Raw genomic sequence first — 53,351 nt, forward strand, 5'->3', positions numbered from 1 at the left:
GGCCCGCCGCCGCCGGCGGGCGCCCGGTCTTCGCGCCCTCTTTTGCCCCCGATTCGCCCTCCGATGAAATCCTTTCTCCGCCAGCAACTCGACCGCTACGCGCAACGCCTCGAAGAGCTTGACTTCCTGCTCTCGCGCGAAGACATCATGGCCGACATGACGCAGTACCGGCTGCTGTCCAAGGAGCACGCCCAGGTCACGCAGATCGCCGGGCGCTATCTGCGCTTCAGGCAGCGCGAGGCCGACCTGGCCAGTGCACGCGAGATGCTGGACGACCCCGACATGGCCGAGATGGCGCAGGAAGAAATCGCTTCCGCCGAAGCCGAACTGCAAAAGCTCGAGGATGAGCTGCAACGCCTGCTGCTGCCCAAAGACCCGGATGACGCGCGCAATGCCTTTGTGGAAATCCGCGCCGGCACCGGCGGCGACGAATCGGCGCTGTTTGCCGGCGATCTGCTGCGCATGTACACGCGCCACTGCGAGCGCGCGGGCTGGCGCTGCGAGATCGTGAGCGAATCGGAGAGCGAGCTCGGCGGCTACAAGGAAGTGGTGATCCGCATCGTCGGCGCCGACGTGTTCGGCCGGCTGCGCTTCGAGTCCGGCGGCCACCGCGTGCAGCGCGTGCCGGCGACCGAAACACAGGGCCGCATCCACACCAGCGCCTGCACGGTTGCCGTGCTGGCCGAGCCTGACGAGACGGTGGCAGTGCAGATCAACCCCGCCGACCTGCGCATCGACACCTACCGGGCATCGGGCGCCGGCGGCCAGCACATCAACAAGACCGATTCGGCCGTGCGCATCACGCACATCCCGACCGGCATCGTGGCCGAATGCCAGGACGATCGCAGCCAGCACCGCAACAAGGCCAAGGCGCTGCAGGTGCTGTCGGCGCGCATTCAGGAAAAGGATCGCAGCGAACGCGCGGCGAAGGACGCGGCCGAGCGCAAGGGGCTGATTGGCACCGGCGACCGTTCGGATCGCATCCGCACCTACAACTTCCCGCAGGGCCGGCTCACCGACCACCGCATCAACCTCACGCTCTACAAGCTGCTGACCATCATGGAGGGCGACCTCGGCGAAGTGCTCGACGCGCTGCAGGCGGCGCGCGAGGCGGAGCAGTTGGCGGAGCTGGAGTCGTCGGCCTTGCCCGCGTGATGCCCACGACGCTGATGCAGGCACTGCGGGCCGCCACGGCGCTGGGCGTGGATCGGCTCGACGCACAGCTGCTCTTGCTGCGCGCACTGGGCCAATCGATCCACGACCGCGCCTGGCTGCTGGCCCACGACACCGACGCATTGCCCGACGGCGCCTGGCAGGCTTTTCAGGCCCTGTGCGGGCGCCGCGCCGCGGGCGAGCCGACCGCCTACCTGCTCGGCGAGAAAGAGTTCCATGGCCTGACGCTGCAGGTCGACCCGCGCGTGCTGGTGCCGCGGCCGGACACCGAAACGCTGGTCGACTGGGCCCTGGCGCTCGCGGCCGGCATCCAGGCCCCGCGCCTGCTCGACCTCGGCACCGGCAGCGGCGCCATTGCGCTGGCGCTGCAACAGGCGCGACCGGACGCAACGGTCGATGCGGTCGACGCCAGCGCCGACGCGCTCGCGGTCGCCCGTGCCAATGCGCAACGGCTGGCGCTGCCCGTTCGCTTTGCCCAGGCCGACTGGCTTGCCAGCGCCGCCGTCGGCTACGACCTGATCGTCTCGAACCCGCCCTACATCGCCGCGGGCGACGCGCACCTTGCCGCGTTGCGCCACGAACCGCTGGGCGCGCTGGCGTCGGGGCCGGACGGCCTGGCCGACCTGCGCCGCATCGCGCAGGACGCGCCCGCACATCTGGTCGAGGGCGGCTGGCTGCTGTTGGAGCACGGTTTCGACCAGGCGGCCGCGGTGCGCGCACTGCTGACTGCCCGCGGGTTCACGCAAGTTCAAAGCCGCGACGATCTCGCCGGCATCGCGCGCTGCTCCGGCGGGATCTGGCGCACGGTGAAATAATCCGCCCCAACCCACCCTTATTCAGGAGCCAGCCATGAGCGACGCCCAGCAACGCATCGACGACCTCGTCAAATCCAACGACATCCTGCTCTTCATGAAGGGCAACGCCAGCTTTCCGATGTGCGGCTTCTCCGGCCGCGCGATCCAGATCCTCAAGGCCGTGGGCGTCGACACCCGGACGCTCAAGACGGTGAACGTGCTGGAAGACGACGGCATCCGCCAGGGCATCAAGGAATACAGCCAGTGGCCGACCATTCCGCAGCTCTACGTCAACGGCGAGTTCATTGGCGGCTCGGACATCATGATGGAGATGTACGAGTCGGGCGAACTGCAACAGGTCGTCAACAGCAAAGCCGCCTGATGCCGGCCTGGCAGCACGACGGCGTGCGCGTGATTCCCGGCAACCAGCTCGACGGCAACACGGCGCAGACGCCGGGCATGGATCGCAAGGCGGCGATCAACTTCGCCCGCGTCGGCGCGCAGAAGCTCTGGGCCGGCACCGTCACCATCCATGCCAACGCCAAGACGGGCGCCCACCACCACGGCCACCTCGAGTCGGTCATCTACGTGGTGAGCGGCCGCGCCCGCATGCGCTGGGGCGAGCAGCTCGAGTTCACAGCCGAGGCTGGCCCGGGCGACTTCATATACGTGCCGCCGTACGTACCGCACCAGGAAATCAACGCAAGCACCACCGAAGCGCTGCAATGCGTGCTGTGTCGCAGCGATGGCGAAGCCGTGGCGGTGAACCTCGACATCGAGCCGGTGGAAAAACCGGACACTGTACTTTGGGTGGACCCCACACACCCTCACGGCGGTGTGTGAAAAGCCCGCTTTCCTGTCTCAAAAAACCAAAACCGTAAAGACCTGGACATCCACCGGCTCCGGGCACGGCTTATGCTGTGTCCAAGTGTTCGAAACCGGAGGTGTCCATGGATTCCCGCAGTCTCGTCCCCGCTACCCCGCCTTTTCAACTGCCGCTGGCCAACCTGCGCAGCGTGTTCCAGACGCACGACGTCGAGCGCAAGCTCGCCAAGCTGCCCGATCGGGATCACGAACACCTCCGCACCACCTACGAACGCATGCTCGAACGCGGGCCCGACCGCTTCCAGGTCAAGCCGAGCGGCGTGCCCGAGATGGCCGCCCTCTATGCGCAGCTGCCCAACTTCACCGAGGTGCTCGACGACGTGCGCCGGCACGTCGCGCTGGCGCAGGACAGTCGCGACGGCCTGGAGGTGACGCCGATGCTGCTGCTCGGGCCGCCCGGCATCGGCAAGACCCACTTCGCGAAGAAGCTGGCCGAACTGTTGGGCACCGGCATGTCGCTGGTGCCGATGAACTCGATGACGGCCGGCTGGCTGCTGTCGGGTTCCTCCTCGCAATGGAAAGGTTCCAAGCCTGGCAAGGTGTTCGAAACGCTGGTCGACGGCCAATACGCGAATCCGGTAATGGTGGTGGACGAAATCGACAAGGCCGGCAGCGACAGCCAGTACGACCCGCTCGGCGCGCTCTACAACCTGTTGGAGCACGACACGGCACATGCTTTCATCGACGAGTTCGCCGAGGTGCCGATCGACGCGAGCCAGGTGATCTGGATCACCACCGCCAACGACGAACGCAGCATTCCCGAGCCGATCCTGAACCGCATGAACGTGTTCGAGATCGAGGCGCCCTCGCCCGAAGCGGCGCGCCAGATCGCGCGCCAGCTCTACACGTCGATCCGTGCCGAGCACGACTGGGGCCGGCTGCTGAACCCCGAGCCTGCCGACGACGTGCTCGACCACCTGTCCACCCTCGCGCCCCGCGAAATGAGGCGCGCCCTGATGACCGGGTTCGGCAATGCCCGCCTGGCCCAGCGCGACGAGGTTCGCGTCGACGATCTGCCCCGGGCGACGGGCGCCAGGAGCCGGATCGGATTCATGCAGTAAGTAGCAGGCAGCCGTCCATGGCACCATCAAGGTCTGTGAAGACCGTGCCATGAACCTGACCCAAAGCCTGCTCGTCATCGCCTTGCTGATTGCAGCGAGCGCCTTTTTTTCCCTCGCCGAGATTTCGCTGGCCGCCTCGCGCCGCCTGCGCCTGCGCCAGATGGCCGACGAGGGCGACCAGCGCGCCGAGCGCGTGCTGCGCATCCAGGAACAGCCGGGCCACTACTTCACCGTGGTCCAGATAGGGCTCAATGCCGTCGCGATCCTTGGCGGCGTGGTCGGCGAAGGCGCTTTTTCGCCATGGTTCCTGCGCCTTTTCGATCTCTGGCTCAATCCCGACGCTGCGAAGGCCTGGGCCTTCACAGGCTCATTCGTCCTGGTGATTTCGCTGTTCCTGGTGTTCGCCGACCTGTTTCCCAAACGGCTCGGAATGAGCGACCCCGAGCGCCTCGCGGTGCGCATGGTCGGGCCGATGAACGTGCTGATCACCACCTTCAAGCCGCTGGTCTGGTTCTTCACGCGCAGCACCGACGCATTGTTCAAGCTGCTGGGCATCCCGCTGCAGCGGGTCGACAAGATCACCTCGGCCGACATTCTTGCGATGACCGAGGCTGGTGCGCGCGCCGGCGTGCTCGCGGTGCGCGAGCAGCAGGTGATCGCCAACGTGTTCGAGCTCGACACGCGGCTGGTGAGCAGCGTGATGACCTCGCGCGACCGCATCGCCTGGTTCCAGAAGGACGACCCCGAGTCCGAGCTGCGCGCACGCATCGTGGCCGAACCGTTTTCGGCCTACCCGGTGTGCGACGGCGACATCGACCATGTGCTCGGTTACGTCGATGCCAAGGACATGTTCCAGCGCGTGCTGAGCGGCCAGCCGCTCGCGCTCGACCAGGGCGTGCCGCTGCACAAGGCGCTGGTGATTCCGGATCGGCTGTCGCTCACCGAGGTGCTCGAGCAGTTCCAGCAGGCGCACGAAGACTTCGCGATCATCGTCAACGAATACAGCCTGGTGGTGGGGGTGATCACGCTCAACGACGTGATGAGTACCGTGATGGGCGATCTGGTGAGCGGGCTCGACGAGGAGCCGCAGATCGTTCAGCGCGACGAGAACTCCTGGCTGATCGACGGCGTGACGCCGATCCAGGACGTGCAGCGCGCGCTCGACATCGAGCGGTTGCCACACGCCGAAGAGTACGAAACGCTGGCCGGCTTCCTGATGGTGATGTTGCGCCGCGTGCCGCGCCGCACGGATCGCGTGAGTTGCTGCGGCTACACCTTCGAGGTGATGGACGTCGACAGCCACCGCATCGACCAGGTGATGGTCACCCGCGGCGGCGCCTCGGTCTAAGCCTGGGGCGGCCGCTCGGTGAAGACCCAGAGACGCTGGTTGGCGAACACGGCATTGGGGTACGGCGCCTTGCCGCGGCTGCCGTTGTAGCGCCCGAGCGTGAGGAACAGGTCGCCGTTTTCCCGGTTGAGGTAGTGCCGAAGAATCTGGCAACCGAAGCGCAGGTTGGTCTGCATGTGGAACAGCTTGGCCGAGTCGCCGTCGCCGATCACGCGCGTCCAGAAGGGCATGACCTGCATGAGGCCGCGCGCGCCAGCGCTCGAAACCGCGTACTTGCGGAAGTTGCTTTCAACCTGGATCAGCCCCAGCACCAGGCTGACGTCCAGGCCGGAACGCTTGCTCTCGTACCAGACGGTCTGGAGGAAATCGATGCGCGGTTGCGGATCGACGATCTTCTTTTTCAGGCGCTCGCTCATTTCGCCGAGCCACCGCAGGTAGGCCAGCCGCGACGCAGTGTCCGGGAACTCGGGCCGCGGGGGCGCTGCACTGCGGATGGCAGAGCTCAGCGCGTTGCGCACCGAGTCGATCAGCGGCTCTTCGATCTGTGCACCCGCAAGTGCCACGCGCGGCAACGCGAGCGCCAGTGCGCCTGCTGCGGCGCCACTCAGACACGAACGTCGCGACAGACTCATGCGGCGAGCTTGGAGCGGATGAAGACGCCGGCGTCGGCCGACGGAACCTTGGTCGCAGCGGTGTCGCGCCGGTGCTGGTATTCGAACTGGCCTTCCTTCAGGCCGCGATCCGAGATCACGAGGCGGTGCGGCACCCCGATCAGCTCCCAGTCGGCGAACATCGCGCCGGGACGCTCACCGCGGTCGTCGAGCAGCACGTCGACACCTGCACCACGCAGTTCTTCATAGAGCGCCTCGGCCGCGGCCTTCACGTCGGCGTTGCGATCCATGCCGATGGGGCACAGCACCACCGTGAACGGCGCGATCGCATCGGGCCAGATGATGCCGCGCTCATCGTGGTTCTGCTCGATCGCGGCGGCCGGCAGCCGCGTGATGCCGATGCCGTAGCAGCCCATCTCGAGGTACTGCGGCTTGCCTCCTTCGTCGAGGAAGGTGGCGTTCATGTCCTTGCTGTACTTGGTTCCGAGCACGAACACATGGCCGACCTCGATGCCGCGCTCGATCGCGAGCAGGCCACGGCCATCGGGCGATGGATCGCCCGCGACCACGTTGCGGATGTCGGCCACGAGGTCGGGCTCGGGCAGATCGCGGCGCCAGTTGACGCCGGTCATGTGGAAGTCGACCTCGTTGGCGCCCGTGATCCAGTCGGCCAGCACCGCGACCTCGCGGTCGGCGACCAGCTTGACCGGCTTCTTGAGGTTGAGCGGCCCGAGGTAGCCGGGCTTGCAGCCGAAGTGATCCTCGATCTCGCCGACGGTGGCGAAACGGAAGCCCTCGCGCAGGCCCGGCAGTTTGCCGACCTTGATTTCGTTCATGTCATGGTCGCCGCGCAGCAGCAGCAACCAGACCTGCACGCCCGCGATATTGCCGGCCGCATCGAGCTTGTCGGTGGCCAGCACCAGCGACTTGACGGTGGTGGCCAACGGCACGCCGAGCAGTTGGGCCACGTCGGCGCAGGTGCTCTTGCCTGGTGTCGGGGTCTTGGCGAGTGCATTGGCGCCGGCCGGTCGCGGGCCGGCCGGCGCCAGCGCCTCGGCCTTTTCCAGGTTGGCGGCGTAGTCGCTCTCGGGGCAATACACGATCGCGTCTTCGCCGGTGGCGGCAATCACCTGAAACTCCTCGCTCAGGTCGCCGCCGATCGCGCCGCTGTCGGCCGCCACGGCGCGGTAGGTCAGCCCGAAGCGGTCGAAGATGCGACGGTAGGCCGCGGCCATGTTCTGGTAGCTCGCCTTCGCGGCCGTGAGGTCGCGGTCGAAGCTGTAGGCGTCCTTCATCGTGAACTCGCGTCCGCGCATCAGGCCGAAACGCGGCCGCCGCTCGTCGCGAAACTTGGTCTGGATCTGGTAGAAATTCTTCGGCAGCTGTTTATAGCTGCGGATTTCCTGGCGCGCGATGTCGGTCACGACCTCTTCGCTGGTCGGCTGCACCACGTAGTCGCGCTCATGCCGATCCTTGATGCGCAGCAGCTCGGGGCCCATCTTCTCGAAGCGGCCGCTCTCCTGCCAGAGTTCTGCCGGCTGCACCACCGGCATGGTGAGTTCGACCGCGCCGGCGCGGTTCATCTCCTCGCGCACGATCGCCTCGACCTTGCGGATCACACGCAAGCCCATCGGCATGTAGCTGTAGATGCCGGCGCCCAGCTTCTTGATCATGCCGGCGCGCATCATGAGGCGATGGCTCGCCACTTCGGCGTCAGCCGGCGCTTCCTTCAGGGTGGAGACAAAAAAACCGGATGCTTTCATCTTGCGCGCGCCAGAAACAGTGAGGGATTGACGAGGGCCGTGCTGGCCGTCGAACCGGTCGCTTGCCGTGCGTAACACGGCGTGCATAATCGACTCAGTTCATTGAAATTTGGGGTTTGATTATGCTCGACCGGGACGGCTTCAGGCCCAACGTCGGCATCATCCTGCTCAACCAGAGAAACCAGGTTTTTTGGGGCAAGCGCATCCGCACCCACTCCTGGCAGTTTCCGCAGGGCGGCATCGATCGCGGCGAAAGTCCCGAGCAGGCCATGTTCCGCGAACTGCACGAGGAAGTGGGCCTTCATCCGGAGCATGTGCGCATCGTGGCCCGTACCCGCGACTGGTTGCGCTACGAGGTGCCGGATCGGTTCATCCGCCGTGACGCACGCGGTCACTACAAAGGCCAGAAACAGATCTGGTATCTGCTGCAACTTACCGGCCACGACTGGGATCTGAATCTCCGGGCCACCGACCATCCCGAGTTCGACGCATGGCGCTGGCACGACTACTGGGTGCCGCTCGACGTGGTGGTCGAGTTCAAGCGCGGCGTCTACGAAATGGCGCTGACCGAGCTGGCGCGCTACCTGCCGCGCCAGGATTTCCGCAACCGTTTTCTGCGCAGCAATGTGCGTGGCCGCGAATTCGATCGCCATCCCTCCGATGGGCACGAACCGCCGCCGTTCGAACTTCCGCCGGGTGCATCCTTCGACCCGGATCCCAATGTCAAGCTTGCCAACGATGCCGTTCCAACGCCAGATTCCTTTCCTGCACCACGCTAGCCGCGCCGTCTGCTTCGCGGCCGGCTGCACCCTTGCCATGATCGCCGCAGCGCAGGCCAGCAACCCGGACTGGGCCCAGGCTGGATCGCCCCCGCCGCCGACCGTCACTGAGCAGGACCGCGAGTGGAAGGAAACCGAGGTTCCGCCGCCGCCCACCTTCGCAGAAAGCCGGGTGGTTTCCATCCAGATGCCCCCTTACATGACGCTCAAGTTCGGCGTCGATCCCGGCACGATCGCGATCACGGGCGACGGCATCGTGCGCTATGTAGTCGTCGCCAGCCGGCCCGGCGGCGCGACCAACGCTTTCTATGAGGGCGTGCGCTGCTCCACCGACGAGGTCAAGACGTACGCCCGCTACAACAGCGGCGCTTGGCAGCCGGTGAGCGATCCGCAGTGGAAGCGGTTCAGGGATCTGAACTCCAGCTATGTGCAGCAGCTGGCGGGCCAGGGACTCTGCCGCGGCCACGCCCCCCGCGAGACGGTGGGCGAAATCGTGAAGAACATCCGCGAGCCGGTGCGCGAAGTTCAGTAGGCTTCAGGCCGCGGGCATCAGCACCATGTTGTCCCGGTGCACCATCTCCGGCTCGGCCGTGTAACCCAACAGCCGCTCGAACTCGGATGAAGGCTTGCGACACAGCAGCCGCGCTTCACCGCTCGAATAGTTGGCCAGGCCGCGGGCCAGTTCAACACCGGCGGTGTCGCGCACCGCGATCACGTCGCCGCGCGAGAAATCACCTTCCACGGCGGTCATCCCGATCGGCAGCAGGCTCTTGCCCTCGGCCCTCACCTTGGCCGCCGCGCCCTCGTCGACGGTGACCGCGCCGCGCATTTGCAGATGGTCGGCCATCCAGCGCTTGCGCGCCTGGTGCTTGGCGGTCTGCGCAACCAGCAGGGTGCCGATGGCTTCGCCGCGCGACAAACGCAGCAGGGCGTCGGGCTCGCGACCCCACGCGATCACGGTCGACGCACCGGAACCCGCAGCACGCTTAGCCGCGAGGATCTTGGTGATCATGCCGCCACGGCCGAGGCTCGAGCCGGCACCGCCGGCCATCGCTTCGAGCGCCGGATCGCCGGCAAACGCCTCGTGCACGAAGGTTGCGGCGGGATCCTTGCGCGGGTCGGCGCTGTAGAGACCTTTCTGGTCGGTCAGGATGACCAGCGCATCGGCTTCGACCAGGTTGGCGACCAGCGCGCCGAGCGTGTCGTTGTCGCCGAACTTGATCTCGTCGTTGACCACCGTATCGTTCTCGTTGATCACGGGCACCACACCGAGCGCCAGCAAGGTGACCAGCGTGGAGCGCGCATTGAGGTAGCGCTCCCGATCGGCCAGGTCGGCGTGCGTCAGCAGCACCTGCGCACTGCCCAGGTTGTTTTCGCGCAGCTTGGTCTCGTACATCTGCGCAAGGCCCATCTGACCGACGGCGGCCGCGGCCTGCAGCTCGTGTAGTTCGTGCGGGCGGGTGCGCCAGCCGAGGCGTTTCATGCCTTCGGCGATGGCGCCGCTCGACACCATTACGACTTCGCGACCGTCGTGCACCAGTGCCGCGAGTTGGCGGCACCATTCGCCGATCGCCCCCTCATCCAAGCCACGGCCCTCGTTGGTGACCAGGCTGGAGCCGACCTTGACGACGATGCGGCGCGCGTCACGCAGCGCGGTGGAACGGGGACTCGAACTCATTCTGCCGACGGTTCGACAAAGCGCGGATCAATGTCCACCGGGGCCTGCTCGGCCACCTGCTGTGCCTTGACGTGCTGGTAGATCGCCTGCACCAGCGGCTCGCAGCCTTCACGTGTGAGCGCCGAGATCTCGAACACCGGCCCCTTGAAACGCAGCCGTTTCACGAAGTCCTTGACGCGCGCAGCGCGCTCGTCGGACGGCACCATGTCGAGCTTGTTGAGCACCAGCCAGCGCGGCTTCTGATAGAGCGCCGCGTCGTACTTCTTTAGTTCGCCGACGATCGCCTTGGCCTGCGCGACCGGATCGACACTGTCATCGAAGGGCGCAAGATCGATGACGTGCAGCAGCAGGCGCGTACGCTGCAGATGACGCAGGAACAGGTGGCCCAGGCCGGCGCCTTCGGAGGCGCCTTCGATCAACCCGGGCAGATCGGCGACCACGAAACTCTGCTCGGGACCGACGCGCACCACGCCGAGGTTCGGGTGCAGCGTAGTGAACGGGTAGTCGGCAATGCGCGGACGGGCATTGGAGATTGCGCTGATCAGCGTGGACTTGCCGGCGTTCGGCATGCCCAGCAGGCCCACATCGGCCAGCACCTTGAGCTCCAGCTTAAGACTCTTCTTTTCGCCGGGCCAGCCGGGAGTCTTCTGCCGCGGCGCACGATTGATCGCGCTCTTGAAGCGCATGTTGCCGAAGCCCCCGTCGCCGCCTTTGGCAATGGTGATCACCTCGCCCGGCACCAGCAACTCGTACAGCACCTCGCCGGTTTCGGCGTCGGTGACGATCGTGCCCACCGGCATCTTGAGCGTGACGTCGTCGCCGGCGGCACCGAACATGTCGGAGCCCATGCCGTGCTGGCCGCGCTTGGCATCGTGCCGGCGCGAGAAGCGGAAGTCGACCAGCGTGTTGAGATTGGGATCGGCCACTGCGAATACGTGACCACCACGGCCGCCGTCGCCGCCGTTGGGGCCACCGAATTCCTTGTACTTCTCATGGCGGAACGACACGCAGCCGTTGCCGCCATCGCCGGCGGCGATGTCGATGAAGGCTTCGTCAACGAACTTCATGGGATGTCCAGTTTACAAATGAAAAAGCCCCGACGAGCGGGGCTTCGAGCAGATCGAAGTGACTGATCAGGCTTGGGTGGCAGCCGGAGTCACGTTGACCGTGTGCTTGCTGAGCGCGCCCTTGATGGCAAACGACACGTGGCCGTCGACCAAGGCAAACAGCGTGTGATCCTTGCCCACGCCGACGTTCACGCCGGGGTGGAACTGGGTGCCGCGCTGGCGCACGATGATCGAGCCTGCGCTGATCAGTTCGCCGCCGAATGCTTTCACGCCGAGCATCTTGGGCTTGGAATCGCGCCCGTTTCGCGTTGAGCCGCCGCCTTTTTTCTGTGCCATGGTGTCCGCTCCTTAAGCAGCGATCGCGCCGATTTGCAGTTCGGTGAACTGCTGGCGATGGCCTTGACGTTTCTGATAGTGCTTGCGACGGCGCATCTTGAAGATGTGCACTTTGTCGTGCAGGCCGTGTGACAGGACTGTCACCGTGACGGATGCGCCGGACACCAGGGGCGTGCCAACCTTGATCTCGGAGCCGTTGCCGACTGCAAGAACCTGATCGAACACGATTTCCTGGCCTACGTCCGCAGCAATCTGTTCTACTTTAATTTTTTCGCCGGAAGCAACGCGATACTGCTTGCCGCCGGTTTTTATGACCGCGTACATGTTGACCTCTTGAATAAGATGGCTCTACGGACGGATTTCCGCAGAGCCCAAGATTATAGCCCGCTTTGCGCCGCCCCAGGCACCGGCCAGCCTGCCAAGCCGAAAGCGCATGGGCTGCTCCCTATAATCGCGGCGTCCCGGCCGCTCTGGCCGGCCCTCTTTTCTGTCGCGGCATCCGACGCTTCCGCTTTGTCAGCTCCCCCCTCACAATCCCCCACCGCCACCGCGCTCGGCCTGGTCGCTGCCGACATGGAGCAGGTCGACCGCGTGATTGCGACGCGTCTCGACACCGGCGTTCCGCTCGTGAGCGAAGTGTCCCGCTACATCATTTCGGCCGGCGGCAAGCGTCTGCGCCCAGCCCTCCTGCTCTTGATGAGCGGCGCACTCGGCTGCACGGACGCGCAACGCTTCAATCTGGCCGCGGTGGTCGAATTCATCCATACCGCCACCCTGCTGCACGACGATGTGGTCGACGAATCGACCCTGCGCCGTGGCCGCGCGACGGCCAACGAGTCCTTCGGCAACCCCGCGAGCGTGCTGGTCGGAGACTTTCTGTACTCGCGTGCGTTCCAGATGATGCTGGACGCCGACAACATGCGCGTGATGCAGATCCTGGCCGAAGCCACCAACGTCATCGCCGAAGGTGAAGTCCTGCAGTTGATGAACATGCACGATGCCACGCTCGACGAAGCTGCCTATCTGCGCGTGATCCGCTCCAAGACGGCCAAGCTGTTCGAAGCCAGCACGCGCCTGGCCGCCGTCCTGGCGGGCAGCCCGCCGACCGTCGAGGAGGCATGCGCCACTTATGGCCAGGCGCTCGGAACGGCATTCCAGGTGATCGACGACGTTCTCGACTATGCCGGCGACGCCAATGAAACCGGCAAGAATCTCGGCGACGACCTGCGCGAAGGCAAAACGACGCTTCCGCTCATACTTGCGATGCAACGGGCCGAGCCGGCAGACAGTGCCCTGATCCGCAGCGCCATCGAGGCTGGCGACACATCACAGCTCGCGGCCATCGTTGCGATTGTGCAGCGCACTGGTGCGCTCGACGCCACGCGCGCAGCCGCAGCAGCGGAAGCACAACGCGCAATCGATGCTTTGCACGGTCTGCCCGCCAATTCGTACTCACAAGGTTTGCTACAATTAGCGGCTCAGTTGCTTGAGCGCCGCACCTAAGTTCTTCGAAGGTCGTTTCTCTTTTACTGCAACCATCGGGGTGTAGCTTAGCCTGGTAGAGCGCTACGTTCGGGACGTAGAGGCCGGAGGTTCGAATCCTCTCACCCCGACCAGCCTTTCATAGTTGTAATGCCAAATGCTACGCGGACTGTTGCATGGCCGCGATTTACAGCATGAGGTCGATCAGCGATGATCGTGAATCACTTTTTCACGTCTTTTACATTCTTTGAATGGCCGCTGCCGAACCTCTTCTCAAAGAAAATTCGCCGATCGCGCTTCCGGGACTCGCGCGTGCGCTGATCTCGGCCGGCAAGCTGGCGTCGAAAACAGCTGAAGAGATCTACCAGAAGTCGCAATCGAGCCGTTCGAGCTTCATTGCGGAACTGACCGGCACCGGCGCCGTGTCGGCCGCCGATCTGGCCCACACCCTTTCAAGCGCTTTCGGGGCGCCGCTGCTCGACCTCGATGCGATCGACCAGCAGCGCCTGCCCAAAGACCTGCTCGATGCAAAGCTGTGTCAGGCCTATCGAATCGTCGTCCTCAGCAAGCGCAGCAACCGCTTGATCGTTGCCACGGCGGATCCATCGGATCAGCAGGCGGCAGAAAAGATCAAGTTCGCATCGCAGATGGGCGTCGACTGGGTCATTGCCGAGTACGACAAGCTCTCGCGCATGGTCGAAGCGGCCGCGGTCAGCGCGGCCGAGACCATTGACAACATCGTCGGTGCCGAGTTCGAGTTCGATGATGCCATCGACAGTTCGAGCGATGCGAACGAGCAGGCGGTGGCCGAGGTCGAAGATGCGCCGGTCGTTCGCTTCCTGCACAAGATGCTGCTCGATGCCTTCAGCATGCGCGCATCCGACATTCACTTCGAGCCCTACGAGCACCAGTACCGGGTTCGCTTTCGGGTGGACGGCGAACTGCGCGAGATCGCCAGTCCGCCGGTGGTGATCAAGGACAAGCTGGCGTCGCGCATCAAGGTGATTTCGCGTCTCGACATCTCCGAGAAGCGCATTCCGCAAGACGGTCGCATGAAGCTCAAGATCGGGGCGGATCGCGTGATCGATTTTCGGGTCAGCACCCTGCCGACGTTGTTCGGCGAAAAGATCGTGATCCGGATTCTGGATCCGAGCAGCGCCCGTCTCGGCATCGACGCGCTCGGCTACGACGCGGACGAAAAGGAACGGCTGCTCAATGCGATCGGCCGCCCCTACGGCATGGTGCTGGTCACGGGCCCGACCGGTTCGGGCAAGACAGTTTCCCTCTACACCTGCCTGAACCTGCTGAACAAGCCCGGCGTGAACATCGCCACGGCCGAAGACCCGTCGGAAATCAACTTGCCCGGCGTCAACCAGGTCAACGTCAACGAAAAGGCCGGCCTCACCTTCGCCACCGCCTTGCGTGCGTTCCTGCGGCAGGATCCTGACATCATCATGGTCGGTGAAATCCGCGACCTCGAGACTGCGGACATTTCGATCAAGGCCGCGCAAACGGGTCACCTTGTGCTGTCGACACTGCACACCAACGACGCGCCGACCACGCTGACGCGGATGCGCAACATGGGCATCGCGCCGTTCAACATCGCGTCCAGCGTGATCCTGATCACCGCCCAGCGCCTCGCACGCCGCCTGTGCACGGTATGCCGCGAGCCGCACGAGGTGCCGCGCGAAGCGTTGCTCGATGCCGGGTTCCGCGAAAATCAGCTCGACGGCTCGTGGAAGCCCTACCGTGCGGTCGGCTGCTCGGCCTGCAATGGCGGCTACAAAGGACGCGTCGGCATCTACCAGGTGATGCCGATCACGGAAGAGATCCAGCAAATCATCCTGCGTGACGGCAGCGCGCTCGACATTGCGCGCCAGTCCGAAGCCGAGGGCGTGCGCTCGCTGCGCCAATCGGGTCTCAAAAAGGTCATGCAGGGGCTGACATCACTTGAAGAAGTGGTGGCGTGCACCAACGAGTAACACACGGCGCACAAGGATCGTATGGCAACCGCAACATCCACTCGGAACATCAAGGAAACCGTCTTCGAATGGGAAGGCAGGGATCGCAACGGCAAGCAGGTACGCGGCGAGATGCGCGCGGTCGGCGAAAACCAGGTGCAAGCGTCCCTTCGGCGTCAGGGCGTGCTTCCGACCAAGATCAAGAAACGGAAGATGCGCGCCGGCAAGTCGATCAAGCCGAAGGACATCGCCATCTTCACGCGCCAGCTCGCCACCATGATGAAAGCCGGTGTGCCGCTGCTGCAGGCTTTCGACATCGTCGGCCGCGGCAATGCCAATCCGAGCGTCGCCAAGCTGTTGAACGACATCCGGGGCGACGTCGAAACCGGTACATCGCTGTCTGCGGCGTTCCGCAAGTTTCCCAAGTACTTCGACAACCTGTACTGCAACCTGGTCGAGGCGGGCGAAGCGGCCGGTATCCTGGAAGAACTGCTGGATCGGCTGGCCACTTACATGGAGAAGACCGAGGCGATCAAGTCCAAGATCAAGTCGGCCTTGATGTACCCGGCCTCGGTGGTGGTGGTCGCCTTCGTGGTGGTCGCGATCATCATGATCTTCGTGATTCCGGCGTTCAAGTCGGTGTTCAGCTCGTTCGGTGCCGACCTGCCGGCACCCACCCTCATCGTGATGGCCATCAGCGAGTTCTTCGTCTCGTACTGGTGGCTGATCTTCGGGGTGATCGGTGGCGGGATCTATTTCTTCCTGCAAGCATGGAAGCGCAACGAAAAGGTTCAGCGGGTGATGGATCGGCTGCTGCTCAAGCTGCCGATCTTCGGCACGCTGATCGACAAATCCTGCATCGCGCGCTGGACGCGCACGCTGGCCACCATGTTTGCGGCCGGCGTGCCGCTGGTCGAAGCGCTCGATTCGGTGGGTGGCGCGTCGGGCAATTCGGTCTATGCCGATGCCACGACCAAGATCCAGCAGGAAGTCTCGACCGGCACCAGCCTGACGTCCGCCATGACCAACGCCAATCTGTTTCCGTCGATGGTGTTGCAGATGACGGCGATCGGTGAAGAGTCCGGCTCGATCGACCACATGCTCGGCAAGGCGGCGGACTTCTACGAGTCCGAAGTGGACGACATGGTGGCGGGTCTGTCGAGCCTCATGGAGCCCATCATCATCGTGTTCCTCGGCGTCATCATCGGCGGCATCGTGGTGTCGATGTACCTGCCCATCTTCAAGCTCGGCCAGGTCGTCTGATGTGGGTGTCGGCGGAAATCGCCGCCGCACTGGCCGGCGTGCTGGGGCTATTGATCGGCAGCTTTCTCAATGTGGTGATCTACCGGACGCCGGCCATGATCTACCGCGACTGGCTCACTGATTCGGTTTCCAGTTTGACGCCGTCGACCGAAGGCCCGAGCCTGTGGACGATGGTGTTCGGCAACAAGTCTGCCGCGCCACCCGCCTTGGAGGCGGCCGCCGCCGCCGCGGCCGCGCAGCTTGAAAGCCTGCCGCCCCTGAGTCTTTCCAAGCCCCGTTCGCGCTGCGGCGCATGCGGGGTTCCGATCGCCTGGTACCGGAATATCCCGGTACTCAGCTACGTCTTCCTGCGTGGCAAGTGTTCGGCCTGCAAGGCGCCCATCAGCATCCGCTACCCGCTGGTCGAACTCACCGTCGCGGCGCTGTTCGCGCTGGCCGGCCACCGCTTCGGCATCAGCCCGGTGGGCGCCCTCTGGGCCGCATTCGTGGCCTTGCTGGTGTGCCAGTTCCTGATCGATCTGGACACCCAATTGCTGCCCGATCCGCTCAACTACGCCTTGCTGTGGCTCGGGCTGATCGGCGCCGCGCTGGGGTGGACGGGCGTGCCGTTGAGTTCGGCCGTCTGGGGTGCGGTCGGCGGCTATCTGAGCCTCTGGGGGGTGTACCACGCCTACCGCCTTGCCACCGGCAAGGAAGGTATGGGGTACGGCGATTTCAAGCTGCTGGCAGCGCTTGGTGCGTGGCTCGGCGCCGACTACCTGCTGGCCATCGTGCTCGTGTCGTCACTGGTCGGCGCGGTGCTCGGGCTGACGCTGCTCTACATCGGCAAACTGGCGCACAAGGACATCCCGTTCTCCTTCGGCCCTTGCCTCGCGGGCACCGGTATCGTCTGTTTCGTGATCGGGCCGGAGACGGTTCGGCAACTTGTGCCGTTTGCGTTTCCGTTCGGCATGCATTGAGTTGCCCGCGGCATGCAGCGCATCGGCCTGACAGGCGGCATCGGCAGCGGCAAGAGCACGGTGGCGGCGCTGCTGGTCGAACAGGGCGCGGCGCTGGTCGATACCGACGCCATCGCCCGGTCGCTGACCCTGCCAAAGGGCGAGGCGATGGCACCGATTGAGGCGCTGTTCGGCCTCGGGGTCGTCGGCGCGGATGGCGGCCTGGATCGCCCGCGCATGCGCGACATCGTGTTCAGCAACCCGACGGCCAAACGACAGCTCGAGGCCATCCTGCATCCGTTGATCGGCGCTGCCTGCGAGCGCGAGGCCAAGGCGGCGCAGGGTCGTGTCGTGGTGTTCGATGTTCCGTTGCTGGTCGAATCGGGCCGGTGGCGCGCCCGGGTCGACCGCGTGCTGGTGGTGGACGCCTGCGAAGCCACCCAGCTGCAGCGTGTCATGGCGCGTTCCGGCTGGTCGGCCGAAGCGGTGCACGCGGTGATCGCACAGCAGGCCTCGCGCACGGCACGCCGAGCTGCCGCGGATGCGGTCATTTTCAATGACGGTCTGACGCTGGCGGAACTCGCTGCCGAGGTCAAGACTCTGTGGTTGGAGTGGGCTGCCGCGGGCACGCGATAATCGACAGTTGCCCGGCGCAGCGTCTGCCACCAAAAGCACAGTCAAAGAGACGCGCCCACGGGCCCACCGGCAACGCCCCCGATTCGATGCTTTTCAATTCCTACGCGTTCATCTTCGCCTACTTCCCGATCGTGCTGATCGGGTTCTTCCTGATCGGGAAGCGCAACGCTCGCGCTGCGGCCGGATTTCTGGCGCTGGCTTCGTTGTTCTTCTACGGCTGGTGGAGCGTCGAGGCGATGCCGCTGCTGCTCGCGTCGATCTGCTTCAACTACTGGGCTGGCCTGCGGCTCACGCCTGCGCCGGGGCGCACCGACCAGCAGCGCAAACGCATGCTGGTGTTCGCGCTCACGGTCGACCTGGTGATCCTGGGCGTCTTCAAGTACGCCAACTTCTTCATCGCCAACGTCAACGACGGCCTGACGGCGGCGGGAGCCACGCCGCTGTCGATGCTGCACATCGCGCTGCCGATCGGCATCTCGTTCTACACCTTTACCCAGATCGCATTTCTGGTCGACTGCTGGCAAGGCAAGGTGCATGAGCGCAGCTTCGTGCACTACGCGCTGTTCGTCACCTACTTCCCGCACCTGATCGCCGGGCCGGTGCTGCATCACGCGCAGATGATGCCGCAGTTCGCCAATCCATCGACTTACCGCGTCGACGCCAACAAGGTGGCGCTGGGCCTTGCCATCTTCACCTTCGGCCTCGCCAAGAAACTCCTCATCGCCGACAAGATGGGGCAGTACGCCGACCTGATGTTCACCGGGGTGCACAACGGCACCCTGCCCTCGCTCTACACGGCATGGTTCGGCGTGCTGGCCTATACGCTGCAGATCTACTTCGACTTCTCGGGTTACTCCGACATGGCGGTGGGCCTGTCGCTGTGCCTGGGCGTGCGGCTGCCGCTCAACTTCAACTCGCCCTACAAGTCGACCAACATCATCGAGTTCTGGCGTCGCTGGCACATCTCGCTGTCCACCTTCCTGCGCGACTACCTCTACGTGCCGCTGGGTGGCAATCGCAAGGGCGAGGCGCGGCGCTACATCAACCTGTTCCTGACGATGCTGCTGGGCGGCCTGTGGCACGGCGCGGCATGGACCTTCGTGATCTGGGGCGCGCTGCACGGCACCTTCCTCATGATCAACCACCTCTGGACCGCAAAGGTGCGCCGCAACGCCACACCAGGCCGGCTCGCGCGGGTGGCTGGCTGGGCGCTGACCTTCCTGTGCGTGATGATCGCCTGGGTCGTTTTTCGGGCCGAGAGCGTCAGCGCGGCCCTCGAAATCTACAAGGGCATGCTGGGTTTTCACGGCGCGCCGACTTCGGCCTTCGGCGAGTTTGCCGTGCCCTATCGCAAGCCCGAGTTCTTCCACACGCTGCTGGTGGGCCTTTTCATCTGCCTGGCGCTGCCGCCGACGATTTCGCTCGAGCGCTGGGTGCCGCAGCCGGCTTTGCTGGCTGGCCAGCCCAGGATGGCCTGGACGGCCACCGCCGTGATTGCGCTGGCCACTGCTGTGCTGTTCGGGTTCTGCGTGTCCCAGCTCGGTTCGTACAGCCCGTTCCTCTACTTCCAGTTCTGACATGACGCCCGCCAAACTCTGGCTCCGGATCTTCCTGGCAGGCTTCGCCGTGGTTGTCGCGATGCTGCTCGTGACGCTTTTCACGCCGGTGCCGTACGGGGACCTCTCGCGCATCGGGCGCGTGTCGGATCACGAGTTCGGCTGGCGCCGCCAGCCCCCGCCCTTCCCTCCCGAGGCCGCCTTGCGCGCCGTGCCGATCGACCAGGCCGATATCGTAGTAATCGGCGACAGCTTCTCGATGACCTACATGTGGCAGTCGGATCTGGTTCAGGCTGGCTACAAGGTCACCACCATCTATTGGGGCCAGTACAGCGAAACCATGTGCGGCGACCTGCAGGCATGGCTTCAGCGCGCGGGCTTCCGCGGCAAGCTGGTGATCTTCGAAAGCGTAGAGCGGCTGCTGAAGGAGCGCTTGAGGAAGAGCACGGCATGCGCCCAGATGAGCAAGCCTTTTGCGTCGAGGCCGACACCGTTGCTCCCTGCGCTTTCGCACACGCCTGCGTTTGAATTCAACGCGGGCGCCACGCTGATCAGTGGCCTCATCACTTGGGATCACACGCGTCGCGCGAAGCAGTCGCCGGGTGATGCGGTGTTCGACGAAACCCAGGTGCGCGTCGTGCCCGATGGCTGCGCGCAGTTCAGCCACCGGCTGTGCGACAAAGCGCTTTTCTTCGACGAGGACGTGAAGAACGGCGAACTCGATCTGCAGGACTTCGAACGCATGACGCGGTTCAATGCCGGCCATGTCACGATCCCGTTCATCTGGATGGTGATTCCCGACAAGACCACCACCTACCTGGATCCAAACCATTCGAAGGCGTTCATGGACGCCTTCCGCGCCGCCCGCCTCGGCCCCGACCTGTACGCGATGACGGCCGAGAACCGCATGAAAGTGCAGGATCTCTACTTCCCGAACGACACCCATCTGTCGATGCACGGGCAACGCATTCTGGGCCAGCGCATGCTCGCCGCGGTACGCGAAAAGTTGCCCACACCGCCCGCCCGATCGCCGTAACGCCGTGTGACGTGACGGGCGGTATAGCCTTGAACACGGCGCATGCGTACCTTCGGGCTATGATCGATCGACTGAAAGCCGACGCGTGATCCTCTACGAGTACCCTTTCAACGAACGCATCCGGACCTACCTCCGGCTCGAACATCTCTTTCGCCGCCTGGGCGAACTGGTGCCGGCCGACTCGGCGCTGTCGCACCACTACGCCCTGATCACGATCTTCGAGGTCATGGATGTGGCGGCGCGTGCCGACCTCAAGGCCGATGTGCTGCGCGACCTCGACAAGCATAAGAACGTCTTCAACAGCTACCGCGGCAACCCCGCAATTTCCGAAGCCGTGCTCGACCAGGTGGTGGCGCAACTCGAGCGCAACTTTGCGACGCTCAACACGGTGCCGGGCAAGGCCGGGCAGGCGCTTACGGAAAATGAGTGGCTGATGAGCATCCGCAGCCGTGCTGGCATTCCGGGCGGCACCTGCGAGTTCGATCTGCCGGCTTATTTCAGCTGGCAGCACCACAAGTCCTCGGCGCGGCGCGCCGACCTCGAACGCTGGTCAGCCACGCTCGCGCCGCTGGCCGAATCGATCTACCTGCTGCTGAAGCTGCTGCGCGATGCCGACGTGCCCTACAAGGTGATGGCCAGCGCCGGCCAGTTCCAGCAAACGCTGCCGCAGGGCCGCAGCTTCCAGTTGCTGCGCCTGCGGATCGACCCCGCGTTCGGCCTCGTGCCCGAGATCAGCGGCAACCGCCTGATGGTGTCGGTGCGGCTGATGCGGCAGGAAGCGGATGACCGGCTGCATCAGAGCAGCGAAGACACGCCCTTTGAACTGACCCTCTGCGCATGAGCGGCGAAGCGAACTTCGGCGAACGCATCGTTCGCTGCCCCGCCTGTGGCGAAGACAGCTACTACGCGCCACGCAACCCCTACCGTCCGTTTTGCAGCGCCCGCTGCAAGGGCATCGACCTCGGCGCCTGGGCCAGCGAATCGTTCCGCGTGGCGGCCGACGCACCACCAGACGACGAGCCGCTCGGCGATCCCAGACTGCAGTAGCAAGCCCGGTTCTACAGACCGCGTTCCTGTGCCAACCAGTCCAGCACGGGAAGCGCGCCCGGCAGCACCGGCGTCACGTCGAGCGGCAATTGCTGCCAGCACATCTGCTGGCCTTCGCGCATCTCGAACTCGCCGCACCAGTCGCGCACCTTGCACCAGTGCAACCGCACCAGCGCGTGCGGATAGTCGTGCTCGGTGACCTTCCAGGCTTCGGCGCCTGCGATCGTGATGCCTAGTTCTTCCTGCAACTCGCGCCGCAGCGCCTGCTCCACCGATTCACCCGCCTCGATCTTGCCGCCCGGAAACTCCCAATAGCCGGCATAGGCCTTGCCCTCGGGCCGGGTCGACAGCAGCAATGCGCCATCGTCGCGCAGCAACACGCCGACCGCGACTTCGGTGTGCTGACGCGGCGCATTCATGCCGCTGCCCGCCCGGCGTAGTCGCGCGCGAACTGGTAGGCCACGCGGCCGCTGCGCGAGCCGCGTTCCAGCGCCCAGACCAGCGCGTCTGCGCGCGCCGCCTCGATCGCCGCGGCGGTCACGCCGAACGACGAAAGCCATTGCGCCACGATCGCGAGGTATTCGTTCTGGCTGAACGGATAGAAGCTGACCCAAAGGCCAAAGCGCTCCGACAGTGAAATCTTTTCTTCGATGACCTCACCCGGATGCACCTCGCCGTCATCCGTGTGCTTGTACGTGAGGTTGTCCTTCATGTACTCGGGGAGCAGGTGGCGGCGGTTGCTGGTTGCGTAGATCAGCACGTTGGCAGTCGAGGCCGCGATCGACCCGTCAAGGATCGACTTGAGCGCCTTGTAGCCCGGCTCACCCTCGTCGAAACTCAGGTCGTCGCTGAACACGATGAACTTCTCCGGGCGACCGGATACAACGTCCACGATGTCGGGCAGGTCGGTCAGTTCGGCCTTGTCGACCTCGATCAGCCGCAAGCCCTGCGGCGCATAGGTCTGCAGGCAGGCCCGGATCAGCGACGACTTGCCGGTGCCGCGCGCGCCCGTGAGCAGCACGTTGTTGGCCGGCTTGCCCTCGACGAACTGGCGCGTGTTGCGAGCAATCTTTTCCTTCTGGAGGTCGATTTCCTTCAGGTCGTCGAGCGCCATCGCCGCCACATGCCGCACCGGCTCCAGCACGCCATGGCCGGTGCTGCGCCGGCGGTAGCGCCAGGCGATCGACGCGTCCCAGTCGGCCGGCGCCGAAAGCGGCTGTGGCAGCACCGATTCGATGCGGGTGATAAGTTGCTCGGCCCGCTCGATCAACCTCTCAAACTTTTCATTCATGACCTGTAGTCGGCATTGATCGACACGTAGTCGTGGCTCAAGTCGCACGTCCACACGGTGTCGCTCGCCTCGCCGCGGCCGAGGCCGATGCGCACCGAGATCTCGCTCTGCTTCATCACGCGCTGCCCGTCTTCCTCGCGGTACGAGGGATTGCGCCCACCCTTCACGGCCACATGCACGTCGTCGAGATACAGGTCGATGCCGGTCTGGTCGAGATCGTCGATGCCCGCATAGCCGACCGCGGCCAGGATGCGTCCGAGGTTCGGGTCGCTCGCGAAGAATGCGGTCTTGACCAGCGGCGAATGCGCGACCGCATAGGCGACCTGGCGGCACTCGGCCGCGTTGCGCCCGCCTTCGACGCGGATCGTGATGAACTTGGTGGCGCCTTCGCCGTCGCGCACGATGGCCTGCGCAAGCAGGCGCGCGACATTGCGCATCGCTTCGAGCAGTGCGCGACCGTCGGCCGAATCGAGCGAGGTGATAGGGGCGTGCGCAGCTTTCTGCGTGGCGATGACGACGAACGAATCGTTGGTCGAGGTGTCACCATCGATCGTCACGCGGTTGAACGAGGCATCGGCCAACGCCTTGGCAAGGGGATGGATCAGGGCCGCGTCGATTTTCGCATCGGTCGCCATGAAGCCGAGCATGGTCGCCATGTTGGGCCGGATCATGCCGGCCCCCTTGCTGATGCCGGTGACGGTGACCGTCGCGCCGCCAACCTGCACGCGCTGGCTGAAAGCCTTGGGCACCGTGTCGGTGGTCATGATGCCTTCGGCCGCGCGCGCCCAGTGGTCGGGCGCTGCATCGGCCAGCGCAGCGGGCAAACCCGCTTCGATGCGATCGACTGGCAGCGGCTCCATGATCACGCCGGTCGAAAACGGCAGGATCTGTTCGGGTGCAATTTCCAGCTCACGCGCCAGTGCCACGCAGGTCTGGTGCGTACGCGCCAGCCCGTCCTGGCCGGTACCGGCGTTCGCGTTCCCGGTGTTGATCAGCATCGCGCGAATGCCGTAGTTCTTTGCCAGATGCTCGCGGCAGACCTGCACCGGCGCCGCACAGAAACGGTTCTGCGTGAACACGCCGCCGACCGCTGCGCCTTCATCGATCAGCACGACCGTCAAGTCCTTGCGATTGGCTTTGCGCACGCCGGCTTCGGCCACGCCGATGCGCACGCCGGGCACCGCGAACAGCGCGGCAGGATCAGGGGCAGTGAGATTGACGGGCATGGATGAGGTTTCTCGCTCGAGTCAGGACAGCTTGCCGTGGCAGTGCTTGAATTTCTTGCCGCTGCCGCAGGGGCAGGGATCGTTGCGGCCGACCCGCGCGAACGCGGCGGCACCGACGCTCAGGCCGCCGCCGACCGCTGCGCGGCGCAGGCTCTCCTCGTCGACGCGGGTTTCGGCCTCGCCGGTTTCGGTCGGCGCGGTGTAGGTGATGTTCGAGATCGCATCGGCACGGTTCTCCATGGCTTCGGCCGCCTCGTCGAGCTGTTCGCTCGACTGCACGCGCACCGTCATGAGCTGGCGCGTGACCTCGTTCTTGACCGAATCGAGCAACTGGCCGAACAGCTCGAACGCCTCGCGCTTGTATTCCTGCTTGGGCTGTTTCTGCGCATAGCCGCGCAGGTGAATGCCCTGGCGCAAGTAGTCGAGCGAAGACAGGTGCTCGCGCCAGTGCGTGTCGATGCTCTGCAGCAGCACCATGCGCTCGAACTGGGTGAAGTTCTCCGGCCCGATCAGCTCGACCTTGGCCGCAAAGGCCGCATTGGCAGCCGCAACCACCTTGTCGACGATGTCATCGTCCGACACCGCGGTCGCGCTCTCGACGTCCTTGACCAGCGGCAACTCAAGGCCCCAGTCGCTGGCCAGCACCTTCTCGAGTCCCGGCAGATCCCACTGTTCTTCAACCGATTCGGCCGGCACGTACTGGCGCACCAGATCCATGAAGCAGCCTTCGCGCAGCGCCGCGATCTGCGCACCGAGATCGGCCGCGTCGAGGATATCGTTGCGCTGCTGGTAGATCACCTTGCGCTGGTCGTTGCTCACGTCGTCGTACTCGAGCAATTGCTTGCGCACGTCGAAGTTGCGCGCCTCGACCTTGCGCTGCGCGCTTTCGATGCTCCGCGTGACGATGCCGGCTTCGATCGCCTCGCCGTCCGGCATCTTGAGCCGCTCCATGATCGCCTTGACGCGGTCGCCCGCGAAGATGCGCATCAGCGGGTCGTCCAGGCTCAGGTAGAAGCGCGAGGAGCCGTTGTCGCCCTGGCGGCCTGAACGGCCACGCAGCTGGTTGTCGATACGGCGCGATTCGTGGCGCTCGGTGGCGATGATGCGCAGGCCGCCCTGCGCCGTCACGAACTCGTGTTCCTTCGCCCAATCGGTGCGCAGTCGCGCGGCCTCGGCTTCGCGTGCCGCCTCGTCGACTTCGGGATTGGCCTCGAGCGCCTCGATCATCTTCTCGACATTGCCGCCCAGCACGATGTCGGTGCCGCGGCCGGCCATGTTGGTCGCGATGGTGATCATCTTCGGCCGACCGGCCTGGGCCACGATGTCGGCCTCGCGTGCGTGCTGCTTGGCATTCAGCACCTGATGCGGCAGGCCGGCCTCGTTCAGCAGGCCGTCGATGATCTCGGAGTTCTCGATCGACGAGGTGCCGACCAGCACCGGCTGGCCGCGCTCGTAGCATTCGCGGATGTCTTCGATCGCCGCCTGGTACTTCTCGCGCGTGGTCTTGTAGACCCGATCCAGCTGGTCGTCGCGCTTGCTGATCCGGTTGGGCGGGATGATGACGGTCTCGAGCCCGTAGATTTCCTGGAATTCGTAGGCCTCGGTGTCGGCCGTGCCGGTCATACCCGACAGCTTGGCGTACAACCGGAAGTAGTTCTGGAACGTGATCGAGGCGAGCGTCTGGTTTTCGGCCTGGATCTCGACGCCTTCCTTGGCTTCGACCGCCTGGTGCAGACCGTCGCTCCAGCGCCGTCCGCTCATGAGGCGCCCGGTGAATTCGTCGACGATGATCACCTCGCCCTCTTGCACCACATAGTGCTGGTCGCGGTGGTAGAGATGGCGTGCGCGCAGTGCCGCATTCAGGTGGTGCATCAGCGTGATGTTGGCCGGGTCGTAGAGCGACGCACCTTCGGGCAGCAGCTTGAAGTCCGACAGAATCTGCTCGGCCTTCTCGTGGCCGTCTTCGGTCAGGAACACCTGGTGCGTTTTCTCGTCGACCGTGAAGTCGCCCGGCGTGACGACGCCCTCGCCAGTGCGCGGGTCGGCTTCGCCCTCCTGCTTTTTCAGCAGCGGCACCACCTTGTTGATGGCGAGGTAAGTCTCGGTGTGGTCTTCGGCCTGGCCGCTGATGATCAGCGGCGTGCGCGCCTCGTCGATCAGGATCGAATCCACCTCGTCGACGATCGCATAGTTGAGCCCGCGCTGCACCCGATCCTGCGTCTCGTACACCATGTTGTCGCGCAGGTAGTCGAAGCCGTACTCGTTGTTGGTGCCGTAGGTGATGTCGCAACGGTAGGCCTCCTGCTTGGCCTCACGCGGCATGTTCGGCAGGTTGATGCCGACGGTCAGGCCCAGGTAGTTGTAGAGCCGGCCCATCCACTTCGCATCGCGGCTGGCCAGGTAGTCGTTCACCGTGACCACATGGACGCCCTTGCCCGAAAGGGCATTCAGGTAGACCGAAAGCGTCGCGGTGAGCGTCTTGCCTTCACCCGTCCGCATCTCCGAGATCTTGCCGTTGTGCAGCGCCATGCCACCCAGCAGCTGCACATCGAAGTGGCGCATCTTCATGATGCGCTTGGAGCCTTCGCGCACCACGGCGAAGGCTTCGGGCAGCAGGTCGTCGAGCGACTCGCCGCGTCCGAGGCGATCCTTGAACTCCTGGGTCTTGGCTTTCAGCGCCGCTTCGTCTAGTTTCTCGAACACAGGCTCGAGGGCACTGATGCGATCTACCGTCTTGCGATACTGCTTGAGAAGACGGTCGTTGCGACTGCCGAAAAGTTGGGTGAGAAAGTTGGTGGCCATGAGTGGAGGATCGACGGGCGCCTGACAGGTTCAGGCACTGCGACCGAAATCCTAAGATATGGTGAATGCAGGTGGGCGCGCTTTGCGCGTTTGCAAGAATCGCAAGAATGCAGGCGAGGCCCCGCTGGCGCGAACGCCGGCAAACCGCAGATTTTAGCCGTCTTGATCCGCTCCGATTGCCCTCCATGAACCGTCGATTCAACCCCGTCACGCTGCAACAGGCGACCGAGGGCTCGCCCACCCTGGCCAGCCTGGCCGCCCGTGTGCGCGACACCAATGAGCGGCTGCGCGTTGTGCTCGAAGGCGTTCCGCCGGACATGCGTGGTGCGATCCAGGCCGGGCCGGTCGAAGGCGAGGTGTGGTGCCTGCTGGTGCAGGGCAGCGCAGCAGCCGCCAAACTGCGCCAGTTGCTACCGGCGCTACAGGCCCGGCTGCGCAGCAAGGGTTGGGAGGGCGCGACGATCCGCATCAAGGTGCAGACGCGGCGTTGAGCGAAGAGAAGATGGTGCCGCTTGTCGGAATCGAACTGACGACCTACCGCTTACAAGGCGGTTGCTCTACCAACTGAGCTAAAGCGGCGTGGATATGAATTTTAGCGGGCTGGCCCCAAGGGGCGGCGGCCTACTTGATGCGCTTGAGCGCGGGGCGCGAGCCGCCGCCGGCCGGTGGCCGCGGCGGTTCCTCGCCCGGATCAACGGGCTCGGCTGGCGCCTCGGCGCCCTCATCGGAGACCAGGTGCACCACCTTGCCCGCGTCGCCCTCGGTACCGCGTGAAGCATCGCGCAGCGGCGAGCGTGTGGGGCCGGCAAGGGCTGGCTGTGCCGCCGCCGTCGCGCCTTCGGCCGGTGCCGGCGCGGGAAACGCCATGCCCTGCCCGTTCTCGCGCGCGTAGATCGCAATCACGCGACCGACCGGCACGCTGATCTCGCGCGCCGTGCCGGCAAACCGTGCCTTGAACTCGATGAAATCGTTGCCGAGCTTGAGCGAACTGGTCGCATCGAAGCTGATGTTCAGCACGATCTCGCCGTTCTTCACGTACTCGCGTGGCACCTGGACGGTGTCGTCGACCTGCACCGCGACATAGGGCGTGAACCCGTTGTCCGTGCACCATTCATACAGCGCCCGGATGAGGTACGGGCGAGTGGAAGACGACTCGAGCGCGTTGATCATGAAAGTTAGTACCGTGCAGTCGCAACACTGTGGCCCGAAACAGCCTCTGCCTCTTCGCAAAACACCGCGGAACCGGCTCCGCCGGGCCGCAGGTGTTGCCCCCGGGTAGGGGGTTGGCGAAGCGACACGAAGTGCGCGAAGCCTGGGGGGGGCGAGCCTATTATTTGCGCATGACCTTTTCGGACGGCGTCAGTGCCTCGATGTAGGCCGGGCGCGAGAAAATGCGCTCGGCGTACTTGAGCAGCGGCGCAGCGTTCTTGCTGAGGTCGATACCGTAGTAGTCGAGACGCCAGAGCAGCGGCGCGATCGCCACGTCGAGCATCGAGAAGTTGTCGCCCAGCATGTACTTGTTCTTGAGGAACACGGGGGCGAGCTGCGTGAGGCGGTCGCGGATGTGCGCACGTGCCTTTTCGAGCGCCTTCTCGTTGCCCTTGGCCGTGCGGTTCTCGAGCGTCGACACGTGCACGAACAGTTCCTTCTCGAAGTTGAGCAGGAACAGGCGCACGCGGGCGCGATCGACCGGGTCGCCGGGCATCAGTTGCGGATGCGGGAAGCGCTCGTCGATGTACTCGTTGATGATGTTCGACTCGTACAGGATCAGGTCGCGCTCGACCAGGATCGGCACCTGGCCGTACGGGTTCATCACGCTGATGTCTTCGGGCTTGTTGTAGAGATCGACGTCGCGGATCTCGAAGTCCATGCCCTTCTCGAACAGCACGAAGCGGCAACGATGGGAGAAAGGGCAGGTCGTTCCTGAATACAAAACCATCATGGCGAAAGGCTCCTAAAAATCAAAAAAGAGTGGGTCGCGTTTGCAACCCACTCTGCGGGATCGGGCGCGGCGCACCCGATCGGCGTTGAACTACTTGACGTCTTTCCAGTACGACGCATTCAGGCGCCACACGAAGACCACCGCCATCGCCAGGAAAAGAAGCACCCAGACGCCGATGCGCACGCGCGTGTTCTGCGCCGGCTCGGCCATCCACTGGAGGTAGTTGACGAGGTCGCCGACGGCCTGGTCGAACTGCAGCGGCGTCATGGCACCAGGAGTGATCTGCTCCCAGCCCTTGAACACCTCGGTCGCGTGGCCATGCGCTTCGACCTTCTCATAGACGGGGCGACGGTCGCCCTGCAGCTCCCACATCACGTGGGGCATGGCAACGCTCGGGAATGCGAGGTTGTTCCAGCCGGTGGCCTTGGTGTCGTCGCGGTAGTACGTGCGCAGGTAGGTGTAGAGATAGTCGGCACCGGTGCCGCCATGGCCGGCGCGCGAGCGCGCCACCAGCGTCAGGTCGGGCGGCACGGCGCCGAACCATTCCTTGGCCTGGCGTGGCTCGATATTGGCCTTCATGGTTTCGCCGACCTTGTCGGTCGCGAACAGCAGGTTGTCCTTGATCTGCTGTTCGGTGATGCCGATGTCCTGCAGCCGGTTGTAGCGCATGAACGCCGCCGAATGGCAGTTCAGGCAGTAGTTGACGAACAGCTTTGCGCCGTTCTGCAGCGAGGCAACGTCGTTGGTCTTGTTGGGCGCCTTGTCCCAGGCCAGGCCTTCTTCGCTCGCCTGTGCGCCGCCGAGCAGGGCGAACGCGGTCATCAACGTGAGGATGAGTTTTTTCATTCTTGTGTGCTCCCGCTCAGTGCGCCGCGAAAACAACGCGCTCGGGAACGGTCTTGAATTCGCCCAGCCGGCTCCACCAGGGCATCAGCAGGAAGAAGCCGAAGTACAGCAGCGTGCCGATCTGCGAGACGGTCTGTGCGATGTCGAGCGCGAACGAGCCGATCACCAGGTTGCCCCAGACGCCCGGCGCCTGGATGCCGAGGTAGCCCAGGATCAGGAAGAAGAACACGAACACGCCGTAGACATACTTGTGCCAGGTCGGGCGATACCGGATCGACTTGACCAGGCTGTGATCCAGCCAGGGCAGGAAGAACAGGATGATGACCGAGCCACCCATCACGACCACGCCCCAGAACTTGGCGTCGAAGGTCTTGAGCAGCAGGATCGCGATGGCCGCCACGACAACGGCCGCGATCTTGAGCGCCATGCCCGACTTGCCCTTGACGAAATTGAGGATGGCGGCCAGCGCGACGATCAGCGCGAACACGTTGACCATGTCGTCGGTGGTTGCACGCAGCATCGAATAGAACGGCGTGAAGTACCAGACCGGCGCGATGTGGTTCGGCGTCTTCAGCGAATCGGCCGGAATGAAGTTGTTGTACTCGAGGAAGTAGCCGCCTGCCTCCGGCGCGAAGAAGATCACGGCCGAGAAGATCGTCAGGAACACAACCACGCCGAAGATGTCGTGCACCGTGTAGTACGGGTGCGAAGGGATGCCGTCGACGGGATGGCCGTCGGGGCCGCGGTTCGCCTTGATCTCGATGCCGTCGGGGTTGTTCGAACCCACTTCGTGCAGGGCGATCAGGTGGGCCACCACCAGGCCGAGCAGCACCAGCGGCACGGCGATCACGTGGAAGCTGAAAAAGCGGTTCAGCGTCGCATCGCTCACCACATAGTCGCCGCGGATCAACAGCGCCAGGTCCGGACCGACGAAGGGGATCGCAGCGAACAGGTTCACGATGACCTGGGCGCCCCAGTAGCTCATCTGGCCCCATGGCAGCAGGTAGCCCATGAAGGCTTCGGCCATCAGGCACAGGAAGATCGCACAGCCGAACACCCAGATCAGTTCGCGCGGCTTGCGGTAGCTGCCGTACATGAGTCCGCGGAACATGTGCAGGTAGACGACGATGAAGAAGGCCGAGGCACCGGTCGAGTGGATGTAGCGGATCAGCCAGCCCCAGGGCACGTCACGCATGATGTACTCGACCGAAGCGAACGCCTGGTTCGCATCGGGCTTGTAGTGCATCACGAGGAAGATGCCGGTCACGATCTGGATCACGAGCACCAGCATCGCGAGCGAGCCGAAGATGTACCAGAAGTTGAAGTTCTTCGGCGCGTAGTACTTGCCCCACTGGTCGTTCCAGAGCTTGGTCAGCGGGAAGCGGTTGTCGACCCAGTTGAGCAGCTTCTCGCCGGCCGGCGCGTTGGGCGAGATTTCCTTGAATTCAGCCATGTTCTTGTGCCTCAGGCTTTCTTGTCTTCGCCGATCAGGAGGCGCGTCTCGGAGAGGTACATGTGCGGCGGCACCGGCAGGTTGTCGGGTGCAGGCTTGTTCTTGAACACGCGACCCGCCAGGTCGAAGGTCGAGCCGTGGCAAGGGCAAAGGAAACCGCCGTCCCAGTCGCTCGGCAGCGAGGGTTGCGGGCCGGCCTGCAGCCGGTCGACCGGCGAACAGCCGAGGTGGGTGCAGATGCCGACCACGACCAGCACTTCGGGCTTGATCGAGCGGTTTTCGTTCTGCGCGTACTTGGGCGTGAATTCGTCAGGGTGGCGCTTCGACTGCGGATCGGCCAGTTGCGAGTCGAGCTTGGGCAATTGGGCGACCTGCGCGGGCGTGCGCTTGAGGATCCAGACCGGCTTGCCGCGCCATTCGACCGTCATCTTCTCGCCCACCTTGAGCCCGCTGATGTCGACCTCGACCGGCGCACCGGCCGCCTTGGCTTTTTCCGACGGTTGAAAGGTGCTCACGAACGGCACGGCAACGGCCACGCCGCCCACAGCGCCAGCGCAGCTGGATGCGATCAACCATGTCCGCTTGCTGGCGTCGATCCTGGGGCTGCCGACGGGGATGTCACTCATGGGGGTCCTCAAATCTTCTACGCGGGGGCTTGGGTCAACCGCGGATTGTAGCGGAGCGTAAGAGGCGGATTCAACGGCACGGAGCCTCTGCGCGCAGGTGCCACAGGCCCGCGCGCGACCCTATACTCGCCCACTTTTGCGCAACCATCACAGAGGGTCGTCGCCATGAGCATGCTGAAGGAATTTCGCGAGTTCGCGGTCAAGGGCAACGTGATCGACCTGGCTGTCGGTGTGATCATCGGCGCTGCCTTCGGCAAGATCGTCGACTCGCTGGTGACCGACATCATCATGCCGCTGGTCGGCCTGGTGTTTGGCAGACTCGACTTCTCGAACCTGTTCGTGGTGCTCGGCAGCGCGCCGGCCGGCGTCGCCAACAACCTGGCCGACCTCAAGAAGGCAGGCGTGCCCGTGCTGGCCTATGGCAGCTTCATCACCATCGCCGTCAACTTCGTGATCCTGGCCTTCATCATCTTCATGATGGTCAAGCAGATCAACAGGCTGCGCCACACCGAAGAGGCGGCTCCCGCAGCCCCGCCCGAAGACGTTGTGTTGCTGCGCGAGATTCGCGACAGCCTCAGGCGGCCCTGAAGTGCGGCGGGGCGGATAGCGCTCGCGCCATCCGGATCGCCGCCAGCAGGCTCGCCGGATCGGCGATTCCCCGGCCTGCGATGTCGAAGGCCGTGCCGTGGTCGGGGCTGGTGCGCACCAGTGGCAGCCCCAGCGTCACATTGACGCCCTGTTCGACGCCCAGGTATTTCACCGGGATCAGGCCCTGGTCGTGGTACATCGCGACCACCGCATCGAATTCGCCGGTGCGGGCCCGCATGAACACCGTGTCGGGCGCATAGGGCCCCAGGGCGTCGATGCCCTCGGCACGCGCCGCCGCAATCGCCGGCCCGATGATCTCGCGCTCCTCCGACCCGAACAAGCCGCCCTCGCCCGCATGCGGATTGAGACCGGCCACCGCGATCCGGGGCGCACGGCCGAGCGCCTTTCCCAATGCCTGCTGCGTGATGCGCAGCGTCTGCAGTACGCCATCGAAGGTGACCGCCTCGATCGCCTGGCGCAACGACAGGTGGATGCTGACCAGCACGGTACGCAACTCGTTGTTGGCCAGCATCATGCGAACCGGCATTTCGCCGGTCGGGCGGCCAAGGTGGGCCGCCGATTCCGCCTGCAGCAGTTCGGTGTGGCCGGGAAAGTCGAAGCCCGCCGCGTGCAGCGCCTCCTTGTGCAACGGTGCGGTCACGATTGCGGCCAGCTCACCGCGCAGCGCCGCACGCGCGGCCCAGATCACGGCGTCGCCAGCCGCACGGCCTGCGGCCGCGCTGATCCGGCCCACCACCACGCCCTGCGGTGGTGCAATCGCCTGCAAAACAGGCACGCAGCGGGGAGGCACGCCATCGAGTTGCTGCGGCGACTCGATCAGCGCGACCGGCAGTGCGGGTATTCCGGGCGCCGCCAGCGCCTGGCTGGCCTGGCGCAGGGTCTCGACGTCGCCGGCCACGAAGCAGCCGCGGGTGAGTCCGGTCTCGTCGCGAAACGCCTTGACGATGATCTCGGGCCCGATGCCGGCCGGGTCGCCGAGTGTGATGGCAACGGGATTCAAGCGGGGTTGTCGATGTCGATGAACTCGTGCTTCAGCCCGAGCTGCGCGGCCACGTGGGCGGCCACCGCCGGCGCACCATAGCGCTCGGTTGCGTGGTGGCCGCAGGCCAGGAAGGCCACGCCCATCTCGCGCGCGTAGTGCGCCTGCGGCTCCGAGATCTCGCCGGTGATGAACGCGTCGGCACCCGCGGCGATCGCGGCTTCGAAGTAGCCCTGCGCGCCGCCGGTGCACCAGGCGATGTTCTTGACAGGGCGATGCGCCGTGTCCAGCAGGGTCACTGGCCGTTTGAGCACCTTTTCCGCATGCGCGGCGAGGGCTGCGGCGCTGGCGAATCCCTGCCCGTCTTCGCGCCCGCCGAAAAATCCCAGTTCCTGTTCGCCGAAGCGCCCGGTCGACCCGGCCTGCGCCACCAGCCCGAGTTGCAGGCCGAACTGCGCGTTGTTGCCCAGTTCGGGATGCGCGTCCAGCGGCAGATGGTAGGCAAAAAGATTGACATCGTCACCGAGCAGCAGGCCGAGCCGCTGCCGCATCCAGCCCGTCACGCGCCCGTCCTGGCCGCGCCAGAACAAACCGTGGTGCACGAAGATGGCGTCGGCTTCGGCGTGAATCGCGGCTTCGATCAGCGCCCGGCTCGCAGTCACGCCCGACACGATCTTGCGCACCGTGGTGCGCCCCTCCACCTGCAGGCCGTTCGGGCCGTAGTCCTTGAAACGAGCGGGAGCCAGCAAGACATCGAAGGCAAGCAGCAGTTCGTGGCGTGTGGTGCTCATGCCGTGATTGTGGCCCCGGCGCGGACTGCTGGCGAGGCGCGTTGGGGGACAATGGCGGTTTGGCCGCGCAACCGGCATGGTCGCGCGCCCTGCAACCTTTTCTGCCCTTTTCATGAAACGCACCTGGCTGCTGTTTGCCCAAGCCGTCACCGTCCTGCTGGCGGCCTACTTTGTCGTCGCCACCTTGAAGCCCGAATGGCTGAGCGGGCGCACGACCTCGCTCGGCGGGGTGGTTTCGGTGATCGAAGCCCCCGCGACGGGTTCGACGTCGGCCGCACCCGGCAGCCTGAGCAGCGCGGCCAAGAAGGCCTCGCCGGCCGTGGTCAGCATCAACACCAGCAAGGCAGCGCAGCGCAACCCGCGCAGCAACGATCCGTGGTTTCGTTTCTTCTTCGGCGACCAGGCCGGCGAACAGCCGCAAGTGGGACTCGGCAGTGGCGTGATCGTCAGTGCCGACGGCTACATCCTCACCAACAACCACGTGGTCGAAGGCGCCGACGAGATCGAGGTGACGCTCAACGACAGCCGGCATGTGCGCGCCAAGGTGGTCGGCACCGACCCCGACACCGACCTCGCCGTGCTCAAGGTCGAGCTCGACAAGCTGCCCGTGATCACGCTCGGCAATTCGGATGCGCTGCAAGTGGGTGACCAGGTGCTCGCGATCGGCAACCCGTTCGGGGTCGGCCAGACCGTGACCAGTGGCATCGTCTCCGCGCTGGGCCGCAACCAACTCGGCATCAATACCTTCGAGAACTTCATCCAGACCGACGCCGCCATCAACCCCGGCAATTCGGGTGGCGCGCTTATCGACATCAGCGGCAACCTCGAGGGCATCAACACCGCGATCTATTCGCGCTCGGGCGGCAGCATGGGGATCGGTTTCGCCATTCCGGTGTCGACCGCCAAACAGGTGCTGGAAGACATCGTGCGTGACGGCAAGGTCACGCGCGGGTGGATCGGCGTGGAGCCGAGCGACCTGTCGCCCGAACTGGCCGAAACCTTCGGCGTGAAAGCCGACAAGGGCGTGATCATCACCGGCGTGCTGCAGGCCGGCCCGGCCGCCAAGGCCGGTATCCGGCCCGGCGACGTGATCACCGGCGTCGGCGCGAAGAAGATCGACAACGTGCAGGAGCTGTTGACCGCCGTGGCCGGTCTCAAGCCCGGCAGCGCCGCGCGCTTTGCGCTGCAGCGCGGCGGCGACAAGATGGAACTCGACGTGACTTCAGGTCTGCGGCCGAAAACGCCGATCCGCCGCGCGCCGTCGGCACCCGAGACCGAATAAGAGCCCGCTCAGGGCTTGGCGGAATCGGCGCTGGTGTCGGCGTCTTCGCCCGGCGCCTTGCTGTGCCGCACGAAATACTTCGCCGCGATGATGCCGATCTCGTAAAGCAGGCACATCGGGATCGCCAGCGCCAGTTGCGACACCACGTCAGGCGGCGTCAGCACCGCGGCGACGATGAACGCGACCACGATGAAGTAGCCGCGGAACTCGCGCAGCTTTTCGATGGTGACCATCTCGAAGCGCACCAGCAGCATCACCACGATCGGCACCTGGAACGCCACGCCGAACGCGATGTAGAGCGACAGGATCGCCTCCACGTACGACGAGATGTCGGGCGTCGCCGACACCGAGGCTGGCGTGAACTTCTGGATGAAGCCGAACATCTTGTCGAGCACGAAGAACTGCACGAACGCGATTCCGCCATAGGCCAGCATGCTGCCGAAGAAGATCAGCGGCAGAGCAAACCGCTTCTCGTGGCTGTAGAGCCCGGGCGCCACGAACATCCAGATCTGGTACATGAGCCACGGCAAGGCCAGCAGCACCGATGTCATGCCCAGCACCTTGAGCGGCACGAAGAACGGCGAGAACACGCCGATGGCGATCAACTTGGCATCCGCCGGCATGTGGGCGCGGATCGGCACCGCGATCAGGTCGATCAGCCCGCTCGGACCCGGCCAGATCGCCAGCAGTGCCGCCGCCACGGCCAGGCCATAGCAGCAGTAGAGCAGGCGGTCGCGCAACTCGACCAGGTGCTGCACGAAGGGCTGCTCCGTGCCTGCGAGCTCGTCTTCTTTTTTGTTGTTCGGGGATTCGGCCATGGGGGAAATTAATTGGCCGGTGCGAAGTCCGGCGCGCGAGGGCGCTCAGTAACCCGGTTTCAGTTGATCTTGTGGGGCCGGAAGCGTGCCACCCGCGCCGCGCCCGACAGCGCCTTGGTGCGCACCCCGTTGCGCGACTTGTACCACTGCGGCGTCGCGCCCTGCTTCAAACGCCAGTTCTTGCGCGGATGCTTGTACTCGGGGAAGGTGGGCGCGACATCCGACAAGGCGGTGTCCTTGAAGCTCTTTTCGATCGCGTTCGCCTCGTTGTGGATGCTGTGTTCCACATCGCGCGCCGCTTCTTCGACGGTGCTCTTCATCTTGCGAAGCTCGTCGAGCTCCATCGAGCGGTTGACCTCCGCCTTTACGTCGTTCACGTAGCGCTGCGCCTTGCCGAGCAAGGTGCCGACGGTTCGCGCCACGCGCGGCAGCTTTTCAGGCCCGATGACGATCAGCGCCACCACGCCGATCAGCGCCATCTTTTCGATGCCGAGGTCGAGCACGAGCGCTTAGGACTTCTGACGGGCTTCGACGTCGATCGTCGACTTGTCGGCGGCGGGGTTGCCGCTCACCTGCGCCGGCGGGGTGGTGGTCGAGGTGTCGGTGGTGCCACCGTCTTTCATGCCGTCCTTGAAACCCTTGACGGCGCCGCCGAGGTCACCGCCCATATTGCGCAGTTTTTTGGTGCCGAACACCATCACCACGATCAGCAGCACGATCAGCCAGTGCCAAATTGAAAATGAACCCATGGATGACTCCTGAAGAATGTATCGAATTTTAGTCGCGTGGCGAAGTCAGCCACGCAACCAGGGTCGGGGGCCGCCCATGACGTGAACATGGAGATGATGGACTTCCTGTCCACCCTCGGCGCCCGTATTCACCACCACGCGAAAACCGCCTGCGGGATACGGGTTGCAGCCGGCCTCGACGGCGAGCTTCGGCGCCAGCGTCATGATCTTGCCCATCAGCGCGGCGTCGTCGGGTGTCAGCTGCGCCATCGAGGGAATGTGGCGCTTCGGCACCAGCATGAAGTGCACCGGCGCCCAGGGCGCGATGTCGTGGAAGCCGAACAGCTCGTCGTCTTCGTACATCTTGCGCGAGGGAATCTTGCCCTCGACGATCTTGCAGAAAATGCAGCTCGGATCAGACGACATTGGCAGGCTCCATCGGTCGACCGGCGTTCATGCGAACCATACCCTTGATGATGCGATAGAGAAACCACAGCGAAATCAGCGCCCAGGCGATCCAGCCCGGCGCCAGCAGCAGCAGCCAGAGCGGCGAGGTCACCACGTACAGCACGCCGGCCCACAGCACCGAACGGATGCGCCAGCTGAAGTGCGAGGCCTGCCAGGTGCCGGCCGCGTCGTCGCGCTTGACGAGGTCGATGATCAGCGCAATCACCAGCAGTGCGATGGACGCCTGCGCGCCCGGCAGCACCGCACCGATCGCGACGACCAGATGCATGATGTAGCTGACCCAGCCGATCGTCTTGAGCGACTCGTTCGGCGTCACGTCGATGATTTCGTTGGCCATGGCTTTCCTTCCCGTTCAGTCGTTGGAAGCTTCGCGATCCTGCGCCTTGCGCAGGGCCTTTTCCTCGATGCCGCTGGTGCCCTCGCGGCGCTCCAGCTCGGCGATTACCTGGCGCGGCGTGAGCCCGTAGTGGGCCAGCGCCACCATGCTGTGGAACCACAAATCTGCCACTTCGTTCACTATTTTTGCAGGATCCCCGCCGTGGTCTGCGTCCTTCGCGGCCATCACCACCTCGGTGGCCTCCTCGCCGATTTTCTTCAGGAAAGCGTCGGGGCCCTTGTGCAAAAGGCGCGCCACGTAGCTCCTCTCGGGGTCGCCGCCGCGCGCCGGCAGGCGGGTCTCGATGATCGCCGCCAGGCGATCCAGGGCGTCGGTGCTCAGGGTGTCCGTCATGACTTGTAGATTGCCTCGGGGTCTTTCAAGACCGGTTCGACCACTGTCCACTGGCCGTTTTCGTATTTGCTGAAAAAACAGCTGTGCCGGCCGGTGTGGCAGGCGATGCCCGGCTCGTGGCCGAGCTGGCTCACCTTGAGCAGAACCACGTCGTTGTCGCAATCGAGCCGGATCTCGTGCACCGTCTGCACGTGGCCGGACTCCTCGCCCTTGAACCAGAGCTTGTCGCGCGACCGGCTGAAGTACACGGCCCGGCCCAGCTCGGCCGTCTTGGCGAGCGCATCCCGGTTCATCCAGGCGAACATCAGCACGTCATTGCTGCCCTGCTCCTGCGCGATCACCGGCACCAGGCCGCTCGCGTCCCATTTCACTTCGTCAAGCCAGTTCATCCGGCGATTGTCCGCTACAGGCGAACCGGAATGCCGCGCGCCGCCATGCGCGCCTTGGCCTCGCCCACCGTGTGCTCGCCATAGTGGAAGATGCTGGCAGCCAGCACCGCGTCGGCGCCGCCCTGCTGCACGCCATCGGCCAGGTGGTCGAGATTGCCGACGCCGCCCGAGGCGATCACCGGCACGCTGACCGCGTCGCTCACCGCGCGGGTCAATGCCAGGTCGAAACCGCTCTTGGTGCCGTCGCGATCCATGCTGGTCAGCAGGATCTCGCCGGCACCGCGGCGCACCATCTCGGTGGCCCAGCGTACCGCGTCAAGGCCGGTGTTCTTGCGGCCGCCGTGGCTGTAGACGTCCCAGCCCGGGCCGGCAGCCTTGCCGTCCGCACCGATGCGGGCCTCGTCTTCTGCCGTGCGGCGCTTGGCGTCGATGGCCACCACGATGCACTGGGCGCCGTACTTGTGCGAGGCCGCCTCAATCACCTGCGGGTCGGCGATGGCAGCCGAGTTGAAGCTGGTCTTGTCGGCGCCCGCATTGAGCAGCCGGCGCACGTCGGCCACGGTGCGCACGCCGCCGCCGACCGTGAGCGGAATGAACACCTGCGAAGCCACCGCTTCGATGATCGGCAGGATCAGGTCGCGCCCGTCGCTGGTGGCGGTGATGTCGAGGAAAGTGAGTTCGTCGGCGCCCTGTGCGTTGTAGCGCGCGGCAATTTCCACCGGGTCGCCGGCGTCGCGCAGTTCGAGAAAATTGACGCCCTTGACGACACGGCCGCCGGTGACGTCGAGGCAGGGAATGATGCGTTTGGCCAGCATGGGTGGGTTGTTCAAAGGACGGTGAGTTGTTGCCAGGCCTGCCATTGCGCGCCCGGCGCCAGCATCACGTTCTCGTCGATGCGTGCAGCCTCGACGCAGAGCATGTGGCGCCAGCCGTCGTCCGGCAGGTCGGCCAGTTTGGCGCTGAGCGCGGCGCCGGGGTTCCAGACCACGGTTTCGGTGCAAGCCGCGCTCTGGGCGATCTGCAAGGTGCCGGATGGCTGTACCAGTTTCAGCGGGCCCGACGGCGCGGCATAGACGCTGTCGAATTCGGCGTCGAAGCGCAAGGCTTCGGCCATCTCGACGTGGCGGTCGTCGCGCACCGCATCCCAGCGATTGGCGCCCTGAAGCCCTTCGAGCCGGGCCTGCGCGATGTCGTCGACGCGCAAGTAGCTGTGCAATGCCAGCGCAAAACTCATGGGCGCGCCGCCGGTGTTGGTCACGTCGATCGTCACCCGCAGCTGGCGCGGCGCCAGCGCCACCGTCAGCTGCAGGCGAAACGCGTGCGGCCAGAGGGTGCGCGTGGCTTCGTCGTCGCGCAGGGCCAGAGCGAGCTGCCCCTCCTTGCCGGGCACGATCTGCCACGGCAGATTGCGCGCAAAGCCGTGCTTGGGCAGCGCACCGCGCTGGTTGAACTGCGGCCAGCAGACCGGCACGCCGCCGCGGATCGCGCTGCGGCCATCGAACAGCGCATCGGGGCTCAGATAAATGCGCTCGACGCCGTCGGCCGTCGTCCACGAGAGCAGTTGCGCACCGTGCAGCGAGACAACCGCACGGCCGCCCTCCGGCAGGGTCAACGCCAGCGCCGGCTGGCCGCGGAATTCAAGTGACTGGGTCGGCATGGGGGTCGATTCTAGGGAGCGCGGCGCGGTCGAGTCGGAATAGGGAAGCCTTCAGCGCGCCTCAGCGCGCCGGCCAGGCCCAGTGCGGGATCTCGCTCATGTCGAGGTTGGCGAGGCGGGTTTCGCCGAGCCGCTTCTCCAGCACGATCGATTGCAGCGCCATGTCCCCGGCCGCTGCGTCGAGCGCCGCGATCAGCCGCGTCGCATGCGACACCACGATCACCTGGGAACCGCGCATGGGGTGCGCCGCCTGCACGATCAGCCGGCCGAGCGCCGGCAGCAGGTCGGGATGCAGGCTGGTTTCGGGCTCGTTCAGCACCAGCAGTTCGGGCGCGCGCGGCGTCAGGAGTGCGGCGATCCACAGCAGGTAGCGCAGGGTGCCATCCGACAGTTCGGCCGCACCCAGCGGCCGCAACAAGCCGTGCTGGTGCATCAGCACCTCGAAGCGGCCATCGGCATTGACCTGCACCTCGACGCGGGCGCCGGGGAAGGCGTCGTCCACCGCCCGGTCGAGCGCGTCGTCGTCGCCGATCTCGCGGATGGTTTGCAGCGCGGCCGCGAAATCGGCACCGTCGTTGGCCAGCACCGGCGTGCGGGTGCCGAGTTGCGGCCAGCGCGCAGGCGCATCGGCATCGGAACGGAAATGGTCGTAGAAGCGCCAGCCGCGCATCTGCTCGCGCAAGGTGAGCATCTCGGGCGCGCCGCGCGGGTCGGCGTACTCGGTCATCATGCTGGCGAAGGCCGGCACGGGCCGCTCCAGCGCCTGCCAGCCGCCGCTGTAGCCACGCGTGCGCAGCGCGGCGCCCTTTCGGTCGACAAGTTGCGTGGCGGGTCGCAGCACCGGGCCGCTCCAGATCGCCTCGCGCTTGATCTCGGGGTCGCGAGAAAAGGCCGAAGGCGGTATCGGTGGCGGCAGACCGATGTCGATGGCATAGCCGAAGTCAGCGGGCTCGCAGCCGGCAAAGCCGAGCCGCAAGCTTACCGGCTCGCTGCGCACGGTGCCCTCTACCGGCGCCTCGCCGCGCAGCATGGCGGCCGAGAATCGCTCGGGCCCGGCCCAGAGCGTGGAAGAGAGCCCGCCTTCGCGCACCAGCGAGCGGATGACGCCGCCCTGCGCAATCTCGGCCAGCAGCCGGAGCGCACGGTAGACGCTGGACTTGCCGCTGCCGTTGGGCCCGGTGACCACGGTGAGCCGGCCGAGCGGTACGGTCAGCTGGCGCAGCGACCGGTAGTTGGCAATGGCCAGCGCGGAAAGCACGCGCTGGGGCGCCTACTGCGTGTTCGCGAGTTCGTCGGCCCTGGCCTGGGCTGCGGCGAAGTCGAGGTCGCCCGAATAGATCGCGCGGCCGCAGATCACGCCTTCGATGCCGTCCGATTCGACCGCGCAGAGGCGTTCGATGTCCGCCATGTTCGACAGGCCGCCCGATGCGATCACCGGGATCGTGAGCGCCTGCGCGAGCTTGACGGTGGCCTCGATGTTGATGCCCGACAACATGCCGTCACGGCCGATGTCGGTGTAGATGATCGATTCGACGCCGTAGTCCTCGAACTTCTTGCCGAGGTCGCCTACCTCGTGGCCGGTGAGCTTGCTCCAGCCGTCGGTCGCGACCTTGCCGTCTTTCGCGTCAAGTCCGACGATGATGTGGCCGCCGAATGCGCTGCACGCGTCTTTCAGGAAGCCCGGGTTCTTGACCGCGGCGGTGCCGATGATCACGTAGCGCAAGCCGTCGTCGATGTAGCGCTCGATCGTGTCGAGGTCGCGGATGCCGCCGCCGAGCTGCACCGGGATGTCGTCGCCCACCGCGCGCAGGATCGCCTTGATGGCAGCGTGGTTCTGCGGCTTGCCGGCGAAGGCGCCGTTCAGGTCGACCAGGTGCAACCGACGCGCGCCGGCTTCAAGCCACTTGAGCGCCATCGCGGCCGGGTCTTCACTGAAGATGGTGGACTGGTCCATGTCGCCCTGCTTGAGGCGAACGCAGTGACCGTCCTTGAGATCGATGGCGGGAATCAACAGCATGGCGAGGCAAGGCAACCCGGAGGCGGCTTTAAGGGTTCCAGTGGAGAAAATTGCGGTAGAGCTGCAACCCGTGCTCCGAACTCTTTTCAGGATGGAACTGGGTTGCAAAAATATTATCGCGCGCGATCGCTGCAGTGAACGGCGCGCCGTAGTCGGTTTCGCCCACGCTGTGCTTCGCGTCGGCGGGCCGCGCGTAGAAGCTGTGCACGAAATAGAAGTAGCTGCTGTCGGGAACGCCCGCCCACACTGGGTGCGGCCGGGCCTGCCGAACCTGGTTCCAGCCCATCTGCGGCACCTTGTAGCGGCTGCCGTCGGGCTGCATGCGCCCCGCGAGCTCGAACTTGACCACCTGGCCCGGAATCAGCCCGAGGCCGTCCGTCGGTCCCTCGTCGCTGGCCGACAGCAGCATCTGCATCCCGACACAGACGCCGAATAGCGGCTTGTTCGCAGCGGCTTCGAGCACCGATTCCTGCAGACCCGAATCGCGCAGCTCGCGCATGCAGTCGGGCATCGCGCCCTGCCCCGGCAGCACCACGCGCGTGGCCTTGCGCACCACGTCGGGGTCGGACGTGACGAACACCTGCACGCCAACCTGGTCGGCCGCATGCTGCACCGCCTGCGACACCGAGCGCAGGTTGCCCATGCCGTAGTCGACGACCGCGACAGTGTTATTTGTCAGAGGGAGCCCTTCGTCGATGGAATGACGCCCGCCGAACGCGGATCGAGCTCGAGCGCGCCGCGCAACGCGCGGGCAAAGGCCTTGAACACCGTCTCGCACTGGTGGTGCGCGTTCACGCCCTTCAGGTTGTCGATGTGCAGCGTGACGAAGGCGTGGTTCGCGAAGCCCTGGAAGAATTCGTAGGTGAGCTGGCTGTCGAAGGTGCCGATCATCCCGCTGGTGAACGGGACGTGCATCTCAAGGCCTGGGCGCCCGGAGAAGTCGATCACGACGCGCGACAGCGCCTCGTCGAGCGGTACATAGGCATGGCCGTAGCGGCGGATGCCCTTTTTGTCGCCGACGGCGCGGGCTACCGCCTGGCCCAGCGTGATGCCGACGTCTTCCACGGTGTGATGGCCATCGATGTGCAGGTCGCCCTGGCAGTCGATCTCGAGGTCGATCAGCCCGTGGCGGGCGATCTGGTCGAGCATGTGGTCGAAGAAGCCGATGCCGGTGGCGAGCCGCGCCCGTCCGGTGCCGTCGAGGTTGACGCTGACGGTGATTTTCGTTTCGGCAGTGTTGCGCGTGACCGAGGCCGTGCGCGCGCCGGCCGCAACGACTGCTTCAGGTGCCGTGGGGGTGTTCATAGGGAGTCTTGGAGCGCCGCGAGCATCTGCGCATTTTCGTCGGCCGTTCCGACGGTCAGGCGCAGGCAGTTCGCCAGCAGTTCGTGCATTTTAGAAACGTTCTTCACCAGCACGCCGCGCGCCCGGAGTCCGTCAAAGGCCTTTGTGGCATCCGGAACACGCACCAGCACCATGTTGGCGTCGCTGGGCCAGACCTGGAGGCCTGGCAGCTGTGCCAGTCCGGCCAGCAGTTTCGCGCGTTCGGCGCGGATGGCCTCGGCCTGCGCTTCGAATACCGCGGCATGCTCCAGTGCGAACAGCGCGCACTCGCAGTTCAGCACGCTGATGTTGTAGGGCGGCCGCACCTTGTCGACCTCGGCGATCAGCGCAGCGGGCCCCATAAGGTAGCCCAGCCGCACACCGGCCAGGCCGAACTTGCTGAGCGTGCGCATCAGGAGCACGTGGCGATGGCGCTGGATGCGGTCGATGTAGCTGCGCGCCGCGAAGGGCTGGTAGGCCTCGTCCATCACGACCAGGCCGCCCTGCGCGCCCTGCGCTTCGACGATCTGCTCGATGACCGTGTCGTCCCACAGGTTGGCGGTCGGGTTGTTCGGGTACGCAAGGTAGACGATGGCCGGCTTGTCGCGCGTGATGGCCGCCAGCATCGCGGCGCCGTCGAGTTCGAAGTCGGCGGTCAGCGGCACGCCGGTGAACTTCAGGCCTTGCAACTGCGCGCTCATCGCATACATCACGAAACCCGGCACCGGCGCCAGGACGCCGGCCCCCGGCAGGTCGCAGGCCATCGCGAGCAGCGAGATCAGTTCGTCGGAGCCGTTGCCCAGCATCAGCGCGAAGCCTTCGGGCATCCGTGCATGCGCGGCCAGTGCGCGCTTGAGGTCGTTGCCGCGGTCGCCCGGGTAGCGATTGAGCGCCAGCGCGCCGAGACGCGCACCGAGTTCGGCCTGCAACGCGAGCGGCAAACCGTGCGGGTTCTCCATCGCATCGAGCTTGAGCAGGCCGCGTGCGTCCTGTACGGCGTAAGCGTGCATCGACTGCACGTCGGCGCGGATGCGGCCCAGCGCGGGGTTGGCGGGAGCGGTCGTGTCGGCAGCGTTCATAAAAAGAAGAAACGGGTCAGCGGGTGCAACGGAAGCTGTTTTGCAGTGCGCCCGACATCACGAGCTGCACCGGCATGTCGGCCTCGTAGCTGCTGGCATTGCGCGCGAGTTCGCCCTGGTAGAGCGAGCGGGCCATCGCCGGTTCGAGTCTGCGACCTTCGATGCAGAACAGCGGCTTCTGGCCGGTGCGCTTCTCCGCTTCGCTGGCTTCGCGCAGGCCTTCCATCACGCCGACCAGGTAATAGCTGGCGTAGGCCTTCCCGTCTTTCTCGTTGGCTTCGAGCGTGCGCAGTTCGCGGATGGTCATGGCCTGGGCAGAGGCGCAAGCGGCTGCCACGGCGAGCAAGCAAATGACACGGTTCATGCCAGGGATTCTTGCTTGATCCGCAGCCGTGCGGCTTCGGCGTGCGCCTGCAGGCCCTCGCCTTCGGCCAGCGTAACCGCGATGGGGCCGAGCACTTGAGCGCCGGCTTCGCTGACCTCGATCAGGCTCGAGCGCTTCTGGAAGTCGTAGACACCGAGCGGCGAGCTGAAGCGCGCCGTGCCGCTGGTCGGCAGCACGTGGTTCGGGCCGGCGCAGTAGTCGCCCAGGCTCTCGCTCGTGAAGGCGCCGAGGAAGATCGCGCCGGCATGCTTGAGCAGCGGTTCCCAGCGGTGTGGGTCACTGCTGCTGACTTCCAGGTGCTCCGGCGCGATGCGGTTGCTGATCTCGCAGGCCTCTTCCATGCTGCGGGTGTGGATCAGTGCGCCGCGGCCGTTGAGCGAGGCTGCGATGATTTCGGCGCGCGGCATGGTGGGCAGCAAGCGGTCGATTTCGGCCTGCACACGGTCGATGTAGGCCGCGTCGGGGCACAGCAGGATGCTCTGCGCGAGTTCGTCGTGCTCGGCCTGACTGAACAGATCCATCGCCACCCAGTCGGGCGGCGTGCTGCCGTCGGCCAGCACCAGGATTTCGCTCGGGCCAGCGATCATGTCGATGCCGACCGTACCGAACACGCGGCGCTTGGCCGCGGCCACGTAGGCGTTGCCGGGACCGGTGATCTTGTTGACCGGCGGCACGGTCTCGGTGCCATAGGCGAGCGCGGCCACGGCCTGCGCGCCGCCGATGGTGAACACGCGCGTGACACCGGCGATGTAGGCGGCCGCCAGCACCATCGCATTTTTTTCGCCGCGCGGCGTGGGCACGACCATGATGATTTCGCCGACGCCCGCCACGTGGGCCGGCAATGCGTTCATGAGCACCGACGACGGGTACGTTGCCTTGCCACCCGGCACGTAGATGCCGACGCGGTCGAGCGGCGTGACCTTCTGGCCCAGCAGCGTGCCGTCGGCATCGCGGTAGCTCCAGCTTTCGCCCGAGGCCTTCTTCTGCGCCTCGTGGTAGCTGCGCACCCGGCGGGCGGCCGCGTCGAGCGCGTCGCGCTGCGCCGCGGGCAAGCCGTCGAAGGCGGCTTTGAGCGCGTCTTGCGTGAGTTCCAGATCCGCAACCGCAGTGGCATTCAGGCCGTCGAAGCGGTTGGTGTACTCGAGCACTGCCGCATCGCCGCGCTTCTGCACATCGGCCAGGATGTCGGCCACCACCTGCTCGATCGCCGCGTCGGCCTCGGCCGACCAATGCAGCCGCGCCTTGAACGCGGCCTCGAAGCCGGCGGAAGCGGTCGACAAGCGGACGGGGACGGCTTTCAGTGTCATGGTGTCAGGATTGCGGAATGGCGGATGCGAAGGCGTCGATGATGCGGCGGATCGGCTCGCGTTTGAGCTTGAGCGCGGCCTGGTTCACCACCAGGCGGGCGCTGATGTCCATGATGCGTTCGACCTCCACCAGATGGTTGGCCTTGAGCGTGTTGCCGGTCGAGACGATGTCGACGATGGCATCGGCCAGCCCGGTCAGCGGCGCGAGTTCCATGCTGCCGTAGAGCTTGATCAGGTCGACGTGCACGCCCTTGGTGGCGAAGAAGTCGCGCGCGATGGCGACGAACTTGGTCGCAATCTTGAGCCGCGCGCCCTGGCGCACCGCGTAGGCGTAGTCGAAATCGGCGCGCGCCGCCACGCTCATGCGGCAGGCCGCGATTTTCAGGTCGAGCGGCAGATAGAGGCCTGCCGTGCCGTGCTCGAGCATGGTGTCGAGCCCGGTCACGCCGAGATCGGCGCCGCCCCACTGCACGTAGGTTGGCACGTCCGACGGACGCACCAGCAGCACGCGCACATCGGGCTGCGTGGTCGGCAGGATCAGCTTGCGTGATTTTTCGGGGTCTTCGGTCACCTCGATGCCGGCAGCGGCGAGCAGCGGCAGGGTCTCGTCGAAGATCCGGCCTTTGGACAGAGCGATCGTGATCATCAAAGTGAATCCATCAGGGGAACGTCCATTTGGGGAACGCCGCGGAAACGGCTTTGCCGGGCCGCTGGCGTTGCCCCCTTGCAGGGGGTTGGCGAAGCGACACAAAGTGCGCGAAGCCTGGGGGTGAGCCTCATACGACCCGCTCGATGTCGGCACCGATGCCGCGCAGCTTCGCTTCCATGCGGTCGTAGCCGCGGTCCAGGTGGTAGATGCGGTCGACCAGCGTCTCGCCATCGGCCACGAGGCCCGCAATCACGAGGCTCGCCGAAGCGCGCAGGTCAGTCGCCATCACGGTGGCCCCCGAAAGCTGCGGCACGCCTTCGACCACCGCCACCTTGCCGTCGGTCTGGATGCGGGCGCCCAGGCGCAACATCTCGTCGACGTGCATGAAGCGGTTCTCGAAGATGGTTTCGGTCACGGTCGAGGTGCCATGCGAAATCGCGTTGAGCGCCATGAACTGGGCTTGCATGTCAGTCGGGAAACCGGGGTATTCGGTGGTGCGGAAGCTCTGGGCCTTGAGCCGGCCTGCCGACTTCACGTGCACCCCGCCCTCCACGGCCGTCACCGTGGCGCCCGCTTCGCGCAGCTTCTCGACCACTGCATCCATGTGGTCGGCACGGCCATGCCGCAGCAACACGTCGCCTCCGGCCGCGGCCACGGCACACAGGAAGGTACCGGCCTCGATCCGATCCGCCACCACCTGGTGCTTGCAGCCGTGCAGGCGCTCCACGCCCTGGATGCGGATGCGGCTGGTGCCATGGCCTTCGATCTTCGCGCCCATGGCGATCAGCATCTCCGCCAGGTCGGGAATCTCGGGCTCCTGGGCCGCGTTCTCGAGCACGGTCTCGCCTTCGGCCAGCGCCGCGGCCATCAGAAAGTTTTCGGTGCCGGTGACGGTGACCATGTCGGTGGTGATGCGCGCGCCATGCAGCCGTTTGGCGCCGCTGCGCAGCCCGGCCACCATGTAGCCATGCTCGACCGTGATCTCGGCGCCCATCGCCTGCAGGCCCTTGATGTGCTGGTCGACCGGCCGCGACCCGATCGCGCAGCCGCCCGGCAGCGAAACCCGCGCACGGCCGAAGCGCGCGAGCAGCGGGCCCAGCGCGAGCACCGAGGCGCGCATGGTCTTGACCAGTTCGTAAGGCGCCTCCGGGTTGCTGAGCGCACCGGCATCGATGTTCACCGTGCCGTTGTCGTCGCGCTTGGCAGTCACGCCCATGTTGCGCACCAGCTGCAGCATGGTCGCCACGTCCTGCAGGCGCGGCACGTTGTGCAGCGTGACCGGCTCGGCCGTCAGCAGTGCCGCGCAGAGCTCGGGCAAGGCGGCGTTCTTGGCGCCCGAAATCAACACCTCGCCGCGGAGCATGCGCCCGCCGCGAATCAACAATTTGTCCATCTGAAGTCCAGCGAGTGGTGGTGGCCGAAGGGGCCGCTTGTTATTTTTCCGCCGCTGCCCATTCGGCAGGGGTGTACGTCTTCATCGACAGTGCATGCACCTCGTCGGTATGCATTTTCGCACCCAGGGTCGCGTAGACCTTCTGGTGTCGCCGGATCGCGCGCTGGCCCTCGAACTCGGCCGAGACGATGGTGGCATACCAGTGCCGCCCATCGCCCTCGAGTGCGATGTGCTCGCACGGCAGCCCGGTGGCGATGATGGCTTTAAGTTCTTCAGCGGTCATAGAAGTACGAATTCATCGGGGAAACACCGCGGAACCGGCTCCGCCGGTCCGCCGGTGTTGCCCCCGGAAGGGGGTTGGCGAAGCGACACGAAGTGCGCGAAGACTGGGGGCGAACCACATTCACCCGCGAATCTTGTAGCCGATGCGCAGCAAGTGCACGGCAATGGCACTGACGGCCAGCCAGGCCGTGCCGACGATGCCGAGGCTCAACCAGGGCGAGGCATCGCTGATGCCGAAGAAGCCGTAGCGGAAGCCGTCGATCATGTAGAAGAAGGGGTTCAGGTGGCTCACGGTCTGCCAGAACGGCGGCAACGAGCCGATCGAATAGAACACGCCCGACAAGAAGGTCATGGGCATGATCAGGAAGTTCTGGAATACCGCCATCTGGTCGAACTTTTCGGCCCAGAGCCCCGCGATGAGGCCCAGCGTGCCGAGCATGGCCGCCCCCAGAAACGCGAATACGACGATCCACAGCGGCGCCACAAAACCCGGCATCGCGAAGAACACGGTGACGACGAACACGCCGAGCCCGACCGCCAGCCCCCGGATTACCGACGAGCCCACGTACGCCAGGAACCAGCCCCAATGCGACAGCGGCGTGAGCAGCACGAACACCAGGCTGCCCATGATCTTGCTCTGGATGATCGACGACGAGCTATTGGCAAAAGCGTTCTGCAGCACGCTCATCATCACCAGCCCCGGCACCAGAAACGCGGTGTAGCTCACCGTGCCGTACACCTTCACATGGTCTTCGAGCACATGGCCGAACACCAGCAGGTACAGCACGGCCGTCAGCACCGGCGCACCGACGGTCTGGAAGCCGACCTTCCAGAAGCGCAGCGTTTCCTTGTAGAGCAGCGCATGCCAGCCGGTGACATTGATCATCGGGCGACCTCCAGCGGCGTCTGTTCACCCGCCATGAGGTCGAGGAACACGTCCTCGAGATCGGCCTTGCGCATTTCGACATCTTCCACCGCCACGCCGGCTTCGCGGATCGACGCCAGCAGTTGTTCCACTTCAAGCGCATTGCGCGCGGGCAACTGCACGATGCGGCCCGTGATGCGGGCGTTCTGCGCAATGGCCCAGGGCAGATTGGCATCGGTCTTGAAGCGCAGCACATTGCTTGCGGCCGAACTCAGCAAGGCGCTGGTGCTGTCGAGCGCGATCACGCGACCCTGTTTCAGCATCGCGATGCGGTTGCACAGCGCCTCGGCTTCTTCCAAGTAGTGCGTGGTCAGCAGCACGGTGCTGCCCTGCTTGTTGAGTTTGGCGACGAACTGCCAGAGCGTTTGACGCAGTTCAACGTCGACGCCCGCAGTCGGCTCGTCGAGCACGATCACCGGCGGTTTGTGCACCAGCGCCTGCGCCACCAGCACACGCCGCTTCATGCCGCCGGAGAGCTGGCGCATGTTGGCCGTGGCCTTGTCGGTGAGCCCCAGGCTGTGCAGCAGTTCGTCGATCCAGGCATCGTTGTTCTTGATGCCGAAGTAGCCCGACTGGATGCGCAGCGACTCGCGCACGTTGAAAAACGGGTCGAACACCAGCTCCTGCGGCACGATGCCGAGCTGACGCCGGGCCTCGGCATAGTCGCGCTGCACATCGAAGCCATGCACGCTGATGGCGCCGGCCGTGGGCCGCGAAAGGCCGGCGAGCATGCTGATCAGGGTGGTCTTGCCGGCGCCGTTGGGGCCGAGCAGGCCGAAGAATTCACCCTCTTCGATCTGGAAGCTCACCTCGTCGACCGCGCGCAAGCCCGGCTTGCCGAGGGAGCGTTGCTGACGTGTGGGGGGATAGGTCTTGCAGACCGACTGGAACGAGATCGCGGGCATGGGAGCCCACGATTTTATGCGGCGCCGGGTTTTCTAGGGCGCGGCGGGCAAAAGGCCTGCGACACCGTACAGCGCAGCAAGCTCGCGCAGCCGCGGCGGCAGGCCCTTGACCGCAAAGCCGCGGCCCGCCGAACTGGCCTCGCGGCGGCACTCGAGCAGCACCGCGATGGCCGATGAATCGAACTGGGTCAGCGCACTTGCGTCGACCACCGTGGACGACTCCGACGCTGCCGCCAGCCCCTGTTGCAGCATGCGCAGGCAGGCCGGGGCATCATCGTGCAGCAGTCGGGTCGGCAATACGAGCATCTCAGCCTCTGGCATTGCCCTTGTTGCGCGCGGCCAGCGTAGCGATCAGGCCGTCGATGCCTTTGGTATTGATCTCCTGCGAAAACTGGGTGCGGTAGGTATCGACCAGCCAGACGCCGAGCACGTTCAGGTTGTAGATCTTCCAGCCGGCGCCTTCGCCGGGCGTCTTTTCGAGCCGGTAGTCGAGTTGCACCGGATCGCCATTGCCCTTGATTTCGGTTCGGACCAGCACTTCCTTGTCATCGGCAGAGCCCCGGAACGGACGCACCGTGACGGTCTGGTCGGTCACCTGATCGAGCGCGCCGGCGTAGGTACGCACCAGCAGGATCTTGAACTCGTCCTGCAGGCGCTTTTGCTGCTCCGGCGTGGCCTGGCGCCAGGCCGGGCCGACTGCCGACGCCGTCATGCGCTGAAAGTTGAGGTTTGGCATGACCTTGGTGTCGACCAGCACCATGATCTTGCTGATGTCGCCGGCCTTGATCGACTTGTCGGCACGGATGGTGTCGAGCACGTCGCCCGAAATCCGCTTGACCAACGCGTCGGGTGCTTCGTCAGCCGCGCGTGCGGGGCTGACGAAAACAGCAGCGGCACTGAACAGCAGCGCGCCGGCCAATGCGAGACGGCCCAGCGAGCGGCGTTGCAGGATCTGGTTCATTGAATAAGTCCTTCCAATCAAAAACAAAATGGGCCTTCGGGCCCTAACGTGTCAGAGCAGCGCCCGGGGGACACGGTTCCCGCGGGACATGCCCCTCATGCAACCGAATGCAAGCGCAGGCAGCCTTACTGGCCGCCCTCGCCCGGCGGGTCGCCGTTGTAGATTTCGTTGGCGCGGCGCTGCAGGTGCACATCGCGCGTGAAGGAGTATTTGTCGAGCGCCGCGTCGCCAAGCAGTTGGGTAGCGCGCAGGTAGTTGGAGCGCATATCGACGACGCGCAGCACATACATCGAGTTGCGCACCGGGATGTCGTGGACAGCGCCCACGAGATCGCCCTTGCCGTCGATCGGCAACGCTACGGCGTCGCGCACGGTCGACGACCCGAGTACCGGCAAAACGAGATAAGGCCCCGAAGGCACGCCCCAGCGACCCAGCGTCTGCCCGAAGTCTTCCTTGTGGCGGTCGATACCCGCTTCGGTGGCGATGTCCAGCAAGCCGCCCAGACCGAACAGCGTGTTGACGTTGACCCGCATGAAGGTCTCGGCGCTGTTCTGCAGGCGCAGTTGCATCACGCTGTTCGCAAAACTCCACACATCGCCGAGGTTGCCGAAGAAGTTGTTGACGCCCGTGCGCACCGGCGATGGGAGCACGTTGCGGTACACCGTGGCAGCGGGGATCAGCACGGCATCGTCCACACCGTCGTTGAAGCGGGAGATGCTGCGATTGAGCGGCTCGAGGGGATCGGCCGGATTCGCGTTGGGCCCGGTGGCACAACCGGCCATCAATACAAAAGCGGTTGCGGCGCCCGTCAAGCGGACATGATTGGCGATCTTCTTGATGGCAATGGAAGTTTGCGGCGGTTTCATTTTTTCGTGGGCGTCCCTGCGGTGCTGCTGCTACCTTCGGCCGCCTTGCTGTACAGGAACTGACTGATCAGGTTTTCCAGCACCACCGCCGATTGCGTGGCAGTGATGGTGTCACCGGCCTGCAGCGTCTTTTCTTCGGCGCCCGCTTCGATCCCGATGTACTGCTCTCCGAGCAAGCCACTGGTCAGGATCTTGAGCGAGCTGTCCTTCGGGAAACTGTAACGGTTTTGCAACGCAAGCGTGACGCTGGCCTGGAAATTCTTGTCGTCGAACGTGATGGATTCGACACGGCCGACCACCACACCTGCGCTCTTGACGGCCGTTTGTGGTTTCAAACCACCAATGTTGTCGAAACGGGCCGTGACCGCATAGGTCTTCTGAAAGTTCAGACTCAGCAGATTGGCGGACTGCAGCGCGAGAAACAGCAGTGCGGCCGCGCCGATGAGCACGAACAGACCGACCCAGATGTCGTTGTTGGAACGTTGCATGTTTGATTGCGTCCTTGTTGTTCTAGATGCTGAACATCATTGCGGTCAGCAGAAAGTCGAGCCCCAGCACGGCCAGCGAAGCCACGACGACCGTGCGGGTGGTGGCGCGCGAGACGCCTTCGGGCGTCGGCTGCGCCGCAAAGCCCTGCAACAGCGCGACAAAGGTGACGGTGAAGCCGAACACGATGCTCTTGACGACGCCGTTGCCGACATCGCGCCAGACATCGACGCCGTTCTGCATCTGACCCCAGAACGCGCCGGGGTCGACACCGAGCATCACCACGCCGACCACGTAGCCGCCGACCACGCCCACCGCGCTGAACACCGCCGCCAGCAGCGGCATCGTGATCACGCCGGCCCAGAAACGCGGCGCGAGGATGCGGCGAACGGGGTCCACCGCCATCATCTCCATCGCGCTGAGCTGCTCACCGGCCTTCATGAGGCCGATCTCGGCGGTCAGCGACGTGCCGGCACGGCCTGCGAACAGCAGCGCCGCGACCACGGGCCCGAGTTCGCGCACCAGGCTCAAGGCCACCAGCAGGCCCAGCGCCTCCGACGAGCCGTAACGCTGCAAGGTGTAGTAGCCCTGGAGGCCCAGCACGAACCCGACGAACAGGCCCGAGACAGCGATGATCGCCAGCGAGTAATTGCCAAGGAAATGGATCTGGTCGCGCACCAGGCCGAAGCGTCGCAAGCTCTTCGCGCCGGGGCCGACGAGCT

General features: G+C 65.2%; 63 protein-coding genes and 2 tRNA genes (1 of these 65 running past the window's edge). 21 read left to right on the forward strand and 44 right to left on the reverse strand.

What is annotated here, in order from left to right:
* Window positions 1-63 precede the first annotated feature (63 nt).
* From prfA to paeA, 6 genes are all read left to right on the forward strand, one after another.
* Complete coding sequence (gene prfA / locus ACSFA8_RS11315; protein WP_435479599.1) at window positions 64-1,155, forward strand: peptide chain release factor 1; 1,092 nt, start codon at window positions 64-66, stop codon at window positions 1,153-1,155.
* Window positions 1,155-1,988: a peptide chain release factor N(5)-glutamine methyltransferase gene (gene prmC / locus ACSFA8_RS11320; RefSeq protein WP_435479600.1), complete on the forward strand. Its 834-nt coding sequence runs from the start codon at window positions 1,155-1,157 to the stop codon at window positions 1,986-1,988. Before prfA ends, prmC begins: the two co-directional genes overlap by 1 nt.
* A 34-nt stretch (window positions 1,989-2,022) precedes the next feature.
* Entirely contained in the window at window positions 2,023-2,349 is a 327-nt protein-coding gene (grxD, locus tag ACSFA8_RS11325) for a Grx4 family monothiol glutaredoxin (RefSeq protein ID WP_286622970.1), read from the forward strand.
* Window positions 2,349-2,810 (forward strand): cupin domain-containing protein, encoded by a 462-nt coding sequence (locus ACSFA8_RS11330; RefSeq protein WP_435479601.1) that lies wholly within the window; start codon window positions 2,349-2,351, stop codon window positions 2,808-2,810. Before grxD ends, ACSFA8_RS11330 begins: the two co-directional genes overlap by 1 nt.
* 107 nt (window positions 2,811-2,917) lie before the next feature.
* Window positions 2,918-3,913 (forward strand): AAA family ATPase, encoded by a 996-nt coding sequence (locus ACSFA8_RS11335; RefSeq protein WP_435479602.1) that lies wholly within the window; start codon window positions 2,918-2,920, stop codon window positions 3,911-3,913.
* Between the two features lie 49 nt (window positions 3,914-3,962).
* Window positions 3,963-5,261, forward strand: coding sequence for a polyamine export protein PaeA (gene paeA, locus ACSFA8_RS11340; RefSeq protein WP_435479603.1), 1,299 nt, complete (start codon window positions 3,963-3,965; stop codon window positions 5,259-5,261).
* Here paeA and ACSFA8_RS11345 read toward each other — a convergent pair.
* Complete coding sequence (locus ACSFA8_RS11345) at window positions 5,258-5,893, reverse strand: lytic transglycosylase domain-containing protein (RefSeq protein ID WP_435479604.1); 636 nt, start codon at window positions 5,891-5,893, stop codon at window positions 5,258-5,260. The two genes, paeA and ACSFA8_RS11345, sit on opposite strands and share 4 nt — an antisense overlap.
* Complete coding sequence (locus ACSFA8_RS11350) at window positions 5,890-7,635, reverse strand: proline--tRNA ligase (RefSeq protein ID WP_435479605.1); 1,746 nt, start codon at window positions 7,633-7,635, stop codon at window positions 5,890-5,892. The genes ACSFA8_RS11345 and ACSFA8_RS11350 overlap by 4 nt, the downstream gene beginning before the upstream one ends.
* A 122-nt stretch (window positions 7,636-7,757) precedes the next feature.
* Between ACSFA8_RS11350 and ACSFA8_RS11355 the strand changes: the two genes are divergently transcribed.
* Both ACSFA8_RS11355 and ACSFA8_RS11360 read left to right on the forward strand, forming a co-directional pair.
* Entirely contained in the window at window positions 7,758-8,414 is a 657-nt protein-coding gene (locus ACSFA8_RS11355) for an RNA pyrophosphohydrolase (protein ID WP_286541936.1), read from the forward strand.
* A 37-nt stretch (window positions 8,415-8,451) separates the two neighbouring features.
* Complete coding sequence (locus ACSFA8_RS11360; protein WP_435479606.1) at window positions 8,452-8,946, forward strand: CNP1-like family protein; 495 nt, start codon at window positions 8,452-8,454, stop codon at window positions 8,944-8,946.
* A gap of 3 nt (window positions 8,947-8,949) precedes the next feature.
* Here the strand turns inward: ACSFA8_RS11360 and proB are convergent, their stop codons facing one another.
* The 4 genes from proB to rplU form a co-directional block, all read right to left on the reverse strand.
* Entirely contained in the window at window positions 8,950-10,092 is a 1,143-nt protein-coding gene (proB, locus tag ACSFA8_RS11365; RefSeq protein WP_435479607.1) for a glutamate 5-kinase, read from the reverse strand.
* Window positions 10,089-11,159, reverse strand: a complete 1,071-nt coding sequence (gene cgtA, locus ACSFA8_RS11370) for an Obg family GTPase CgtA (RefSeq protein ID WP_435479608.1) — start codon at window positions 11,157-11,159, stop codon at window positions 10,089-10,091. Before cgtA ends, proB begins: the two co-directional genes overlap by 4 nt.
* 66 nt (window positions 11,160-11,225) lie before the next feature.
* The gene (gene rpmA / locus ACSFA8_RS11375) at window positions 11,226-11,495 is read right to left on the reverse strand and encodes a 50S ribosomal protein L27 (RefSeq protein WP_435479609.1); all 270 of its coding nucleotides are present in this window, start codon (window positions 11,493-11,495) and stop codon (window positions 11,226-11,228) included.
* Window positions 11,496-11,507: 12 nt separating this feature from the next.
* On the reverse strand, window positions 11,508-11,819 hold the full coding sequence (gene rplU, locus ACSFA8_RS11380) for a 50S ribosomal protein L21 (RefSeq protein ID WP_435479610.1): 312 nt from the start codon (window positions 11,817-11,819) through the stop codon (window positions 11,508-11,510).
* A gap of 249 nt (window positions 11,820-12,068) precedes the next feature.
* On the opposite strand from rplU, the gene ACSFA8_RS11385 reads away from it, so the two are divergent.
* The 10 genes from ACSFA8_RS11385 (at window position 12,069) to ACSFA8_RS11430 (ending at window position 21,414) form a co-directional block, all read left to right on the forward strand.
* Window positions 12,069-12,998, forward strand: a complete 930-nt coding sequence (locus ACSFA8_RS11385; RefSeq protein ID WP_435479766.1) for a polyprenyl synthetase family protein — start codon at window positions 12,069-12,071, stop codon at window positions 12,996-12,998.
* A gap of 36 nt (window positions 12,999-13,034) precedes the next feature.
* A tRNA-Pro gene (locus ACSFA8_RS11390) sits at window positions 13,035-13,111 on the forward strand.
* A gap of 117 nt (window positions 13,112-13,228) precedes the next feature.
* Window positions 13,229-14,959, forward strand: a complete 1,731-nt coding sequence (gene pilB, locus ACSFA8_RS11395) for a type IV-A pilus assembly ATPase PilB (RefSeq protein ID WP_435479611.1) — start codon at window positions 13,229-13,231, stop codon at window positions 14,957-14,959.
* A 21-nt stretch (window positions 14,960-14,980) separates the two neighbouring features.
* Window positions 14,981-16,201, forward strand: a complete 1,221-nt coding sequence (locus tag ACSFA8_RS11400; RefSeq protein WP_435479612.1) for a type II secretion system F family protein — start codon at window positions 14,981-14,983, stop codon at window positions 16,199-16,201.
* Window positions 16,201-17,160: a prepilin peptidase gene (locus ACSFA8_RS11405; RefSeq protein ID WP_435479613.1), complete on the forward strand. Its 960-nt coding sequence runs from the start codon at window positions 16,201-16,203 to the stop codon at window positions 17,158-17,160. Before ACSFA8_RS11400 ends, ACSFA8_RS11405 begins: the two co-directional genes overlap by 1 nt.
* 12 nt (window positions 17,161-17,172) lie before the next feature.
* On the forward strand, window positions 17,173-17,775 hold the full coding sequence (coaE, locus tag ACSFA8_RS11410) for a dephospho-CoA kinase (RefSeq protein ID WP_435479614.1): 603 nt from the start codon (window positions 17,173-17,175) through the stop codon (window positions 17,773-17,775).
* An 86-nt stretch (window positions 17,776-17,861) separates the two neighbouring features.
* On the forward strand, window positions 17,862-19,352 hold the full coding sequence (locus ACSFA8_RS11415) for an MBOAT family O-acyltransferase (RefSeq protein WP_435479615.1): 1,491 nt from the start codon (window positions 17,862-17,864) through the stop codon (window positions 19,350-19,352).
* Window position 19,353: 1 nt separating this feature from the next.
* Window positions 19,354-20,367, forward strand: a complete 1,014-nt coding sequence (locus ACSFA8_RS11420; RefSeq protein WP_435479616.1) for an alginate O-acetyltransferase AlgX-related protein — start codon at window positions 19,354-19,356, stop codon at window positions 20,365-20,367.
* Between the two features lie 85 nt (window positions 20,368-20,452).
* Window positions 20,453-21,208, forward strand: coding sequence for a cell division protein ZapD (gene zapD / locus ACSFA8_RS11425; RefSeq protein WP_435479617.1), 756 nt, complete (start codon window positions 20,453-20,455; stop codon window positions 21,206-21,208).
* A complete protein-coding gene (locus ACSFA8_RS11430; protein ID WP_435479618.1) occupies window positions 21,205-21,414 on the forward strand; it encodes a DNA gyrase inhibitor YacG in 210 nt (69 codons plus the stop codon). Before zapD ends, ACSFA8_RS11430 begins: the two co-directional genes overlap by 4 nt.
* Window positions 21,415-21,425: 11 nt before the next feature.
* On the opposite strand, the gene ACSFA8_RS11435 is transcribed toward ACSFA8_RS11430, so the two are convergent.
* The 4 genes from ACSFA8_RS11435 to secA are packed head-to-tail and all read right to left on the reverse strand — an operon-like array spanning window position 21,426 to window position 26,733.
* Complete coding sequence (locus ACSFA8_RS11435; protein WP_435479619.1) at window positions 21,426-21,833, reverse strand: NUDIX domain-containing protein; 408 nt, start codon at window positions 21,831-21,833, stop codon at window positions 21,426-21,428.
* Window positions 21,830-22,705 carry an ATP-binding protein gene (locus ACSFA8_RS11440; protein ID WP_435479620.1) on the reverse strand — a complete coding sequence of 292 codons (876 nt, stop codon included), beginning with the start codon at window positions 22,703-22,705 and terminating at the stop codon, window positions 21,830-21,832. Before ACSFA8_RS11440 ends, ACSFA8_RS11435 begins: the two co-directional genes overlap by 4 nt.
* Window positions 22,702-23,931 carry a bifunctional glutamate N-acetyltransferase/amino-acid acetyltransferase ArgJ gene (gene argJ, locus ACSFA8_RS11445; protein ID WP_435479621.1) on the reverse strand — a complete coding sequence of 410 codons (1,230 nt, stop codon included), beginning with the start codon at window positions 23,929-23,931 and terminating at the stop codon, window positions 22,702-22,704. Before argJ ends, ACSFA8_RS11440 begins: the two co-directional genes overlap by 4 nt.
* A gap of 21 nt (window positions 23,932-23,952) precedes the next feature.
* Complete coding sequence (secA, locus tag ACSFA8_RS11450; RefSeq protein ID WP_435479622.1) at window positions 23,953-26,733, reverse strand: preprotein translocase subunit SecA; 2,781 nt, start codon at window positions 26,731-26,733, stop codon at window positions 23,953-23,955.
* A 185-nt stretch (window positions 26,734-26,918) separates the two neighbouring features.
* On the opposite strand from secA, the gene ACSFA8_RS11455 reads away from it, so the two are divergent.
* Window positions 26,919-27,224 (forward strand): hypothetical protein, encoded by a 306-nt coding sequence (locus ACSFA8_RS11455; RefSeq protein WP_435479623.1) that lies wholly within the window; start codon window positions 26,919-26,921, stop codon window positions 27,222-27,224.
* A 12-nt stretch (window positions 27,225-27,236) separates the two neighbouring features.
* On the opposite strand, the gene ACSFA8_RS11460 is transcribed toward ACSFA8_RS11455, so the two are convergent.
* The 6 genes from ACSFA8_RS11460 to petA all read right to left on the reverse strand — a co-directional run bounded on the left by ACSFA8_RS11460 (window position 27,237) and on the right by petA (window position 31,600).
* A tRNA-Thr gene (locus ACSFA8_RS11460) sits at window positions 27,237-27,312 on the reverse strand.
* Between the two features lie 42 nt (window positions 27,313-27,354).
* Entirely contained in the window at window positions 27,355-27,903 is a 549-nt protein-coding gene (locus ACSFA8_RS11465) for a ClpXP protease specificity-enhancing factor (protein ID WP_435479624.1), read from the reverse strand.
* A gap of 160 nt (window positions 27,904-28,063) precedes the next feature.
* A complete protein-coding gene (locus ACSFA8_RS11470) occupies window positions 28,064-28,675 on the reverse strand; it encodes a glutathione S-transferase N-terminal domain-containing protein (RefSeq protein ID WP_286541916.1) in 612 nt (203 codons plus the stop codon).
* A gap of 90 nt (window positions 28,676-28,765) precedes the next feature.
* Window positions 28,766-29,521, reverse strand: a complete 756-nt coding sequence (locus tag ACSFA8_RS11475; protein WP_435479625.1) for a cytochrome c1 — start codon at window positions 29,519-29,521, stop codon at window positions 28,766-28,768.
* 16 nt (window positions 29,522-29,537) lie between these two features.
* Window positions 29,538-30,974, reverse strand: a complete 1,437-nt coding sequence (locus ACSFA8_RS11480) for a cytochrome b (protein ID WP_435479626.1) — start codon at window positions 30,972-30,974, stop codon at window positions 29,538-29,540.
* Between the two features lie 11 nt (window positions 30,975-30,985).
* Entirely contained in the window at window positions 30,986-31,600 is a 615-nt protein-coding gene (gene petA, locus ACSFA8_RS11485; protein WP_435479627.1) for a ubiquinol-cytochrome c reductase iron-sulfur subunit, read from the reverse strand.
* Between the two features lie 165 nt (window positions 31,601-31,765).
* On the opposite strand from petA, the gene mscL reads away from it, so the two are divergent.
* Entirely contained in the window at window positions 31,766-32,188 is a 423-nt protein-coding gene (gene mscL, locus ACSFA8_RS11490; RefSeq protein ID WP_435479628.1) for a large conductance mechanosensitive channel protein MscL, read from the forward strand.
* Here mscL and pdxA read toward each other — a convergent pair.
* Complete coding sequence (pdxA, locus tag ACSFA8_RS11495; protein ID WP_435479629.1) at window positions 32,175-33,209, reverse strand: 4-hydroxythreonine-4-phosphate dehydrogenase PdxA; 1,035 nt, start codon at window positions 33,207-33,209, stop codon at window positions 32,175-32,177. The two genes, mscL and pdxA, sit on opposite strands and share 14 nt — an antisense overlap.
* Entirely contained in the window at window positions 33,206-33,979 is a 774-nt protein-coding gene (locus tag ACSFA8_RS11500; RefSeq protein ID WP_435479630.1) for a Nif3-like dinuclear metal center hexameric protein, read from the reverse strand. The genes pdxA and ACSFA8_RS11500 overlap by 4 nt, the downstream gene beginning before the upstream one ends.
* Window positions 33,980-34,091: 112 nt before the next feature.
* On the opposite strand from ACSFA8_RS11500, the gene ACSFA8_RS11505 reads away from it, so the two are divergent.
* Window positions 34,092-35,261, forward strand: coding sequence for a Do family serine endopeptidase (locus tag ACSFA8_RS11505; protein ID WP_435479631.1), 1,170 nt, complete (start codon window positions 34,092-34,094; stop codon window positions 35,259-35,261).
* A gap of 8 nt (window positions 35,262-35,269) precedes the next feature.
* Here ACSFA8_RS11505 and tatC read toward each other — a convergent pair whose 3' ends face one another.
* The 26 genes from tatC to mlaE form a co-directional block, all read right to left on the reverse strand.
* Window positions 35,270-36,079: a twin-arginine translocase subunit TatC gene (tatC, locus tag ACSFA8_RS11510; RefSeq protein WP_435479632.1), complete on the reverse strand. Its 810-nt coding sequence runs from the start codon at window positions 36,077-36,079 to the stop codon at window positions 35,270-35,272.
* Between the two features lie 59 nt (window positions 36,080-36,138).
* The gene (gene tatB / locus ACSFA8_RS11515; RefSeq protein ID WP_435479633.1) at window positions 36,139-36,582 is read right to left on the reverse strand and encodes a Sec-independent protein translocase protein TatB; all 444 of its coding nucleotides are present in this window, start codon (window positions 36,580-36,582) and stop codon (window positions 36,139-36,141) included.
* Between the two features lie 6 nt (window positions 36,583-36,588).
* The gene (tatA, locus tag ACSFA8_RS11520) at window positions 36,589-36,828 is read right to left on the reverse strand and encodes a Sec-independent protein translocase subunit TatA (protein ID WP_435479634.1); all 240 of its coding nucleotides are present in this window, start codon (window positions 36,826-36,828) and stop codon (window positions 36,589-36,591) included.
* Window positions 36,829-36,873: 45 nt separating this feature from the next.
* Window positions 36,874-37,233, reverse strand: a complete 360-nt coding sequence (locus tag ACSFA8_RS11525; RefSeq protein WP_435479635.1) for a histidine triad nucleotide-binding protein — start codon at window positions 37,231-37,233, stop codon at window positions 36,874-36,876.
* Entirely contained in the window at window positions 37,223-37,612 is a 390-nt protein-coding gene (locus ACSFA8_RS11530) for a DUF4870 family protein (RefSeq protein ID WP_435479636.1), read from the reverse strand. Before ACSFA8_RS11530 ends, ACSFA8_RS11525 begins: the two co-directional genes overlap by 11 nt.
* Window positions 37,613-37,627: 15 nt before the next feature.
* Window positions 37,628-38,005 carry a phosphoribosyl-ATP diphosphatase gene (locus ACSFA8_RS11535; protein WP_435479637.1) on the reverse strand — a complete coding sequence of 126 codons (378 nt, stop codon included), beginning with the start codon at window positions 38,003-38,005 and terminating at the stop codon, window positions 37,628-37,630.
* Window positions 38,002-38,394 (reverse strand): phosphoribosyl-AMP cyclohydrolase, encoded by a 393-nt coding sequence (gene hisI / locus ACSFA8_RS11540; RefSeq protein WP_435479638.1) that lies wholly within the window; start codon window positions 38,392-38,394, stop codon window positions 38,002-38,004. The genes ACSFA8_RS11535 and hisI overlap by 4 nt, the downstream gene beginning before the upstream one ends.
* A 14-nt stretch (window positions 38,395-38,408) precedes the next feature.
* A complete protein-coding gene (gene hisF / locus ACSFA8_RS11545; RefSeq protein ID WP_435479639.1) occupies window positions 38,409-39,209 on the reverse strand; it encodes an imidazole glycerol phosphate synthase subunit HisF in 801 nt (266 codons plus the stop codon).
* A gap of 11 nt (window positions 39,210-39,220) precedes the next feature.
* Window positions 39,221-40,051: a D-hexose-6-phosphate mutarotase gene (locus tag ACSFA8_RS11550; RefSeq protein WP_435479640.1), complete on the reverse strand. Its 831-nt coding sequence runs from the start codon at window positions 40,049-40,051 to the stop codon at window positions 39,221-39,223.
* A 61-nt stretch (window positions 40,052-40,112) separates the two neighbouring features.
* Window positions 40,113-41,309: an AAA family ATPase gene (locus ACSFA8_RS11555; protein WP_435479641.1), complete on the reverse strand. Its 1,197-nt coding sequence runs from the start codon at window positions 41,307-41,309 to the stop codon at window positions 40,113-40,115.
* Between the two features lie 12 nt (window positions 41,310-41,321).
* On the reverse strand, window positions 41,322-42,068 hold the full coding sequence (hisA, locus tag ACSFA8_RS11560) for a 1-(5-phosphoribosyl)-5-[(5-phosphoribosylamino)methylideneamino]imidazole-4-carboxamide isomerase (protein WP_435479642.1): 747 nt from the start codon (window positions 42,066-42,068) through the stop codon (window positions 41,322-41,324).
* A 28-nt stretch (window positions 42,069-42,096) separates the two neighbouring features.
* Window positions 42,097-42,747 carry an imidazole glycerol phosphate synthase subunit HisH gene (gene hisH, locus ACSFA8_RS11565; protein WP_435479767.1) on the reverse strand — a complete coding sequence of 217 codons (651 nt, stop codon included), beginning with the start codon at window positions 42,745-42,747 and terminating at the stop codon, window positions 42,097-42,099.
* On the reverse strand, window positions 42,744-43,373 hold the full coding sequence (gene hisB / locus ACSFA8_RS11570; RefSeq protein ID WP_286541896.1) for an imidazoleglycerol-phosphate dehydratase HisB: 630 nt from the start codon (window positions 43,371-43,373) through the stop codon (window positions 42,744-42,746). Before hisB ends, hisH begins: the two co-directional genes overlap by 4 nt.
* Window positions 43,370-44,470 (reverse strand): histidinol-phosphate transaminase, encoded by a 1,101-nt coding sequence (gene hisC, locus ACSFA8_RS11575; RefSeq protein WP_435479643.1) that lies wholly within the window; start codon window positions 44,468-44,470, stop codon window positions 43,370-43,372. Before hisC ends, hisB begins: the two co-directional genes overlap by 4 nt.
* A 16-nt stretch (window positions 44,471-44,486) precedes the next feature.
* Entirely contained in the window at window positions 44,487-44,834 is a 348-nt protein-coding gene (locus ACSFA8_RS11580) for a hypothetical protein (RefSeq protein WP_435479644.1), read from the reverse strand.
* A complete protein-coding gene (gene hisD, locus ACSFA8_RS11585) occupies window positions 44,831-46,162 on the reverse strand; it encodes a histidinol dehydrogenase (RefSeq protein ID WP_435479645.1) in 1,332 nt (443 codons plus the stop codon). Before hisD ends, ACSFA8_RS11580 begins: the two co-directional genes overlap by 4 nt.
* Before the next feature lie 4 nt (window positions 46,163-46,166).
* A complete protein-coding gene (gene hisG / locus ACSFA8_RS11590; protein ID WP_435479646.1) occupies window positions 46,167-46,808 on the reverse strand; it encodes an ATP phosphoribosyltransferase in 642 nt (213 codons plus the stop codon).
* A gap of 130 nt (window positions 46,809-46,938) precedes the next feature.
* Complete coding sequence (murA, locus tag ACSFA8_RS11595) at window positions 46,939-48,204, reverse strand: UDP-N-acetylglucosamine 1-carboxyvinyltransferase (RefSeq protein ID WP_435479647.1); 1,266 nt, start codon at window positions 48,202-48,204, stop codon at window positions 46,939-46,941.
* Between the two features lie 40 nt (window positions 48,205-48,244).
* The gene (locus tag ACSFA8_RS11600) at window positions 48,245-48,487 is read right to left on the reverse strand and encodes a BolA family protein (protein ID WP_435479648.1); all 243 of its coding nucleotides are present in this window, start codon (window positions 48,485-48,487) and stop codon (window positions 48,245-48,247) included.
* 120 nt (window positions 48,488-48,607) lie between these two features.
* The gene (locus tag ACSFA8_RS11605; RefSeq protein ID WP_435479649.1) at window positions 48,608-49,372 is read right to left on the reverse strand and encodes an ABC transporter permease; all 765 of its coding nucleotides are present in this window, start codon (window positions 49,370-49,372) and stop codon (window positions 48,608-48,610) included.
* On the reverse strand, window positions 49,369-50,316 hold the full coding sequence (locus ACSFA8_RS11610) for an ABC transporter ATP-binding protein (RefSeq protein WP_435479650.1): 948 nt from the start codon (window positions 50,314-50,316) through the stop codon (window positions 49,369-49,371). The genes ACSFA8_RS11605 and ACSFA8_RS11610 overlap by 4 nt, the downstream gene beginning before the upstream one ends.
* A gap of 33 nt (window positions 50,317-50,349) precedes the next feature.
* Window positions 50,350-50,622, reverse strand: a complete 273-nt coding sequence (locus tag ACSFA8_RS11615; RefSeq protein ID WP_286622998.1) for an STAS domain-containing protein — start codon at window positions 50,620-50,622, stop codon at window positions 50,350-50,352.
* A gap of 1 nt (window position 50,623) precedes the next feature.
* Window positions 50,624-51,277 carry an MlaC/ttg2D family ABC transporter substrate-binding protein gene (locus ACSFA8_RS11620; protein ID WP_435479651.1) on the reverse strand — a complete coding sequence of 218 codons (654 nt, stop codon included), beginning with the start codon at window positions 51,275-51,277 and terminating at the stop codon, window positions 50,624-50,626.
* Between the two features lie 125 nt (window positions 51,278-51,402).
* Complete coding sequence (locus ACSFA8_RS11625) at window positions 51,403-52,143, reverse strand: MlaA family lipoprotein (RefSeq protein ID WP_435479652.1); 741 nt, start codon at window positions 52,141-52,143, stop codon at window positions 51,403-51,405.
* Window positions 52,140-52,631 carry an outer membrane lipid asymmetry maintenance protein MlaD gene (gene mlaD, locus ACSFA8_RS11630; RefSeq protein WP_435479653.1) on the reverse strand — a complete coding sequence of 164 codons (492 nt, stop codon included), beginning with the start codon at window positions 52,629-52,631 and terminating at the stop codon, window positions 52,140-52,142. The genes ACSFA8_RS11625 and mlaD overlap by 4 nt, the downstream gene beginning before the upstream one ends.
* Window positions 52,632-52,653: 22 nt before the next feature.
* Window positions 52,654-53,351, reverse strand: the 3' portion of a protein-coding gene (gene mlaE, locus ACSFA8_RS11635) for a lipid asymmetry maintenance ABC transporter permease subunit MlaE (protein ID WP_286541883.1). It continues 85 nt past the right edge of the window; 698 of the gene's 783 nt are visible here — the last part of the coding sequence; its start codon lies off the right edge, out of view — the gene reads right to left on this strand; it ends in the stop codon at window positions 52,654-52,656.

It is taken from the genome of Variovorax nitratireducens (assembly GCF_051216545.1).
In the GTDB taxonomy this organism is placed as follows: Bacteria; Pseudomonadota; Gammaproteobacteria; order Burkholderiales; family Burkholderiaceae_C; genus Variovorax.

Coding starts and splice junctions, on each gene's coding strand:
- prfA (WP_435479599.1), top strand. CDS start 64: ATGAAATCCTTTCTCCGCCAGCAACTCGACCGCTACGCGCAACGCCTC.
- prmC (WP_435479600.1), top strand. CDS start 1,155: ATGCCCACGACGCTGATGCAGGCACTGCGGGCCGCCACGGCGCTGGGC.
- grxD (WP_286622970.1), top strand. CDS start 2,023: ATGAGCGACGCCCAGCAACGCATCGACGACCTCGTCAAATCCAACGAC.
- ACSFA8_RS11330 (WP_435479601.1), top strand. CDS start 2,349: ATGCCGGCCTGGCAGCACGACGGCGTGCGCGTGATTCCCGGCAACCAG.
- ACSFA8_RS11335 (WP_435479602.1), top strand. CDS start 2,918: ATGGATTCCCGCAGTCTCGTCCCCGCTACCCCGCCTTTTCAACTGCCG.
- paeA (WP_435479603.1), top strand. CDS start 3,963: ATGAACCTGACCCAAAGCCTGCTCGTCATCGCCTTGCTGATTGCAGCG.
- ACSFA8_RS11345 (WP_435479604.1), bottom strand. CDS start 5,893: ATGAGTCTGTCGCGACGTTCGTGTCTGAGTGGCGCCGCAGCAGGCGCA.
- ACSFA8_RS11350 (WP_435479605.1), bottom strand. CDS start 7,635: ATGAAAGCATCCGGTTTTTTTGTCTCCACCCTGAAGGAAGCGCCGGCT.
- ACSFA8_RS11355 (WP_286541936.1), top strand. CDS start 7,758: ATGCTCGACCGGGACGGCTTCAGGCCCAACGTCGGCATCATCCTGCTC.
- ACSFA8_RS11360 (WP_435479606.1), top strand. CDS start 8,452: ATGATCGCCGCAGCGCAGGCCAGCAACCCGGACTGGGCCCAGGCTGGA.
- proB (WP_435479607.1), bottom strand. CDS start 10,092: ATGAGTTCGAGTCCCCGTTCCACCGCGCTGCGTGACGCGCGCCGCATC.
- cgtA (WP_435479608.1), bottom strand. CDS start 11,159: ATGAAGTTCGTTGACGAAGCCTTCATCGACATCGCCGCCGGCGATGGC.
- rpmA (WP_435479609.1), bottom strand. CDS start 11,495: ATGGCACAGAAAAAAGGCGGCGGCTCAACGCGAAACGGGCGCGATTCC.
- rplU (WP_435479610.1), bottom strand. CDS start 11,819: ATGTACGCGGTCATAAAAACCGGCGGCAAGCAGTATCGCGTTGCTTCC.
- ACSFA8_RS11385 (WP_435479766.1), top strand. CDS start 12,069: ATGGAGCAGGTCGACCGCGTGATTGCGACGCGTCTCGACACCGGCGTT.
- pilB (WP_435479611.1), top strand. CDS start 13,229: ATGGCCGCTGCCGAACCTCTTCTCAAAGAAAATTCGCCGATCGCGCTT.
- ACSFA8_RS11400 (WP_435479612.1), top strand. CDS start 14,981: ATGGCAACCGCAACATCCACTCGGAACATCAAGGAAACCGTCTTCGAA.
- ACSFA8_RS11405 (WP_435479613.1), top strand. CDS start 16,201: ATGTGGGTGTCGGCGGAAATCGCCGCCGCACTGGCCGGCGTGCTGGGG.
- coaE (WP_435479614.1), top strand. CDS start 17,173: ATGCAGCGCATCGGCCTGACAGGCGGCATCGGCAGCGGCAAGAGCACG.
- ACSFA8_RS11415 (WP_435479615.1), top strand. CDS start 17,862: ATGCTTTTCAATTCCTACGCGTTCATCTTCGCCTACTTCCCGATCGTG.
- ACSFA8_RS11420 (WP_435479616.1), top strand. CDS start 19,354: ATGACGCCCGCCAAACTCTGGCTCCGGATCTTCCTGGCAGGCTTCGCC.
- ACSFA8_RS11430 (WP_435479618.1), top strand. CDS start 21,205: ATGAGCGGCGAAGCGAACTTCGGCGAACGCATCGTTCGCTGCCCCGCC.
- ACSFA8_RS11435 (WP_435479619.1), bottom strand. CDS start 21,833: ATGAATGCGCCGCGTCAGCACACCGAAGTCGCGGTCGGCGTGTTGCTG.
- ACSFA8_RS11440 (WP_435479620.1), bottom strand. CDS start 22,705: ATGAATGAAAAGTTTGAGAGGTTGATCGAGCGGGCCGAGCAACTTATC.
- argJ (WP_435479621.1), bottom strand. CDS start 23,931: ATGCCCGTCAATCTCACTGCCCCTGATCCTGCCGCGCTGTTCGCGGTG.
- secA (WP_435479622.1), bottom strand. CDS start 26,733: ATGGCCACCAACTTTCTCACCCAACTTTTCGGCAGTCGCAACGACCGT.
- ACSFA8_RS11455 (WP_435479623.1), top strand. CDS start 26,919: ATGAACCGTCGATTCAACCCCGTCACGCTGCAACAGGCGACCGAGGGC.
- ACSFA8_RS11465 (WP_435479624.1), bottom strand. CDS start 27,903: ATGATCAACGCGCTCGAGTCGTCTTCCACTCGCCCGTACCTCATCCGG.
- ACSFA8_RS11470 (WP_286541916.1), bottom strand. CDS start 28,675: ATGATGGTTTTGTATTCAGGAACGACCTGCCCTTTCTCCCATCGTTGC.
- ACSFA8_RS11475 (WP_435479625.1), bottom strand. CDS start 29,521: ATGAAAAAACTCATCCTCACGTTGATGACCGCGTTCGCCCTGCTCGGC.
- ACSFA8_RS11480 (WP_435479626.1), bottom strand. CDS start 30,974: ATGGCTGAATTCAAGGAAATCTCGCCCAACGCGCCGGCCGGCGAGAAG.
- petA (WP_435479627.1), bottom strand. CDS start 31,600: ATGAGTGACATCCCCGTCGGCAGCCCCAGGATCGACGCCAGCAAGCGG.
- mscL (WP_435479628.1), top strand. CDS start 31,766: ATGAGCATGCTGAAGGAATTTCGCGAGTTCGCGGTCAAGGGCAACGTG.
- ACSFA8_RS11500 (WP_435479630.1), bottom strand. CDS start 33,979: ATGAGCACCACACGCCACGAACTGCTGCTTGCCTTCGATGTCTTGCTG.
- ACSFA8_RS11505 (WP_435479631.1), top strand. CDS start 34,092: ATGAAACGCACCTGGCTGCTGTTTGCCCAAGCCGTCACCGTCCTGCTG.
- tatC (WP_435479632.1), bottom strand. CDS start 36,079: ATGGCCGAATCCCCGAACAACAAAAAAGAAGACGAGCTCGCAGGCACG.
- tatA (WP_435479634.1), bottom strand. CDS start 36,828: ATGGGTTCATTTTCAATTTGGCACTGGCTGATCGTGCTGCTGATCGTG.
- ACSFA8_RS11525 (WP_435479635.1), bottom strand. CDS start 37,233: ATGTCGTCTGATCCGAGCTGCATTTTCTGCAAGATCGTCGAGGGCAAG.
- ACSFA8_RS11530 (WP_435479636.1), bottom strand. CDS start 37,612: ATGGCCAACGAAATCATCGACGTGACGCCGAACGAGTCGCTCAAGACG.
- ACSFA8_RS11535 (WP_435479637.1), bottom strand. CDS start 38,005: ATGACGGACACCCTGAGCACCGACGCCCTGGATCGCCTGGCGGCGATC.
- hisI (WP_435479638.1), bottom strand. CDS start 38,394: ATGAACTGGCTTGACGAAGTGAAATGGGACGCGAGCGGCCTGGTGCCG.
- hisF (WP_435479639.1), bottom strand. CDS start 39,209: ATGCTGGCCAAACGCATCATTCCCTGCCTCGACGTCACCGGCGGCCGT.
- ACSFA8_RS11550 (WP_435479640.1), bottom strand. CDS start 40,051: ATGCCGACCCAGTCACTTGAATTCCGCGGCCAGCCGGCGCTGGCGTTG.
- hisA (WP_435479642.1), bottom strand. CDS start 42,068: ATGCTGTTGATTCCCGCCATCGATCTCAAGGACGGTCACTGCGTTCGC.
- hisB (WP_286541896.1), bottom strand. CDS start 43,373: ATGAACACCCCCACGGCACCTGAAGCAGTCGTTGCGGCCGGCGCGCGC.
- hisC (WP_435479643.1), bottom strand. CDS start 44,470: ATGAACGCTGCCGACACGACCGCTCCCGCCAACCCCGCGCTGGGCCGC.
- ACSFA8_RS11580 (WP_435479644.1), bottom strand. CDS start 44,834: ATGAACCGTGTCATTTGCTTGCTCGCCGTGGCAGCCGCTTGCGCCTCT.
- hisD (WP_435479645.1), bottom strand. CDS start 46,162: ATGACACTGAAAGCCGTCCCCGTCCGCTTGTCGACCGCTTCCGCCGGC.
- hisG (WP_435479646.1), bottom strand. CDS start 46,808: ATGATCACGATCGCTCTGTCCAAAGGCCGGATCTTCGACGAGACCCTG.
- murA (WP_435479647.1), bottom strand. CDS start 48,204: ATGGACAAATTGTTGATTCGCGGCGGGCGCATGCTCCGCGGCGAGGTG.
- ACSFA8_RS11600 (WP_435479648.1), bottom strand. CDS start 48,487: ATGACCGCTGAAGAACTTAAAGCCATCATCGCCACCGGGCTGCCGTGC.
- ACSFA8_RS11605 (WP_435479649.1), bottom strand. CDS start 49,372: ATGATCAATGTCACCGGCTGGCATGCGCTGCTCTACAAGGAAACGCTG.
- ACSFA8_RS11610 (WP_435479650.1), bottom strand. CDS start 50,316: ATGCCCGCGATCTCGTTCCAGTCGGTCTGCAAGACCTATCCCCCCACA.
- ACSFA8_RS11615 (WP_286622998.1), bottom strand. CDS start 50,622: ATGCTCGTATTGCCGACCCGACTGCTGCACGATGATGCCCCGGCCTGC.
- ACSFA8_RS11620 (WP_435479651.1), bottom strand. CDS start 51,277: ATGAACCAGATCCTGCAACGCCGCTCGCTGGGCCGTCTCGCATTGGCC.
- ACSFA8_RS11625 (WP_435479652.1), bottom strand. CDS start 52,143: ATGAAACCGCCGCAAACTTCCATTGCCATCAAGAAGATCGCCAATCAT.
- mlaD (WP_435479653.1), bottom strand. CDS start 52,631: ATGCAACGTTCCAACAACGACATCTGGGTCGGTCTGTTCGTGCTCATC.